We start from the raw sequence: 57,671 nt of genomic DNA on the forward strand, positions 1-57,671 counted from the left end.
TGCCCCGAAATCGCAGAACATCCGGTTTTACCTGGCTGTCGTTGATATCCAGAAAATAGCGAGTCTGCCCGTCAAAAAGCGCCAGCCAGTTATCCATTATGTCACTCCTTTACCGGCACGAGGCTGAGCCAGCCATCACCCAGCTCGATGGTCCGGGGCTTGTCCGGATCGAGGTCGTCACGGGTCAGTACCAGACGCCAGCGGTTGTCCTTCTGATCCGGTCGGTTAAACAGCCCCACCACCGCCACGAACTGTGCGTCTTCATCCATGGGCATATTCAGAGAAACGCTGCCGTTGGGCATCACCAGCAGCTCTTTTGATGCCAGTACATCGTCCTTAAGTACCGTATCGGCATTGCGCAGCAGCGTCTGGTAATCGGCGGCATCAACCGCTTTCCGATCCCTGAGGAGATAAACCCGCACCATTGTTGCCAGCGGCGTCTGTGCGGCATCGGCGTTAATGGCCGTGCGTGGGGTAAAATCCAGATGCACCGTTTTAATTTTCTTATAGAAGATGGATTTCGTGATGCTGACCGTACCGTCCGTGACGGTCTGCGTCAGACCGCAGCCTGCGAGTAGACCACAGGCAATAAGCGTCAGCGCCCACCAGCGGGTTACTGTTGCCATTCAAAAGTTCCTTTATTGAGAGAGGGAATACGTGATTAGTCGAAGCGGTAACGTCCGTCTTCTGCGGGTTGCAGTACAGAATAGTGAAGCCCTTCATAGCAACCCAGGTTGATGGTCAGACTTTCCCGTGGCGTATTGAGTTTGCCTTCCTTCAGACCCAGTAAACCGGTTCTGCCCAGCTGTATACGCCTGCCCTTGCCCAGACGAGGCTCAGGGAGCAATCGCACAGGCACGGTGAGGCGCACTCGGGCGTCACTGCGGTAGCCGAGGTAGACACGCAGCAGGACCATCAAATCGGTATGAAGGACACCACCAGGTAACCAGCCTTCCGCCTCGTCAGGATCCGCTGTCTCCAGTGACACCAGGACCCGGCTGCATGCTTCTTTTGCGGTTTTACCCAGCGTGGCTCGCTGCGAAAGACGGATCTGGCTCCCGATACCCAGCCCGCTACGGTTATCGATATGCACCTTAACCGGATCGGGTTCGGTGATAATTGTCCGGGTATTCGGTGCCAGCAGGCTCACCAGGGCCCGGATGCCTTCAGCATTGCGGGTGGGTAATCGCATGGTGCCCAACAGGGCCAGGAAGCGTGAAACCGGCGTTGCCACCTGCTCAGCCGTGCCCGGTATACCAAGGCCGACCAGCCCCAGCAGACACTGTGATATGGCATCGCGGCCACCTGCCTCGAAGGTCGCCGGATAGGCGTATTTTCGCCAGATCCGGTAATATTGTGTGGTGATCCGGTGGCTGAAAATATCCAGAAATGAGGTGATCGCCTCGTGTCCTTCACGGCGCTGCGCAATGTCGTCCAGGTAGGTCGTCGGCAGAGGCGAATCCACGCCATACATGCCGAGGAATGTGGTGCGGACGGTCGGTGGCAATGTCGGTTGGTCTTCGTCGTTCTCCACCGCTTTCAGGGTACTGACCGGAAAACCCATACCAGGCCAGGGCCTGAAACGCACCGGATCGTCGCCCGGATGGCTGGTGGTACCCAGTTTCGGGGCGTCCGGATTTTCCTGCTCCAGCAGTTGGCAGAAACGATAGAAATTGGCCCGCCAGATATCTTTGTTAAGGGCCAGGGCCAGCGTCAGCCCGGTACGTGCTGGCTGTGATTCTCGCGCCATCTCAGTCGTTTCCCTGTCGGTTGCAGCACCAGCGTGAGCTGATTAAAGAGGTGAATATCGGCATAGAGCGCGAAGAACCGGTGCAGCATCTCCCCGAAGAGATTCACATCACCCTCGCCTGCAAAATTATCCATATTCAGCGTGACCTCAATGTCCACGCCCCGGAGCATAAAGCCCTTCTCAAAACGGCGGATCAGGGTGTGCTTCACGGAGACGATTGCTTCAAGCCGACGGCGGTTCATTTCATCGTCGGTCCAGTCATAGAGCGCCAGCGTCCCCCGCAGGACTTCAGGGTTATTCATCATGCTGAGGAAGTTTGATCCGAGGTGACTCATCACCCGCCAGTGGAAACGGTCGTTTGCCGGTGGATACAGTGGCATGGTGGGGGCCGAGAGGTTCAGTACCCTGACGGGCACTTTGCCTGCTTTCACGGCCCTGTCCAGTAGTGTGCTTTCCAGTGCCTTACGCGGAAGCTGCCCGTTGGTCCCGGTTATTCGCATCGAAAGGGATTCTGGTTTATCAGACAACTGCTCCAGCTCGAACGAGCGGCCCCCGAGAATTAACCATGTGTCATACAGACCAGAGGGGCCGCGTTTCACGCGGGTATGGAAGTAACGCTCAGGGGCATCGTGGCGCATCATACCGCCCCGGTGGCGGAAACTGGTGAACGGTACATAGGGGTGTTTGCCATTCTTCACCGCGCCGTGGATGTTATCGACGCTGTAAATCTCGGTGTGACCATCCTGAAGACGCAGCGGCCTGAGCAGATATTCATTATCGAGCGGATCCAGGGTCAGCGGGTCGGCTTCCAGAGTGAAGAGATTAATGACCGGTGCACAGTGCAGACGGAAGTTTTCTGTCTCAAAAGGCAGATCGGATGACCAGGCTTCACTGAGCACAATGTCGATTTCAAACCAGGTGCTTGTGGCAGAAAGCCCGATGCTGTCGAGTCCACGTAACTCAACAAACATAAACTTCGGACGGAAGCTGAAATACTCCAGCAGCAGCTGGTAACCGCTAAAGGCGGTATCGGCTTTCTTCCACAGTCCATCATTGTCATCAAAGCCCATGGGTTTGCACCAGCCATCGAACTGATGGCGTTCGATGTAGGTCCCGGCGTGACGGGCATACATGGCGTGAACACGACGGGTCATTGCCAGATGCAGCGCATAGCTAACTGGACTTTCTGCATTGAGGAAGATGGCGACCTTGTCGATCCCGGCTTTACTCCAGTCCACTTTTTCAGGGCATTCGAAGCGCAGACGGATAACAGAGCGGCCATTGGTTTCAGTATGGAGGCGGGCATCTGCAAGGTGCAGCGGTTGTAGCGGCACATCGCGAGTCGTCCGGTACTGACAGGCGGTTTTGTGCGGCCCGACAGGACGAGACAGAACGGAGAAGCCTTCAGCCAGCATTTCGGCCTGACGCAGACTACGCCAGTCAGGCGAGAACTCGACGATGGCCAGCGACGGGATGGTCCGCATATAGTGTGGCCACAGCAGGCTCACCAGACCTTCGGTCAGCTCTGGCAGGTCGTCATCAAGCTTTTCACGCAGACGGCCCATCAGGAAAGCAAAGCCTTCGAACAGGCGTTCCACATAAGGATCGCGGGCGCCGGGTTTATCCAGATTAAGCATCGCAGCACGATCCGGATGAACCCGGGCAAACTCTTTACCGGCTTCTCGCAGGTAGCGCATCTCTGCTTCGTAATAGCGCAGGGTTAAATCATCCATATAAATTATAAATCCCGATAGATTGATTTTATTTAATTAGGTTCTTTTGCTATGTATATTTCTGACTTAAAATCATCTTGATAAGAATATGAATAAACAGAAAGAATCAGATCTTCTCCGTCATACTTTATATAAAATGGATCTAAAATACCTTCTACGGGAATAATCCGCTTTGTTGTTTTATTGCCAATATCGGTTTTCCAGATGCAACCTAAAGCGCCGCTATTATCAAAATAAAATGAATTGCTGTCATCTCCCCAGACATATTGCCGTGTATATCCAAATATATCGTCAGTGATAGAGTTATCCGCTTTGTCTGCAAAAACATTCAAACCCAGGTCCGGACGATTGGCCGGAAATACGTACATACCTTCATCTGGATCTTTAACGTTACCATCACTTGAAGTAAGTCGCCATTTGCCATCAGGTGATATCAATGAAGCATTGCACTCTGAGCTGCCACAATACCCAGCCCATGGTGTGGTTTTTTTTGTTAAGGAATCAGCTTGCTCTGGGGATATATCAGAAATGCCTTTTTCGCCACTCGGAGATATAAATAAATAATGATAGTCTTTATGAGTATCATCGCCAATAGAAAAATAGGCTAAAGCGTTTCCTTGTGCATCTCTGGCACGGGATATTAAATTTATATTACCGTCATATTGTTGAATGATGCGAGGGTAAGTATCGTCCTTAAGCTCTACGAGCAGTGTAGTGTCTTTATCCTGGTACCGCCCGCTAACAGAAATGTAAATGTATAAATCATTCTTAATTATCTGGTATGTTAGTATTGACGATACATTCTTGCTCTCAAGATTAATTCCCCCCTCGAAGCTTTCAGAAGAAAATATTTCTTTTACATGCCATGGAGAGTCAGTTATTGTAAATCCGGATTTGGTCTTAATTGGGGCATCCAATGCTTCGTCCAGTTTGTCGCCATCGCGATTAAAAATATCATTGACATTCTGGAGGGTGTTGCTTCCTGACAGATTTCTATTGCGTATTAAATAGCTGTTGGTAATACAGGTTACATCACTCTTGCAATTGTTTCTCTCTTTTAGCCATTCATTTTGACGCTCAGACAGGCTTCCATGGCTTAAAGAACTGTCATAGGTCTTTTTGAAAAAATTGTTTAGAGCACTGTCAAGCCCTGATAAATACTCATTGCTACATATCGTTTTTTCTGTCTGTGATAAATTTACAAGGGAACAATCAAATCCCGCAGATACTGCAACGTTGCTACCAGAAAGAAGGCATAAAGCCAGGGCAATAAAGCGAAAACGCATAATATTCCTTATTTGTATCCATTCAATATTACTGGCAAAGTACCATGGCACGGGCCGGGTCAATGGCGATCAGACCTGCCAATAGCGTATCCATCTCAGGCATCAGACGGGCTTTATCAGATTCGCTGCGACCGGCTTTCATGCGTAGCAGCTTCAGGCGTCGGGCCTGGACTTCAAATAACAGAGCGGGCTCCCAGTCTTCCAGCGTCAGCAGTGGCGCACGGGTCGTGAGTTCACCAAGCAGGTGAAGCGCCATATCGTTTCGGCCATACTGCTCTGCCACCCGGGCCATGAGCAGGCGTATCAGCCAGCGATGGCGCGGGGTATCCATCCCCGGTCGGGACTGGAGCCAGGCAAGCGCTGCTTCAGGCCCTTCAGTGTCTCCCTTTTCCATGGCTTCGGACTCAAGAAGCAGCACATCGTCCGCCTGACCATTAACGACGTTAGCGGATTCATCGCCGTACAACAGGCCCTCTTCATTCACTTTTTCAGCAATCCAGGCAGTAGTGACTTCGTCGGCAAAGGGAGTGCCGTCATTCCATGCCAGCCCTTCAAGGCCCGGGAGGCGTTTAAGCAGCAACCGCAGATCGAAGAGGACAGAGTCTGACCAGGTATCCCAGGGCTGACCCGCATGGCTGAGCCCCTGCCAGAGATACCACTGGAGATCGAGCCAGAAATGATTCACGCCTTCGCAATACATCTGGCTGGCCTGCTCAACCAGCTCGACCCAGTTTTTCTGAAGGTAAAGGCGCTTCAACTGAGCTCGATACTCGGGTTTAGGCGGTACCAGGCGGGTGCGCCCGCTACTGTCCAGCGGAGGGATCTGATCGACCGTATCCCACCGCACGGTCTTTATCAGTCGATGAGAAGCCAGCCAGCCCTGCGGCTGCTCGCTCAGCCAGCGGGAAAGTAACTTTGCCTGGTCGAGTAAATCGCGGCCAGATTTCACGGCTGACAGCTGCGGAGAATCAGAATGGGCAGGTTCACGCCCGTGCTCATGCGTACTGCTGTTCTGGGGGACCAGCGCTTCCATGCCACCCGAACGTGCCAGACGGTTTTCAAGAGCGGTACAAAGGCCTGCAAAAGACGGTTTCTCGGCTTCCGGCCAGTCAGCCACTGTGGATTCAAGCAGGCTGATGACGCCAGCCGTCAGACCGGCATCATTGCTGTCCACCTCGGGCCATAACAGCAGTGCATCAATCACTTTTGCACTGTTCAGCCACTCCAGCGCAGCTTTTCGGGCTACGGGACGCCGGGGATGGCATGCCTGCCCGTAGCGGGCCAGCATCGCGACAAGCAGCAGTAAGCCTTCGGACAACCCTTTTTCACCGTCGCGGCTGAGTCGGGCCTGCACGTACCAGGTCACGACACGAATGTCTTTGGCGCATTCGCAAAGACACTTCTGGGCCAGCTCACACAATAACGCTGAATCGGTACCTGAAAGCTTGTTGATCTCCTCACGCATCAGCTGAAAATTATCATCATATGCGGGATCGTCCCCGGTTTCTGCCCCAAAGGTGAACGGGTGCAGCCAGTTATCCCAGAGCGACAGGGCATCATTTGCCCGCGAGATGAGGCGCTGCCTTTCTTCCTGCCTGGTGGCGCAGGCGGTTAACAGTTCTTCCGGTGAGCTCATTCTTTTTCCCGTTTGTTTGTCTCTTTTATAAACCTCACGACCGCGTCCAGAGAATCGTCGTCCTTACCATTGACGATTTGCGGTAGCTTCCATTTCAGCAGCATACTTTTCTCCTCCCCCTGAGTGGGTTTGGCCTTCCAGTAGCTTCACCAGTGGGCTTTTCTGACATGGGGACGAAGGCGCCGATGGGGCGCGGAGGCGCTGTCCCCTGGTGTACCTGGCGCTGGATTATGCTTCAGCCAGTCGCTGAGCCATGCGCGACACTACCGAAAGGTCATAAACTGGCATGGGGATAAGGATTCAGTTTCGTGCCATCGGTTCACTTTGCTGCAAATACCCAGAGACCAGCCTTCAACCTGTTTTGCGAAAGCCAGTGCCGGGTAAATTTTCCCGCCCATCATTATTGGCGCTCTTCTCCGCCAGCTGCGACGCTAAAGATAGTGTCGGGCAGCGTGAATCCCTGAAGTTTCAGCAATGCCAGGGGACCTGTACCGAGCTCGCTACGCATCACAAACTTCAGAGGGTTGCCATCGGCGGTGATCCACACCAGTTGTGTACGGCTGGCGTCAAGCGGAGTGATGAGAGCCTTGTCCAGCAGGCGAATGAAACCCCAGTTGCCCTGGTTACTGGCATACAGCTGCATGCCACTGTTCACACTACGCCAGCTGAGCGACACGCCAGGATAGTAAGTGTTTCCAGGCCAGGTGAAGCTTTGCCAGCTTTCCATCTGATTGAAGTAATCCAGGTTCTGCTCATCGAGAGTAAGCTGCACTCTGGCAACATCCCGTGAAGGACGCGCCATCAGTTCGAAGTGAACACCCGCATCGCCCTGAGAAAACACGATATCTGACAGTTCCGCCAGCTGATTAATCGCCCGGAGGAAATCCGGGCTGACAACCATCCCCTGACTTGCGGAAAGGTCAACGACCCAGCGATTTCCCTCCTGGTGGAGGATCCCGCCAAGATTCGTTTTCAGGAAGGTCGTGATTCGACCCGAGTCGCTACGCAGGAACTGAGCCAGCAACGGCAACGAGGCATCGCTGCCGGTGGCTTTAAACGGATAGCGTCCCGCAAAGGCCTTATTCCACTGTTCGACAATAGTCGACTGCCAGCGGGCATTGAGGCTTCCCGCTGCCGGGGCAAGTACCTGCCGCCAGGCCAGATCAAGCGGTTGCACAAATAACGACTGGCCAAATCCATTCCACTCCTGCCCCAGACTCGCCGCAACCAGACTGCCATAGTCGCGGGTATCGGTCAGATCGATGGCTTTGCCCTGGAATACTGTCTGGGCTAGCATCTGCGACATGGCCTGCGGATCCGGGGCGCTGGTAACCTGCTGGAGTTTCAGGCGTACCTGCGTGACGCGGGCAAGCCAGGACTGGAAACTGAGGTTACCGTTGGCACCGGTGCCCTCTTTACCTTCCATCAGCCCCATCAGTGGTCCAAACACCTCATCGAGCGGCCCTTTTGGGCCCTGTGCCTGTTCAATAAACTGTCTGGCATTTTTTTTCTGACCGATCAGCTTTTTCGCCGAATCGACAATCGAATCGGCCAGTGCCTCGCCCTTTTGCCCTGTTTTGCCCTGCCAGGCCAGCGTGTTCATCAGTGCCACCAGCGGCGACTGACGGACATCGCCGATCAGGTTGAGCTGGGCAATCGCCTCAGAAAGTGACGTGGCTTCCTGCCACTGAATGCTGTTGACCATGTTCAGCCAGGCATTGCCAAAATCGGTAAAATAGAGTTCAGTCAGGCGGGCTTTCAGCGCCTCCGGGGAGATATCGCTCCCTGTCTGGTGCGTCTTATCCGTCAGTACCCAGTCAATTTCATCACGGCGTGTCTTGACGACCTCGTTAATCGCATCCTGAACCTGCTCTTCCCAGGCCTGACGCGTAAACATACCGGGGACGACTTCGTCAGTGCTGAATACCGTTGAGGCATCGGTGTCGCCTGTCATATCGGCAAGCGTTAAATCAGGCCAGTTGCTGGCCACGCGCTTAAGCATGTCCTGATACAAGCCAGATTCTGCGTTACGCTGACCTACCTGCTTAAGCAGGATCTGACGGACCGTACTGATTAATTCAGTGTCAGGCTTAATTTTCCATTCCGGATGAGCCGGGAGGTTTTGCGCATAAAAGCCCAGCAGTTTCGGTGCGATGTCCTGCCATATGCCATCCGGCACATTCTGGCGTTTCGGTAAGGCTTTCAGCACGTTTTTTGCCAGCCAGCCTGCGTCCGCTTTGTCCGGACGGGCCAGCATCAGATAACTTTTGAGCACGTCGTAGGTATGCTGTGTACCCTGCATTCGGGCATCACTGGCAGGAGGAAGTTGCACAAAGGCATTCAGCTGCTGCCTGAGACTATCTGCGGTGACATCCCTTATCAGCTGTGCGTTACTTTTCGCATACAGCGGCCAGAGTGCGGCCAGCGTGTCGCTGTCCTGATTAAGACCAAATCGGGTATACCATGGAGCGCCGGTCGCCTCACGGTGTTGCAGACGGGCAATGGCTTGCTGGAGTACGAGCTGGTTGTGCAGGCGTTCTGCCAGGGGTTTTGTGGTATCCGCTGCCTGACTCGCCGTTTCCTGTGCCTGATAAATCTGGGTACGGTTAACGATCAGGGACAGCAGTGTACCGGCCCCCCACAGAACAATCAGGGAAAGCAGAATTAACCGCAGCATCTTCAGCCAGTCGAAGCCCAGCTTTCTGCCGCTGACGGCATCACAGTCATCAATGACAGCTTTCCAGGTCGGTGTGTCGAGGCGTGTATTTGGTACCGTTCCGGCAACGGCCAGTTCGGGGCTGAACATGACACCACGTAAACGCCAGGCCGCAGATCCCTGCATCAGCCCGCTGAGTAAAACAGCCAGACTGGCTTTCAATTCGTGTTGAAGACGGGAAGATAACTGAAGCAGGCCGTTATGTGCCGGATTATTCAGTATCTGTGTTATACCGGCTTTTTGCAGGCGCTGAGACAGCGTAGTCAATGCCTTATCCGCCTCTTTTACAGTGCCTTCTGGTCCGAATATCACCCCTTTCGCAGTCGTTTCCGCGTCCTGCTGAGCACCTTTGGCTTTGTCAGTCAGCCACAGCCAGACAGGAGCCTGCCAGCCCAGCTGATGATCGGCTTTCTGGCGGCAACGCAAGAAAGCATCCCGTTCGCTATCCGTCGGGAGGGCTGAAGTACTCATCACCTGAATAATGCCATCAATCGGCTGGCCAGATCGCAGGCGCTTCAGTTTTGAAAGGAAGATCTCATCCGGGAGTGACTGCGCATCACCGCCATAAATCAGCACGTTGCCGTCGCCTTCCTGCCAGAGGTCATAAGACAGGCCCGGGGCCGCTTTCTGGACGTCGTCCGGATTACCCATCACCAGCAGGATTCGCACTTTACGCTGCCAGCGACGGCCATAACGGAAACGGAGGTGCTCAGATACGGCATCCTCGCTGAAGACAGGCTCTTCTTCATCATCTTCGCTCGCAATGGTGCCTGTTGCCGGGGCGACCATCTGAGCCTTTTTCTGACCCCAGTGGAAATACAGCCCCGATTTACCTGCGAAGTCGAAGGCCTTCTCAATCAGCCAGCCGAATAAAAGCATCGCGGCAACCAGGATGGCACTGAACGTGAGGATCCGTTGCCCGTCATACGGCCCAAACCCCGTGACCAAGGCGACATTTTCCGGAAAGGCATAAAAGAGAAATGCCACGATAACCGTCAGAAAAAAGGCGACAGTCACAACGGAGCCGATGAGTGTTTTTACTTTTACCTTAGACATTTTTGGGCGTTCCCTTGCGAACTTCTTCTTTGGTGATGACCGCTACCCAGATGTCGTCTTTGTCAGCGGCGGGTTGTGCAGCGATAACCTGCACTCCGCGCTGTTCAAAGGCTGCATCAGCAAGCGTGATGGCGACCCATGGGGCACCATGGCCGGTATAGCCCAGCACGGGATCGATACTGGAATTGTCTTCTGAAAGGCTAAATTCAACACCGCTCTCTTCGCAGGCATTATTCCAGCCGCTGCCCGACGTCAATGTGGGACCGGAGATCCAGCTTCCTTTGAGTTCATTGGGTAGGGTCTTCGCCCAGAGCAGCGCCCGGTTGAGCGTCTTTGTGAGTGTTGTTTCTGTTCCCCTTTCGGGGCGATGAAGGCGAAGCGCATCCGGCCAGGCATGGGCTTTGCGGTTGCTTAATACCACCATTGAGACAGCATCAGCATCTTCTTCCCGGGGAGACGCCGGTAACGACAGCGTGATGGCAACCAGAATGCCTGGGTTGTCCCATCGCTTGTCCAGCCAGGCATCAAACGCCCCCAGCCCTTTTCCAGGCATCAGGCGAAAAATCCTGCCCGTCTTGAGTGAGAGATCGGCTTTTAGCTGCTCTTCAACCAGGGGATGCAGGTCACTGTCACAGTCCAGCATCAGCCAGCATGGCAGCTCTGGTGGAAGTGGCTGAACGATTACATCCACACGCGTGGTCAGCTTAGTGACTGCTGCTTTGAGCGCTTTCGATAAATCCGTTTGATATTCTGTTAAGGCCGCGTACCTGACCGGTTTGTCACATCCTCTTGGGTGCGAGAAATCGATAGCGGGAGCGGCGAGTTTCATTACTTCCAGCAGATCGTCGGTTTTGTTTCCGGCCGGAGCCTGGATGTGCGTACCGAGGATCCAGCCGCAGCGCTGACCGCGCAGAATTTCACTGTCAATAAGCGCTTCTCGCTCAACATTACGGGACTCGGCTCCCACCTGTTCGGCTTTATAGGCAAACCGGCGTAAACCGAAAAGAAGCCCCCAGGTGCAAAACGGAAGCCCCATCGCGGTGAACCAGAAGACAAATCCTGTTCTTTCTGACGTCCAGCACCATAGCGTGAGTGCTATGCCCCCCAGCATGAGAAATGCCAGGAACAGTACCCAGCGAAGAGTGCCGGGGCGAGCTACCTTAGGGGCCTGTTCAGGGATGGCATCCAGCCAGACGGGCATAATCAGGCAACCTTGGCAGCGGCAAATGAACTAATCAATGTGCAACCACAGGCACATTTGTGACCGTGAAAGGCTACCGGGATACCATGATCAAGGTAATCAGGGTTTCCTTCTACGATGGTTGTAGGGCCATGCCCCGGAACCGGGCAGGACACTTTGTCGCCTTTACGGGCAACACCGATACCACCGAATTTCATCGTATCGGAAGCGGTCAGGACCGAGCCGCCGTGAGTGGTTTTATCGCCTTTACGGATAATCTGGAGCATTATTAAATTCCTCTTCCTTGTCTCTTAACTAATTCATCATTATTTAATTCCCATGTCTCAGTTGGGATCTTTTTATCCGTGCCGTCAATAGAGATTGAAGGGACTTTTATTATGAATGTTTCTGGGCCACTGGTTATTGATGGGTAATGCCCGCCACAGAAGTCAATTGTCTTCAGATGTTTGAATTTCTCATCATCCGTTTTGCTAAACACATGTAATGGGCCTCCATCGCATGCATTCCCCATTGGACTATCAATAAATATTATTATTTGTTTGCTGGCTTCGTACAAATATGAATGCGACCATACTGATGGTGCGCGATAAAACTCACACTTGTAACCATCAACAAGTTCGTCATTAATTTTTATGCTACATGTATTATTTTCTGAAGACGTGTTTATCCTTGGTGTTTCATCTGCAATAGCAAGACTATTAAATGTGATAAAATACAGAGCAATAATTGTGTTGGTCTAAAGCCCATTTGACTAGCCTAAATTAACATTTATTACTCAGTTAGGGTTGAGTTTATTAACTCAACCCTGGTCGCCCTCTGATGCATGCTGTATACGAATTTTACTACTGTCGCTTTCTCGTTATGCCGGAGCTTTATGAGAGGCTCATTGGTTGTTACACCCTTCCAATGATTCTATCAATTTCACATATCTACCATTATTAAAATTAAATAAGGCCGTTTTGCATACAGGACTATCACTCTTGTTGATTGAGATAGATTGACCGGTTATTGCAATCATAGAACTATTTTTATAAGCATCCATCTCAAATGGAAGGCCAACAGGGGTACCATTATCAGAAATATCTGCATAATTATAACCACCATTATTATCTGATGGTAGTGTTGCTACAACTTCCCCTGATAGTTTATCAATAACCCAGCCACATACCCAATTATCACGAAGGCATTCTCTACCATGACCTCCAAAGTCTGTATAGATTCTAAAGTGCCCTGCAAAGTTAACAGTTTTTTTTAGTTGCTCTTGGGCTGCATTTTTCCAGTGTGGCGAGTAGTTTTTCTGCTCTTTATTAAAGTGAATATTTTGTTCAAATGGACCGTTGCTTACGGGAACCAGGTAGTCAGTAAACTGAGGATTAGAACTGTCTTGTGAGTATGCTCCAAAAGACAAGAGCATACATGACACAAAAAGCAAAAATTTGTTTGATTTTTTATTGCATCCCATTTTTAGAATCCTCAAGTAATTTGAAGCATAAATTAACCTCATAATATTCAGTTAAGTTAGATAGAAGAAAATCAAGTCCTGATTCTGGACTGTTACTCTACTTTTTCATCCATAACTATGCTTTTGATTTCATCATTTTTAAGAGCAAATGACAGTTCGTTATTTTTAAATTTATATGTCACTTTATTTTTGTCTAATTTCAAAGGATTTCCATAGGCAGCAATTATATTTTGAGTTGTATCCCCTATGGTAATGCCTCTTCTGGTCATGTATTTTTTGTTGTTGACGGTAATTGTCGTTATTCTATAAGCGTCGTAATCAGTTCCTGTCTGCTGGAAGTTGATGTTTGATGAGCGAATTGAAAATCCACTCCAGAAGTTATCAAAATATTTATACGTTTCATTCCCCGCAGTAATAAAATTACCTGAAATTCCAATGTCAGGTTGTTTATTTACTTCGCAGTCTCCCCATATTTTATAGAATTGCTCGTATGAACTACCTAGCTCGATATTTTTATATGGCGAAATAATGACAAAGTCGGACCTTGACACTTCCGGTGGAGAATTCGACGATTTAGATGGGACAACAACTAATGTTTCAGATTTTAGCCAGCCACTTACAACAGTCCCATTTTTCCTAGTGTACGTTCCAAATGTGTAACCATTACTTTTTAAATAAGAGTTAAAATCATCCCCTTTAATCAAAAAGAGATCTGGTAACTTATGTTTTTCGGATGGCGCAGAATAATAGAAAGATTTATATTGAACGATGTTTTTATTTATGAACTGTGTCTGAGAAAATGTTTCCCAATGTTCGTCGCAATTTGCAAGTGCAGAACCTGACAATAAAAAAAGAAGCATTAAAGAATTGATTTTCACAATGAAGAGTCCTTATAAACTGGTATGTCAAAGGTAATATTCGCATCAGGGAATAAATCAAACATTTTTTTCATGTCATTTTTTTGGGCTAGTGCCCAGTTAATATCCGTAGCATACTGTCCTGTTGCAGGTGCTGCGGGGTTCCACCTCATCTTATATAAAGTATTTTTTGAGATTCCTTTTTTGTTGATGAAATTTTCGGATATCCATCTTGCTCCGCCATCAATGGCTTCATCAACAGAAAACCAACCCTTATTGTAGGCTAATTTTACGCCATTCTGAGGGTTGCTATTGAAAACACCAATCCCATACATGTTGTATACAGTTCGTCCATTGTATTCCTTGCTGCCATTCGCAAATGGGGCTCTACCATTATTGGTTTCAAGTAAAGAATGGGATACAAGATACACTTCACTAACGTGATATTTTGCAGCTGCTTCCAAATATATGGATGCTTTTCCGGAGAGAACTCCTTTACCGTCTAAAATTTTCGCAAGGTCATTTTCAGTCAAGCCAGAAGGTGCTGAAAGGTCAACGAATTGATAAATATCAGCGCCATTTATATGTTGCTCAGGGTTCATGTAATTACGAACCTGAGCTCTGGTAACAGCCCCCGTGTTACCGTAAACCGGACGATTGCCTCCAGCCAACGCCATTTGCTTACTTAGGGCTTCATCCAATGTACAATCATAATTGGTATAAATATAAGTAAAGCGGCTAATTTGTTTCAAACACCCTAAAAATTGTAATGGATGCATATGCCACAACGAAGGTCCCATTTTCTCAGTGGTCACATCCTGCATCCAGGCCATTTTATCAAGAAAATCTTCGCTATATTTCTTCCATTCTGGGGCTTCTTTTTTCAGCGCATTGAGGAAAGGTTGCCAGATAGCATCACCTTTTTTGAAGTACCAGTCGCTTGGATGTTTTACGATTGTTTTCTGAATAACGTCACGATAGTCGGGATTGTGAAGTGCTCTCCAGTACTCCATTGGCGAATATCGGTCACTTCCGCTGTCAATTTTATCCAGTAGACGCTGATAATTATGCTTCACGAGAGCATGACTGGTTCGCGTATCATCTATCGCGGCCTGGTAGAGCGAATCGATGAGGTTACGGAAGAATCCAGTAGGCTGGTTTTTCCCATCCAGGTAATCAAAACTGGTAGGCTCTGAGGTTTCAGTTCTGAAGCCTAGTTTCGCCAGATCATACTGTGACAGAAGTTGAGGCTCCGCCTGGCCTTTGGGCACATAGGCATTTTCCAGCCGTAGCTGCCAGTATTCTTGCTTTGTTGAGTTATCAGTTTCAGTTGTGACCTTACTCAACGGTAGAATGCCTGTCCGCGTTGTCGACGTCGAGCCCTTTGCGAAGGTGCCCTTCGCAACATCTTTTGTGAAAAGAGCAAGGCCAGGAGAATACTTCAACCAGAGCGGGTTTTTCTCCCCCACTTTTTCCGGGTTGGTCAGGAACTTCTCCAGATTATCATCCATGCTCGTGCATTCGATATGTACCTGGTATCGTGCCTCATAACTACCGTCTTTTGGTGCCTGATAGTAGCCCATGTGGCCAATCGGGTCACCGGCCTTAATAGCAAATGGAGAACTGAGGCTTACTGTCTTATCGAATACCATGACTTCCTTTGCGGGAGGAAGCAAATGCCGCCACCAGCCTGGACCGGCCCCCGGTGCTAGCTTAATATTGTTGTTATCCACAACAACCCAATAGCGCTGACCAGGTGTGAGGGTACTGCTGGTTTCTTCTGGTAATCCTTTCAGTGTTACAAGGCCATATTGTCGCTTGTTATTTCCTGTGGCGTTAAGATTGCTGTCTGCTGGGTCCCATTCCACTCTTACCCCTTTAGGCATGTGTCCGGCAATTTGTGGAGAAGTTTTATCTGAAGTCAGTTTCGCCGTCAGCCAGTCCATTTCAGAATATGCTCTTAGAGTATCCTGAATGACCCACTGATTTTCTGCTTCAGCTTCATAAGCTGAATACGGCGCAAGATGCATATACAGGGTATAGAAATGCAGCCCGCTGGATTCCTTCTCTCCCGGTTGAATAAAGTGTTTAACCAGAACAAACGAACCGGAAAAGCTAAGCGGACCTGATTCCCATGCAATCGTCAGATAATCCTTGCAGACACGGTAAGCAACCACTTCCCCGTCAGCCATGCATCGCACAGCCTGCTCACCTTTAAAGGGGACCGGGAAATCTATCGCTTCAAGTGGGGACTTACCACTAAGCGCACACCATGGCGTTGTGGCTTCGGTGATATGGATCCCACCATGCCACATGCCGCTGCGGCCTATCATGTACAGACCAGTAGATTCTCCGCCCAAATGAGAGAGGATCTCTTCCTGATTTTTGAACTCACTTCCCCGGTTATTGGAGGGGATCGGCCAGACAATTTTGGGTAAAACAGACACGATTCACACTCCCTGTCAGTCGTTAAATGACTTGCTGCTAATTTTGCTTTCCTGAGTGATATCCGTCAGGCTGAAATTGGGTGTGTCGTTGGGGAGATTTGCGCCTGAGCCTGGTACCAGATAGTCAGACGTCTTCATAATGAACTCACCAGATGAGCCATGTTCAATGCCGTTCTTACTCAGCCTCAGGTAAGATCCGCCGCCGTTAAGCGTCAGTGTTTCAGGCGTGCTGATAATAATTTCGTCTTCACTACTGGTCACCGTCAGCTGCTTTTCAGAAAACAGGGCCATCGTGTTGTGCTGAGCCTGAATCTCGATGTCACCCTGGTTGGCAACCAGCTTCGCCCCGTCTTTATGCACAAACAGACCAAGCGCTTTTTCAACGCTCACGGACAAATTTTTCATCGCACCGACATCAAGATGCTGCCCTGCATTGATCATGGTATTGCGGGTACTGCTGAGCTGAAGGTGTTCACCTGAGGTAAATGCCACGCCCTGTGGAGCACTCCCCAGCAGGACCGCAGACTGGAGGTCTTTGATTTTGTCGGTTACGAGGCTAATCTGGGTGCTGATGTCGGATACCAGGGCACCGGCTGCTTCAGCGGCGCTGTTCAGGGCCTGCATCTGGCTGTTGGCCTGGTTAATCTGGTTAATCGCAGGCGCCATTTCCAGAACCGGTCCCTGGGCTTTGGCCTGGGCATCCGCCGTCAGGAACAGCCCTTTTGCCGCACGTACAGCGCCATGTTCATCCGTTCGCAGTTCAAAACCGGCCCCGCGCTTTTCACGCTGGCTGTTGACCAGGTGTCCCATGTTCAGCTGCGTTTTGCCGTATTCCGTCGCGAGCTTGATATGCTCTTCCTGGCGCTTATCCTCCATCCGCAGCTTATTGTTCGCCGGAGTGCGCCAGACGTTCCGCGTATGATTGTCACTGGTGACGTGGTCCGGATGTTCTGAATCATGCAGGGCATAAGCAATGTAGGGACGATCCGGGTCTCCGCCGTCAAATACGATGGCCACTTCCGTTCCGTCGATAAGCGGGGAGTGGAATCCGTAGGTATCACCGGCATAGGGTTTTGCCAGCCGAAGCCACAAATAGGCATAGCCCTGTTCCGGACTGTTGCGGTCGAAGTCCAGTTTCACCCGGTAGCGCCCTTCCGGGTCGAGCCAGGAGTAGGTATCGCCTTTCTGAGTGCTTTCCACTCGGGCCGGAAGCGAGCCGGATATGACCGGGCGATTAAGTAATGCCGGACGCCAGCAGACGGTTTCGCTGTAGGGGATGCCCTCAAACGTCAGCGTAAAGCTACTTTTGCGTGAACCGCTGGTGCGTACCGTGGTGATGACGATACCGCCTTTTACGGCATCGGGTAATGAGCCGTCCGTTTCCAGTACCTGACCCGGTGCCAGATGAGGGCTGGAGGAATGACCTTTGACGTGATACTGCGCGTTCAGAATGCGTTCGTGACGCAGACGGGCGAAGTATGCCCCGGTATCTGTACTTTCAGCGTCACCTGCTGTCAGGAAGGGTTCCGCGTAATGATACGTTTCCCCGGTGGTGATCCCCTCTTTGCTGAAAATACTTTCGGCGCTGTCCTGAGGCGTCAGTGCATCACGGTAGTTGTAGTCACGGGTGGCCACACTTCCGCTTACCACGTTATATGCGGTCTGAATATCCCAGATGCTCTCCTGCCCGCTGTCACTCATCCCGGCCTGGTTGCGTAATGGCAGCGTGACACCAAATTCATATTGCTGCTGGCTGTCCTGAAAAATCACCACGTCCTGCTCAAGACGGCTGTCCATTTCATAGCGCCAGTAAATGCCCACCTCCGCCAGCAGGCGCTGGATAAATGCCAGATCGGTTTCCCGCCACTGGGTAATGAGTTCGCGGGCCGGATAGTCACGAGACAGATGGAACTCAAAATCAGGACCTTCAAGTCCGTGCTTACGCAATACCCGTTCAACCACTTCTGTAACTGACTGATTGAGGTAGATTTCGCTCCCTTTTGTATAGTCCAGAAGGGCGATACGGGGAACGATCGTCAGTGCGTAACGGGTCTCATCATTCGAGGTGGACACGCGCCGAAATGACTTAACCACGCCGAATATCGTCCGGACCGGCAGCGCTGGTGTCCCGTCAAACACGGGTGTCTGGAAAGTAAATGACGCCGGTTTCAGCAGTAACGTGTCGCAGGCGATATCCCCAGAGGTGCAGGTCACCGCCACGTCATACTGCCAGGGCTGGCTGAGTGACTCCACCGCACTGAAGCTCACCACATCCAGAAACTCAGTGCAGCCATGCACGTCAACGCGGTAGCGTGACTGGCCCAGCAGTTGTTGTATCTGGCTGTTTGCCTTGCTTATTAAAGAATCGGTCATGACGCCACCACTTCTGTATTTTCATCGAAGGCCAGCACAATGCCCTCTTCATCATCCCAGGTCAGCTGTAGCGAGGAAGGCTTTTGTTTTGCTGCCATATGGCTTAGTAACTGCTGGCTCAGAACCGGCAGAATCTGCTGATTAAGCAGGCTGTCCACGTTGCGGGCACCGGTATCCGGTAGCAGACAGGCGGTTGTCAGCGTGTCGATGAGGCTTTCGCCGATGTGAGTGGAAATGCCGTAGTGGCGTTGCAGCCGCGTGCTCACCTGTGCCAGCTTCATACCGACGATGGTACGCATGGCATCCGTTGCCAGTGGGCGGTATATCACCGTCTGGAAGCGAGCCAGCAGCGCGGGCTGGAAATGATCGCGCAGGATCGGGCGTAACAACTCATGCAGATCGCTCTCAGTGGCTTCTGGTTGCTCTTCCAGCAACTGCATCAGCGGGTCACTGCCCAGGTTGGACGTCATCAGGATCACGGTATTGCGGAAATCAATTTCACGCCCTTCCCCGTCGCGCATAAAGCCCCGGTCAAACACCTGATAAAACAGGTTCATCACATCCCGGTGTGCTTTCTCCACTTCATCCAGCAGCACCACGCTGTAGGGCCGCTTGCGCACAGCCTCGGTGAGAATGCCGCCCTGGCCGTATCCTACATACCCCGGTGGAGAGCCTTTCAGTTGCGAAACGGTGTGCGGCTCCTGGTATTCCGACAGGTTGATAGTAATGAGCGATTTTTCACCGCCATACATAACGTCAGCCAGCGCCAGTGCGGTTTCTGTTTTACCCACTCCGCTTGGACCCACCAGTAAAAACACACCCTGCGGACCGTTTTCCGGCGTCAGTCCGGTTTTTGACGCTCTCAGGCGCTGGGCAATGGCATTCAGTGCAGGACTCTGGCCAACCACACGGGTTGCCAGCTGTTCTTCAAGCGTCAGTAATTCGGTTTGCTCGTCCTTCATCAGCGACGAGAGAGGAACCCCTGTCCAGTCGGCGATCACGGTCGCGACGGTGCGGACATCAACATCCAGACCCAGCAGTGGACTGTTATTCTGAATCTGAGAAAGCTCGTGCTGAAGGGCGGAGAGTTCCTCCTGGCGGCTGATGTCTTCACGGCAGGCTTTCAGCGAGTCGGTGAGCTGCTTCTCGGTCGCATACTGTGACTGAAGGGCCATTTTTTTCTGACTGAGCGCCTGGGTCCGTTGTTCAATCTGCGGCAGACGACTGGCATCAACACTGTTTCCCAGCGAAATATCTTCCAGTAACTCCTGCTGCTCCATGCCAAGCGCAGTCAGTTCAGCCTGCAACCGGGTAAGCTGTTCCGGCAGCGTGTCCAGGCTCATCCGCACCCGGGCTGCTGCGGTATCCAGCAGGTCCACTGCTTTATCTGGCAACTGGCGTCCGGTCAGATAACGACGGGACAACGTCACCGCTGCGCGGACGGCATCGCCGGTAATATGTACACCGTGGTGTTCGGCATAGCGTGATTTCAAGCCACGCAGCATCAGGCAGGCGGTGTCATCATCGGGCTCATCAACCTTGACCATCTGGAACCGGCGCTCCAGGGCTGCGTCACGTTCGAAGTACTGCTTGTATTCACTCCAGGTGGTGGCAGCAATGGTTCGCAGTTCACCGCGAGCCAGTGCAGGTTTCAGCAGGTTGGCAGCATCTGCCCCGCCCGCCTGATTACCGGCACCAATGATGGTGTGTGCTTCATCGATAAAGAGCAGCACCGGCACCGGGGAGTGCTGGACGGCGTCGATGATATTCTTCAGGCGCTGCTCAAATTCACCCTTTACACCTGCACCCGCCTGAAGCAAGCCCAGATCCAGTGTCCTGACGATGACAGGCTTAAGACTTTCTGGCACATTACCTTCAGCGATACGCAGCGCCAGTCCTTCAACCAGGGCCGTTTTACCCACGCCGGGTTCACCGACCAGGATCGGGTTGTTCTTACGGCGTCTGGAGAGAATGTCCACCATCTGACGGATTTCGTTATCACGTCCAAAGACCGGGTCAATCTTTCCTTCCCGGGCACGGGCGGTCACATCGACCGTAAAGCGATTGAGAACGGACTCTTCCTGTGAAACGGCAGGCTGCGCACTTCCGCCTTCAGCCTGGTGTTGTGCTTCATGCTGTAACGGTGCGGCCCGGCCAATAATGCTGACATTGCCAGGCTTCTCACTGAGCGCAACGTCATGCCGCTCATCCGACTGGGCTTCCAGCAAGGGACGTAACCTTTCCAGCTGGCTGGTGGTCAGCGTCATCAAAGGCCAGAGGCCATCACAGCGTGTCAGCCCGGACGTCTCAACCATGGCCGCGAGCAAATGTACGCTGCGGACCTGCTCATCTCCGGCAAGCGTGGCGGCAAGCCAGGCCTGTTTCAGCAGGGTCTGGAGAGACGCTGAGAGCTCCGGTCGGGTGCGGACAGAACGTGGCTGTGCATCCAGCCAGCTCAGGAGTGACTGCCAGACGGTATCCATATCCCATTCATAACGGCGGGCGAGAACGGTCAGATCACCTTCGCCCTGCTCCAGTAATTTTAACAACCAGTGCTCAGGTGTGATTTCTGCATGCGCACGGGTCTGGCATAAAGAGGCTGCACCTTCCAGCGCTCTGGCGCAGTAAGGGTTAAGTCGTCGTAACAGGACTGCTGAATGATGTTCCATGTCGTTCCCTCGTGTTCAGGCACGCTACCGCCCCTGGCCGTCAACCGATGCCCATAAGGTTCATGCCGATAAATGGTGAAACTGCTCTGCAAAGCGTCCGTCTGGCAGGCGCTGTGCGGAACAAAATAAAAGGCGGACAGAGGGAAACTGTCCGCCTGGTTTTTACGCGGTGGTTCTTTCGTTCCAGGAATCGGAATGAATGATGTTGCCGTCTTTGTAGGTCCAGGTGATTTTTTCGTAGCGCAGTTCGATCTGCTCAAGGTGGTTATGCTTCTCGAAAGCCGCATCCTTGATGTCGTGCATTTTTGGTGCAACTTTCACCAGCTTGACGTTTTCCAGTTTGGTGTTGAAATACTCAACTTCCTGACCGGCATCGTTGATCTTGTACCACTTGAACTCAGCAGACTTCAGGGTCTGGCCCGTGGTCACGGCTTTGTACAGATACGGGCTGGAAGAGTCGATTTCCTTGGTAAACAGGAACGGCGTGTGAATGCGGGTTCCGGTCAGCTTTCCAGTGTTGTTATCAGTCGGGATATACAGTGTGTGTTCCTGAGCAACAACTTCGATGCTTCCTTCGCGATCTTTCACATCTACAGAGCCCTTGATGTCAGCGCCGCCATCGTCTTTCAGCCACAGATAAACTGGGATTGCCATGTTTATTTCTCCATTTCTTGAGTTGAAACGTCACGTACATCCTGTGACGCATGTTTTGAGCCTGGCAGACGACAGGCGTCAGCCTGCGGTACCAGACTGATCTCGACACGCCGGTTATGCGCACGGCCATCAGGCGTATCGTTTGAAGCAATCGGTCGGCTGTCGCCGTAGCCCTGAACGGCAAAGCAACTTTCCGGTACGTCCCCGGTATCACGCATCCAGTTACGGACGGCTTCAGCGCGTTGTAAAGACAAGGTCTGATTGAGCTGTATGCTACCGGTATTGTCTGTGTGGCCGCTGACCACGATCAGCCAGCCCGGTTTGGCTTTGATCCCCACCAGCGCGTTGACGAGTATTTTGGTTGACCCCTCTTTGAGCGCTGATTTGCCGGAATCGAAAAGCGACATGCTATCGAGACGAACTATTTTCGGGACCGGTTTTGGTTCAGGGGCAGGTGGAGGTGTCCAGGTATCAATGGCCTGCTGCAAGGCCAGCCACAGGCGTTGTCCCGGGTAATAGCCCAGGCTGTAACGTAAAGGCTCTCCCTGCCGTTGCCAGCGTTCAAGCAGGAGTGCATCCTGTTTCAGAGCAGCCAGCGAGTCTGCTTTAGGACGGTAGTGATTCATCGGGATCGCGTTCCAGCGCTGTAAATCGGCACTCACCTGACGGATGAGGTCACGATTATTGAGCGCGGAAATACCCAATGCGGTCAGCGCGCACAGCCACATCAGCAGCACCAGGCGGCGGGTACGCTGCCCCCCCTGAACGGTTGATGCAAAAGGTGCCAGAAGTGGCAGAACGGCATCCGGGAAAAGGGTTGCCAGAACTGACTGACCGGGCTGGCGGGAAAACTGCAAGCAGGTCCGGGCACAAAGCCAGGTGGACCAGACTGACTGAGCCTCAGGATTGACCACGCCGAGGCGCATGGCCACGGAAAAAACACGTACAGGCGGCGTTAGCCGGTCCGGTTTCTCTAGCTCATCAGTCAGCGTATTACGGATAAAGGAAAATGCCTGGCTGACCGTTGGCAGTAGCAGGATATTGTCTTCCGCCTGCTGCCAGTCAATAAACGCCTGAGGCGAATCATTAACCGGACAGACTATCGGCTTGTCACCGCGAACGATGATCCACGGCGTTTCGGGCCCGGAAAATTCGGCATTCACCACAACCGGCAGTGTTAAACCCGTCAGGGATTTAATTTGTTTACACTGCTGGCGGAGCGTTTTCAGTGTGGAGCGCAGTACCGCTTCATCCTGATGTTCATCTGGCAGGCAGCGATACATCACCGAAAGCTGACCAACCTGTCGAGGGAATTGCTTCTGTATGCTGCGGACAACGTCAGTTAACCGGCTGACGTCACCGGCCCGAAGCCACCATCCCTGGGCTGTTTTACGCAGAGGGCCTCCCTGGAACAACGCTTCCAGCATGTCACCACACACCAGTACAACGGGGCCTTGGGTGTCGAGTAATGGCAGTTCAGCAGCCGGGAGGGTAACGTCAGATGTGTGCTCTTCACTCCGACAGTTTTTAAAAACAGTCCAGCCTGCCAGAAGGAGGATCAGCAGAGTGGCCAGGCCTTTAAAAACGTTGCCTGTCGGGATGAAATACCACAGCAACCACAGCAACGTGGCAACGGCTACCAGGGCGTGGAGGACGACCGGAATGATGACTGTTCTACGCATTAGCCATGCAGCTCCGGTATTTGTGCCGACAACAGTGACTGGAGCCAGAGGTGACCACCCCACCAGATAACGCCGGTAAGAATGACGGCGAGCGCTATCCAGAACCAGACTGAGCGCATCAGACTCCAGCGATGTTTCCCCATCCGGTGAACAACCAGAGACAGGTCTGCATCAGGCGGAGAAACCCGTTCAGAAAGGGCTTTCACAACCTCATCACGCTCCGACTGGCTGACCGTTTTCAGGCTGTATAACCCCTGAAAACCCAGCGCTATCACCCTGTGATAGCAGGTTAAAACGGCCGGGTTAGGTGAGGGCTGACGCAGAACCTCTGCAATCCGATCCCACAACGCTTCGCCTGCCCGGAATGAGCCAAAAAAATGGGCCTGAAGCGGCGCTTTACGCCAGGCCACCTGGCCTTCATCAACTTTCGGCTCCTCGCCTTTTTCAGACTTACGGCTCATCACCGTTTCGTCCAGCAAGGCACATTGTGCGTAGGAAATATGCTCCACACTGGCGTCGTCATAGCCGGCACGCTCCAGCGCTTCCCGCACACTTTCAACCTGTTTAACGCATTTGTTGTAAAGCGCAGTGCCATTAAGCGTAACGGCACCTTTTTTAAGCATAGTGACGGTGAGCCAGGTCTCCGTCATCAGCTGGTCGATGTCGATATCCTGTCTCATGAGCGCAATACCGCGAACAGTTCAAGTTCAAGAGCACCAAGCAACTCAGGCACATAGAACATGCACACGCCCTGCTCCTGCATTTCATGCGCAGCGGGGCTTTCCATATCGAGTGCGAAGTACTGGTTTTCCATGCGTACAGGCAACGCTGCCGGGACCCTGCTCACCGGGATCAACGGGATACCCTTAAGTGCCGCGCCATAGATCTCGCTGACATCATCAGGTGAACCTGCCTGACAGAGTGCAGGGAATTTCTCGGCGACCTGCCAGGCCGGGATATCGGAGCGCACAGAGAGCCAGAGGTCGGCCTCTTCACGCAGGCGGATATCGTGGAGGTTGGCTTTCCATGTCTGTCCGTCCGGGCGTGACATTTCCAGGGCAATGACCCGGGATGGCAGACTGGCCTCCAGCAAACCCGTGATCAGGTCAAACAGCGGAGGAAACGCATTGGCCGGTTCCTCGTGGTCATAACCCGGAATGGCGTCAAGATCATGGTTCAGGGAAAAGGTCAGCATACTGCCTGCCAGACGTGCAAGCTCCGCCCACACCTGTTCAGGTGGCCGGGAAGGAAAACGTTCGTATTCTGTCAGCACTCTGGCGTGAGAATTCAGTGCATTCAGCAACCAGAAAAGGGAAACATCGGCGACGGCAAAGTCGGCGAGCCTTTCGTTGCTTTCACGACGCATCGTCATCAGGCGCTGGCGTCGGGAGCGTAACTGACGATTGAGTAGCACCAGACGTTCGCGAAGGACAGGGCTTGCCGCAAAAGACGCAACGGGCGGAATAAAGGACGGATCCAGTCGCCATGCATTTTGTCCATCACGGATCAGTCTGGCCACCGGGCACACTTTCCAGGAATCATTGCTTTCATGGGCAAACCGGATGGTGAAATTATACCGGGCAACGGCTATGGATTCTTCTTCGGACCCGAAGGCATCCTGCAACGTCACCCATTCCTCGCGATAGCGGAGCGGGCGGTCTGCGGTAACACCTTCCTGTTCTACGTTGGCAATACCCGGCTGCATGTGAGGCAGTGCGATGACAACGGTTACGGAATCGAGACCTGCCAGCTGGCTGGCATCTAACTCCCGTGGCCGTGGAGGCAGATCGCTCCTTTGAGCATCAATCAGCGATCCATCGTCCAGCCAGAGGCGTAGCAGCGTAATCTGGATCAGACCAGACGAAAGAAGGCTGTCATTAAACTCAATCTTTTCTACCCCCCAGGGGAATGGGGATGCTAGCGCTGATGCACCGGCACCGCGAAAAGACTCCCATTCAGCCTGCTGCTGGAACTGTTGAGGGGACAGTAAAGCCCCCTCGTTCCACAGTGGACGATATATTTTCATCCCTGCTCCTGCCCTATGCTTTGGCTTTCGGCATCTGGGATACCAGTGACAGATTGACGTCCATCCCTTCTACCTGGAAGTGCGGCACGGCGTACAGCTTCACGCGGAAGAAGCCCGGGTTATCTTCGATATCTTCCACCACCACTTTCGCATCGCGCAGTGGGTGGGACGCCTGCAGCTCATCGCCGGGATCGGTCATTTCCGTCACCAGACCGCGAACCCAGGTGTTCAGCTCCAGCTCCAGAAGACGACGATCCTTAGTGGTGCCGATGTTTTCGCGCTGAATGAGCTTCAGGTAGTGCGCAATACGCGACAGCAGGAAGATGTAAGGCAGACGGGCGTTGATGCGGCTGTTGGCAGTAGCATCAGCGGTGTCATACGTGGCCGGCTTCTGCGTGGAGTTCGCCGAGAAGAAACAGCTGTAATCGCGATTCTTGTAGTAGGAAAGTGGAATGAAGCCCAGATTCGCGAACTCAAATTCGCGGGTTTCCGGGATCATCACTTCAGACGGGATTTTTACCTGATTGCCGGTACCGAGGTCGTACAGATGAATAGGCAGGTCCTGAACGGCGCCACCGGCCTGCGGGCCACGAATTTGTACACACCAGCCGTTGTTAATGAAGCTACGTACCATGTTGGATGCAAAGGCAAACGAGGCGTTGGTCCACAGGTATTTGTCATGATCCGGACCTTTCACTTCTTCGACGTAGTTGAAGCTACGCACAGGTACGGTATCCGGACCATAAGGCAGGCGCCCCAGTACACGCGGCATGACCAGACCGATATAGCGGGAATCATCCGTCTCGCGGAAGGATTTCCACTTGATGTACTCAGCGCGGTCAAAGTAATTACCGATATCTTTAATGGCCGCCACGTCCTCCATGTTGTCTTTCAGGAAGAATTTCGGGCCGGCAGAACCGATAAACGGCATATGTGCAGCAGCAGACACTTTAGAGATGTTGCGCAGCAGGGCTACATCCTGCGCAGACGCATCAAATTCGTAAGCGGAAATCAGCGCAGCAATCGGCTCGCCACCGGGGGTATCATACTCATCAATATATGAATGTTTATACAGCCCGCTTTGGACGATTTCCGGGCAGTCTTCAAAGTCCTGACGCAGGTCTTCTTTAGACATATCCAGTAGTTCAACTTTCACGTTCTGGCGAAAATCGGTTTTGTCGACAAGAGATTTCACACCGCGCCACAGACTTTCTACCGCCTGAAAGTCTTCATGATGCATAACAGCATCAAGCTGACGGCTGATCTGGTAATCCAGTTCCGCGATATGGTGGTCAATCAGGTTTTTATCGAGTTTCTCAACTTTTGAGCCCGCTTTTGTCAGACATTCCAGGAACACCTTCATGCCGGCAGTTAAACGTTCGTCTGCTGTTGCATCCGACATCGCCTGTGCATCCTGCCAGATATCAAGCGCACTTAGCTCAGAGACAGGGTTAAGATTGATTTTTTCAAACAGGGACGCATATACCCCGCCTGCTGCAGGACGTTCAAGCACTACACTCTCGTTACCCGCGGCATTCTCATTTTTTACAGACATCAACATATTCCTTATTAATCCGTTAAAAGCATATGGCCGTTATGGCTGTTTCGGAGCCAGGGCTGAGAGTTCGGCTCTGAGTTCTGCACTTAATGCAGGATCGAGAAGAATTTTTTCCAGCTCTTTTCGGAAAGCCTGGTTATCAAGCAGGTTTGCTTTTAAATCGCGAAGCAAATTGCGCATGGAGAGCATGGCCTTCAGCTGAGGTATTTGCCGCGAAACCTGCTCCGGAGAGAAATCATTAATACTCTGGAATGTCAGATTGATGTTGTCTTCACTGCCATCACCAGCAAGCGTGTTTTTAACGGTAATATTTACGATTGGGGAATATTCGGAAAGTACAGAGTCAAAGTTGTTTTTATTCAGATTAACTTTTTTGCGCTCCGATAGTGGTGCAGTCTCCTGACCATTACTGAAGTCTCCCGCCACCAGTAATTTCAGGGGGAGCTCAGTTTTCTTGCTCGCTCCGCCCGTATGCAAATCAAGCTTTAAATTAATACGTGCCTTGGGTATTTCGGACTGAAAAGAAGAGTTAGACATGGCTATCCCTGTTTTATGGAGTTATAAAAACGGTCAATGCCAGTGAGAAATTAATAAGAAAGGCAAACCCAGCCAGAACAACTTCCAGGCTCACGTCATCGGACGAAAATCAAAACCCCGGAATTAAAAGCGGGCACATTCCATTCACCAGCATATCGACATTGTGTTTTTGAGTATTTGTCTGAAATGAAAAAATTTCGGATAAGACCCAATGGCCGGAGTGTAGGAACGTTCCCCACCCGATCGGAAATCAAAAAATGTAACAAAATGTTTCCCATAGAAATCCTGACAGCCAAAGATCATCTTTCTGATTTATAAGAATTTTCTTGCATACCCCTTTAACCCTTATGAAATAAGGGTGTACAGTAAGTGATCAATTTAATTTAGGGACAACTTTGTATAAAATCTCATCAATCACATGAAATATCTGATTTTGTACTTTTATCAAAAAAATGAAAGGCAGAACGTGCCTGCCTGTGTGAAAAATTGGCGACATTTACTGGCCTTCACCATTTTTATTATTTATTTAAATGGGTCTTATTATTTTCATCAGAAAAACAAATATCACAGGGGATTTTTGCATGTCTCACCCCAGTACTCGTGATATGTACATCTCAGGTATCGTTCGAGGAGTGAGTACGACCTTGAACAACAACCTTTGCTGTGTAGCTTGAAAAAATTCGGAAGGGTGTCGATCGTTCCGTAAGTTATATGCATAAGGGCGTACCTGTGAAGCTGATTCCCTTAGATCGTGTGGCTACATCCGATAACCATGAAAATGTAACCAGACGACTGAATGCTCTCATTGATGAAAACAGGCATTGCAATCGTTATGAAGATGAGATGTTTGCTATTAACTATTTTTAGAAGGGAACGACTCACGTCATTAAACGACCAGAGCGGGTGAATAACCCCAATGACATCATCACTGGCATTATTCTGGAATACCAGGAGCAAGATGTAACAGATGCCGGTTACTAATCCGTCCAGTAGATTCTTAGCCCCACCGACGCAAGCCAGACGGCAATGGCATACTGATAACCGACAAAAAAGAAAAAACCCAGGTCGCATAACGACCTGGGTTTCAAATTTGGCGGAAGCGTAGAGATTCGAACTCTAGAACCCTTTCGGGTCGCCGGTTTTCAAGACCGGTGCCTTCAACCGCTCGGCCACGCTTCCAAAGTGAGGCGCACTATAAACATCTATTAGCGCCTTGTAAAGCAGGAATTTTTCTATTTTTTTCTGCGGGTGCTATCCATGCCCCTTAAAAGCAAAAAGCCCCGCGATATGACTATCGCAGGGCTTTTATGTCTGGCGGAAGCGCAGAGATTCGAACTCTGGAACCCTTTCGGGTCGCCGGTTTTCAAGACCGGTGCCTTCAACCGCTCGGCCACACTTCCTAAGTGAGGCGAACTATAAACACCTCTCCGCATGCTGTAAAGAGTGACCGCATTCGTTCGCTTTAAAAATAGCCAAAACGCGTTTAATCGGTTGAATAGACAACGTATCGGCCATTTTATCAGCACAAAATTCAGCGTTCATGCTCAGTGTTTTTTGATATACATGTCCCTGGTGAAATAGTATCCCAGCTTGTCCGGCGTGAATCCTCCCACCCACGGTTTGACCAGGTGCGTGCGGACATAGTGATATACCGGAATGGCAGGCACATCGCGCGCCAGCAAATCTTCCGCCTGCTGATAGAACTTACCGCGCTCTGCCGGTGTTTTGGCTTTCGCGGCGTTCACCAGCGCCTGGTCATACTCCGGATTGCTGTACTGGCTGGTGTTTTCGCTGTCACCGGTACGGAAGTTGTTCAGGAAAGTGGCAGCATCGTCGTAATCGGCAATCCAGGCGTAGCGCACTGCGTCAAAGTCGTGGGTATGCATCGTATCGAGCATCGTTTTCCACTCCTGATTTTGCAGCTTCGCCTCCACCCCAAGGTTTTTCTTCCACATCGAGCTGGCGGCAATCGCGATGCGCTGGTGCGATTCAGAGGTGTTATAGAGCAGGTTAAAACGCAGCGGATGGCTGGCGTTAAAGCCGGCTTCGGCCAGCAGCTTTTTCGCTTCTTCGATACGTTTATCCATCGGCCAGCTGGCATAGTCCGGGTTCTGGAGCGTCACACCGCCAATATCTGGCTGGCTGATAAGCCACGCCGGACGCTGCCCCTGCCCTAATACCTTCCCGGCAATGATCTCTTTATCCAGCGCCATGTTCAGCGCCTTACGTACACGCGCGTCGTTGAACGGCGGCCGGGTGGTGTTGAATTCATAGTAATAGGTGGCAAGCTGCGGGGAGACATCCAGCTGGCTACCCAGGGTTTTCTTGAGCTGGGCAAACTGGTTGATCGGCACCGTATAAACAATATCGATTTCACCTGCTTTAAAACGGTTTACATCCGAGGCCTCGGAGGTGATCGGCAGATAGGTCACCTTATTGATAACGGTATGTGCGTTATCCCAGTAGCGCGGGTTACGCTCCGCCACGATGCGCTCGTTAACCACCCACTGCGACAGTTTATACGCTCCGCTGGTGACGATATGCTCCGGTTTGGTCCACTTATCACCAAACCGACCAATCAGCACCTTATCCACCGGCACCAGCGACGGGTGGGCCAGCATGGCAAGGAATGCGGCATTAGGTTGAGTCAGCGTGACCTCAAGCGTGGTATCGTTAATGACTTTTACACCCAGTGTATCCGGTGCTTTTTTCCCCTGAGCGATATCAGCGGCGTTAACAATATGCATGTTGCCCGGATAGCTGGCATACGGCGAGGCGGTTTTGGGGTCTGTCAGACGCTGCCAGCTCCAGACCACATCCTGCGCGGTAATCGCGGTGCCGTCACTCCATGTGATGCCTGGACGCAGATGAAAAGTCCAGACGGTGTTGTCTTTGTTCTCCCATTTTTCTGCCAGCCGTGGCTGTATTTCACCAGTTGGAGAAACGCTAACCAGCCCTTCGAAGATATCGCTGATAATATTGAATTCGACATCGCTTTCGACTTTATGCGGATCAAGTGAGGCCGGTTCATTACCGTTGTTTCTGACCAGTTCCTGTTTATCGGCCAGCTGTGTTCCTGCTGGCACGTTAGCCGCCCAGGTCGCCGTGCTGGCGCACAGGATCCCTGCCGTTAACAAAGAGAGTGTAAAGCGCGTGCGTGCTTGTGGTTTCATTTCCTTCGCCTTATTGTCTGTTTTTTGACGATCCGGAAATAACACTTAGCGCTCAAAGTGTAATGACGCAATATTTTTCAGTAACCTATAAGAGCTTGATCTGAATAAATGAAGCAAAGCGTTGTTCATTCTGCTGAAAAGGTTTTCTGAAGAATAAACAACCAGCAGTAACGCTAACGTCCTGAGTAAAGATGGGTAAAACCACTTTGAGACTGGCGCGCCGTTTCCTATTCTTTCCGCTAATTACATCTGTCATAAGAGAGTGACTCATGGATCGTATAATTACTTCTTCACGCGACCGCACATCGCTACTCAGTACCCACAAGGTGCTGCGCAATACCTATTTCATGCTCAGCCTGACGCTGGCATTCTCGGCGATGACCGCAACGGCCAGCACCGTGCTGATGCTGCCGTCACCGGGTCTGATCCTGACGCTGGTGGGGATGTATGGTCTGATGTTCCTGACCTACAAAACTGCTGATAAACCGGTGGGTATTCTGTCCGCGTTCGCCTTTACGGGTTTCCTGGGCTATATCCTGGGGCCCATCCTTAACGCCTATCTGTCCGCCGGTATGGGCGACGTGATTGGCATGGCGCTGGGCGGTACCGCGCTGGTGTTCTTCTGCTGTTCGGCCTACGTGCTGACCACCCGTAAGGATATGTCCTTCCTCGGCGGTATGCTGATGGCAGGTATCGTGGTTGTGCTGGTAGGTATGGTGGCAAACATCTTCCTGCAGCTGCCTGCCCTGCACCTGGCGATCAGCGCCGTGTTTATTCTGATTTCATCTGGCGCAATCCTGTATGAAACCAGCAACATCATTCACGGCGGTGAGACGAACTACATCCGCGCCACCGTGAGCCTGTATGTATCGCTGTACAACATCTTTGTCAGCCTGTTGAGCATCCTGGGCTTCGCCAGCCGCGATTAATCAACAATGCTGTGAACCAGAGCCCCGCTTATGCGGGGCTTTGTTTTTTGGTACACTGCTGCGGTTTTTGACTGACGCGTGAATGACTATGTTGAGTTTTGAAGGTAAAGAGATTGAAACTGATAACGACGGTTATCTGACAGAGAGCAGCCAGTGGAGCGAGCCGCTGGCGGAAAAAATCGCCGAAAACGAAGGTATCGCCCTCTCCCCGGAACACTGGGAAGTGGTGCGTTTTGTGCGCGAATTCTATCTCGAATTCAACACCTCCCCGGCGATCCGCATGCTGGTCAAGGCAATGGCCAATAAATTCGGTGAAGAGAAAGGCAACAGCCGTTACCTGTATCGCCTGTTCCCGAAAGGCCCGGCAAAACAGGCCACCAAAATTGCCGGCCTGCCAAAACCGGTGAAATGCATTTAGTAGCGAATACCGAAGTTAACGTATTCCCGGCCAGGTTGATGGGGTTCGGTTAAAACCTTATCAACCCGCGCGCTGCGCGGCCCACCAGCTTTCAGCCATGCCACCAGCTTTTCAACCTGCTCCGCTTCACCACAGGCAACGACCTCAACGCTGCCATCATCCCTGTTTCGCGCGTATCCCGTGAGCCCCAGCTGCATAGCTTCGCGCTGCGTGCTGTAACGGAATCCGACGCCCTGAACCATGCCGTGTACCCAGGCAATTGTGCAGATTTTTGACATTTTTCTACTCCTTAACGTAGCGTTTTCGGCAAACAGCCATAATGTTGCCGGAAACGGGCAGTAAAACGAGAGCTGGAAAGATAACCACATTGTAATGCGATTTCGCCAATAGGTAACCGGGTTGACTGTAAGTGTGACAGCGCAACGGCCATCCTCACCTCCTCAACAATCTGGCGAAAACTCTGCGACTCTTCGCGTAACCGTCTGCGTAGCGTCGGCACGCTCAATGCCAGGCGGCTGGCAACGTCTTGTGCAGTCCAGGCCCTGGCGGGCGACAGCATGATGAACTGCCGCACCTGCTCGGACAGGTGGCTATTACGCTCTATAAGCAACGGCCCTGCGACGCCGTCATGAAGCAATGCCAGCAAAAGGCCGAAAGCCTGATGCTTTTGTAACGCCTCCGGTAAATCCTGACGCACGGCATGCAGCAGGTTACTCCACATAAATGCCAGCCCCTCACTCAGGGGAGCACAGAGGGAATGTAATTCTGTGCGCGGCCAGGATTTCAGGTAATGCGTTTTAAACTCCGCCAGAAGCTCCGGTGACAACATCAATAAGTCAGAACGAAAGAGACCATTCGCGGGTTGATTTATGATCTCCAGCGGCGTATTGGCGGGAATAATGATCAGCGACGCTTTCGTCGCCACCAGGCGGTTATCGTCCTGAACAATCACTTTACTGCCGTGAGTGATATGGCAAATGGCAGGAAGAAAGAGTTTAACCTGGTGCAGGTGATGCATTTTACTGGCACTCACTTCACCAGCCGTCAAATGTTTATGTTGAAACTGGACTCCCTGCACCATGCCATCCTTATCTGCTGTAGGTAACGGTTAAGCTGGCCTTTGCCAGGACGTGACTGTTAAGCATAAAACCCACCAGCGCGCCGCTGGCATTCCTGTCGACAGGCAATTTATCCACATCCAGCGCCCAGACGGTAAACTGATAACGGTGCGGCTTATCCCCTTTGGGCGGACATGCGCCGCCGAAACCAGAATAACCGAAATCATTACGCCCCTGCACAACCCCGGCCGGTAATGTCTCCCCCTTCGGGTTTCCGGCATCGGCGGGAAGCGTCAGCGTCTGGAGGGGAATATTGACCACCGTCCAGTGCCACCATCCACTTCCGGTAGGGGCATCAGGGTCAAATACCGTGACTGCGAAACTTTTCGTCCCGACAGGCGGATTTTTCCACGCCAGTTGTGGAGAGTGATTCCCACCGTGACACCCAAACCCGTCAAACACCTGCTGTTGCGACAACGGGCGTTCACTGGCCAGATCCTGACTGCTGATGGTGAAAGACGATGCCGCTAAAACATGAAAACTGACCACCGCCAGGGTGGTTACTGCTATCGCAAGGCGCTTTCTCATTTGTGTTTCCCTTTGCTGTACCGGAAACCCTACTGTAAAGCCCACTGCAGCGCAGCACTGTGCCTAAGCGATTTGATTTTGTGCCGAAACGCTCAAAGGCATCCGCAGATGATTGCGACTTGCTGAATGTGCTACTCTACGCGCCATTTCCCTGGAATCGACAGAATAGCAAATTATGAGTGTACGTTTAGTGTTAGCCAAAGGGCGCGAGAAGTCATTATTGCGCCGCCATCCCTGGGTCTTTTCCGGTGCAGTAGCCCGTATGGAAGGCAAAGCCAGCCTCGGAGAGACCATCGATATCGTTGACCATCAGGGGAAATGGTTAGCGCGAGGCGCATATTCGCCAGCATCCCAAATCCGCGCTCGCGTCTGGACCTTTGATAAAGATGAAACGATCGATATTGATTTCTTCGTTCGTCGTTTACAGCAGGCGCAGCAGTGGCGTGATTGGCTGGCAAAGCGTGACGGTCTGGACAGCTACCGTGTGATTGCCGGTGAGTCCGATGGTCTGCCTGGCGTGACGATCGACCGCTTCGGTAACTTCCTGGTACTGCAACTGTTAAGCGCAGGGGCTGAATATCAACGTGCCGCGCTGATCAGCGCGTTGCAATCGGTTTTCCCGGAATGCGCCATTTATGACCGCAGCGATGTGGCAGTGCGCAAAAAAGAGGGCATGGAGCTGACGCAAGGTCCGGTCACTGGTGAACTGCCGCCTGCCCTGTTGCCAATCGAAGAGCACGGTATGAAGCTGCTGGTGGATATCCAGGGCGGCCATAAAACGGGTTACTACCTGGACCAGCGTGACAGCCGCCTGGCCACTCGCCAGTATGTTGCCGACAAACGCGTGCTGAACTGCTTCTCCTATACCGGCGGTTTCGCCGTCTCGGCGCTGATGGGCGGCTGTGCCCAGGTTGTCAGCGTTGATACCTCTCAGGAAGCGCTGGACGTGGCGAAACAAAACGTCGAGCTGAACAAGCTGGATCTGAGCAAAGCCGAGTTTGTTCGCGATGACGTCTTCAAGCTGCTGCGTAAGTATCGCGATCAGGGCGAGAAATTCGACGTCATCGTGATGGATCCACCGAAGTTTGTGGAGAACAAAAGTCAGCTGATGGGTGCCTGCCGCGGCTATAAGGATATCAACATGCTGGCCATCCAGCTGCTGAACCCGGGTGGAGTGCTTCTCACCTTCTCCTGCTCCGGCCTGATGACCACAGATTTATTTCAGAAAATCATCGCTGATGCCGCAATAGATGCTGGTCGTGATGTACAATTTATAGAACAGTTCCGTCAGGCAGCCGATCACCCGGTGATCGCTACCTACCCGGAAGGGCTGTATCTGAAAGGGTTTGCCTGTCGCGTCATGTAACTTGAAAAGAGAAATATTGCCCGCACATAACGTGTAAGTAGTGTTTCCCGGGAGGTGACTATGATTGCCAGCAAATTCGGTATCGGCCAGCAGGTCCGCCACACTTTGCTAGGGTATTTGGGTGTGGTCGTGGATATCGACCCGGAGTATTCCCTTGATGAACCGTCAGCGGATGAGCTGGCGGTTAACGCAGAGCTTCGCGCCGCGCCCTGGTATCATGTGGTGTTGGAGGGGGATGATGGACAACCCGTTCACACCTACCTTGCTGAAGCGCAGCTGAGTAGCGAACTGCAGGATGAGCATCCAGAGCAACCCACGATGGATGAACTTGCTCAGACTATCCGCAAACAGTTACAGGCCCCGCGCCTGCGGAACTAAGCGTGTAAAAAAAGCCCGATAAACGGGCTTTTTTTTATGACTTCGCCAGCCCCAGACGGGGAATCTCAATCGCCGGACATCGGTCCATTACCACCGTCAGACCGGCTTCTCGCGCCAGCACCGCCGCCTGCTCGTTAATGACACCCAACTGCATCCACAGTGTTTTCGCGCCGATGGCGATGGCCTCTTGTGCCACTCCCCACGCTGCCTCGGAATTGCGGAAAACATCCACCATGTCGACTTTTTCAGGTACCTCGTTCAGCGTGGCGTATCCCTGCTGACCGAGTAAGGTTTTACCGGCCACTTTCGGCGACACAGGGATGACGTGATAGCCCTGATCGAGAAGGTATTTCATTACCCGGTAGCTTGGGCGATCCGGTTTATCGCTTGCCCCTACCAGTGCAATCGTGCGCGTCGATGTCAGAATCTCGGCAATTTCGTTCTCTTTCATGGTTTTCCTCCAGGCTTTTTTATGAGTGTACGTCAAAGCGCACATCTCAACCATGCATCCCATGCAGATGCATGAGGGCAAAACGGCAGAATATGTCTATATGTTAGTAAACGTGATTATCGAAATATTTGGATACATTACCGCGGCCGAGTCATTTCAACAGGAGCCCTCTATGAAAACCGGCATTGCCACTGCTGTGATTGCGTTAGTGATGCCAGTTTGCGTCTTTGCGACCACGCTACGGCTTTCAACGGATATTGATCTGCTGGTGCTGGACGGAAAAAAAGTGTCCAGTTCCTTGTTGCGCGGTGCGGACAGCATCGAACTTGATAATGGGCCACACCAGCTGGTATTGCGGGTAGAAAAAACCATCGACCTCGCTAATCATGAACAACGCATGTATATCTCTGCGCCGCTGATTGTCAGTTTTAATACCCAGCGGGTCAGTCAGGTGAACATTACCCTCCCGCGTCTTGAAACCGAAAAAGAGTCGGCGGCCTTTGACGCCTCTCCGCGCCTTGAACTGCTGGACGGAGATTCAATGCCGATTCCGGTAAAACTCGATATTCTGGCGTTAACCTCGTCCCCGAAAGGCACCGATTACGAGGCCGCGACCGAAATCTATAACAAGGCGGGCAAACGCGCTTCCCTTCCACAGTTTGCCACCAGGATGGCCGACGACAGTACGCTGCTGTCCGGTGTCTCAGAGCTGGATGTTATTCCGCCACAGTCCCAGACGCTGACGGAACAGCGTCTTAAATTCTGGTTCCAGCAGGCCGATCCTGAGACCCGGGCGCGTTTTTTACAGTGGGTGAAGCAACAACCTTCATCATAAGCCACATTTTTTTCGCCTTTCTCTTGCAGCGTCAGGCGGTTCCCGTCATCGTGTAGTCAGTTAACCTGATGGATAAGATTATGGAACTGACAACACGCACGCTACCGGAACGCAAACACATTGCTCTGGTTGCGCACGATCACTGTAAACAAATGCTGCTTAACTGGGTTCGCCGCCATCAGCCATTGCTGGAAAAGCATGCTCTCTCAGCGACCGGGACAACCGGTAACCTGATCCACCGCGAAACGGGTCTGGAGGTCAATGCCATGCTGAGCGGCCCGATGGGCGGCGACCAGCAGGTCGGCGCTCAGATTTCTGAAGGGAAAATTGATGTACTGATTTTCTTCTGGGATCCGCTGAATGCGGTTCCGCACGACCCGGATGTCAAAGCCCTGCTGCGTCTGGCAACGGTATGGAATATTCCGGTGGCGACGAACCTGTCGACGGCAGATTTCATCATTGAATCCCCGCACTTCAACTCACCGGTTGAGATCCTGATCCCGGATTATCAGCGCTATCTTTCCGAAAGACTGAAGTAGTTTTTTGCCCGGTGGCGACACGCTTACCGGGCCTGCAATATTACCGCTCCGCTATCCCGTTAAGGCTTCCTCGCCACTGGGACATCAATACTCTTCAGAATATCGACAAACACCGACGGCTCCTCTTTGTTGAACAGCAGCCACACGCGATGACGCGCGCGGGTCATCGCCACGTACAGCAAACGCCGCTCTTCGGCGTCCGGAAAATCTTCCGGGACCGGCAGTAATGCCTGTTCCATTACCGACTCTCGTGCCGGAGCCGGGAAACCATCGCTCCCCTCTTTAAGCCCCATCACTATCACATAGTCGGCCTGCTGTCCTTTGCTGGCGTGGATGGTCATAAAATCGAGCTGCAGCTTCGGCCAGCGGGTCGCGGCTTTTTCCAGCGCCGCAGGCTTAAGATGGTGATAGCGTGCCAGCACCAGAATACGTTCATCCGGCTTCGCATAGCCGCTCAGTTTGTCCAGCAGCGGCTCCAGCTGATCGTCCGCCAGCAGGGTAACGGCTTTTTTGTCCCCGGCCCGGAGGCTATTTAGCGGTTTTGCCAGCTGATGCGGGTTCTGCTGGATAAAGCGGTTGGCAACTTCACCAATCCGGGAATTGAAGCGGTAGGTGGTATCCAGATCGCTGCGATCGCCTTCGCCAAAATAGTGATGGAATGCAGTCGTCAGGGAGAGCTGTGCCCCGCTGAAGCGATAGATAGCCTGCCAGTCATCACCCACCGCAAACAGCGAGGTATGTTTATTTTGCGCCCTTAACGCCGAGAGCAGCGCGGCACGTTGCGGCGAGATATCCTGGAATTCATCCACCAGGATATGCTTCCACGGGCTGACAAAACGGCCCTTCTCAAGAATGATAATGGCCTGATGGATCAAACCGGAGAAATCGACGGCATTTTCCTCTTTCAGCGCGGTTTTCCAGGCTTTCAGCATCGGGGCCATCAGCTTGACCCGCTTCGAAAACAGGGCGCGGATCGTCTCCGGCGCGCTTTCAATCATCTCGGCCTGCGATCCGCCGTGCATCCGCATCAGGCTAACCCAGCGGTCGAGGCGAGAGCCCAGGCGACGAGCCAGTTTTTCATCCTGCCAGAAATTGCCTTCCGGTACGTCCCAGTTGAGTTCTTCTTCCAGCCACTGACGCCACCCTTTAGCCTGCGCCTTTTTCTCACTGCACTGCTGACGCCACGTTTTAATGAACAACGCCTGACGCGCCTGCGTGTCGTTTTCCAGCTTGCTGATGGCAGGCACTTTTTTACTGCCCTGCTGAATGATATGCAGCGCCAGGGCATGGAAGGTTCTGGCGGTAATATCCCGGGTATGCAGGCGTTCCTGTATGCGTTCGTCCATCTCCTCGGCCGCCTTACGGCCAAACGCCAGCAACAGTATCTGGTCGGCAACAGCCTCACCCGTTGTCAGTAGCCAACCCGCACGGGCCACCAGCACCGACGTTTTGCCGCTTCCGGCACCCGCCAGCACCAGCAGGGACTGCTCGCCGTTAACCACGGCGCGCGCCTGTGCAGGGTTAAGCGGTGAAGATTCAACCGTGCTGAAAAAGTCGGCATAACGGGTCAGCATGGCATCTGTCCACGCCTGGTTGTGCGCCAGCCGGCTCTTGTCTGTATCGCCAAGCCAGGCCTGACACTGACGCCAGGCGTCACGGCAATTGTCGAACTCGTCAAGACGCGTCACGGATAACGGCAGTGCCGCCAGCGCCTGCCTGATCTTTTGCTGCAACCCGGCCGTCTGCTGGCGGGTGAGCCACGTTTGTTGCTCGTTACTTTGTGCAATATCGTTCAGTACCTGCTGCAGTACCTGAGCGGCAATCACGCTCATATTCTGGCTCCACTGCTGCCAGAGCATATTCAGGTGATGATGGAAGCGCTGGGTCTCAGCCCACTCGGTACCGTGAAGGCGCACGACTTTATCGTCAGGCAGGACAAACTCCAGTTCTCCCCAGACCAACCCGCGTTTACAGTGGATAGCCAGCAGTTGATTAAACGGAATGAGATATTCGTGGCGTTCTCCGGAGACTTTCACTCCGGCATTAAGGAGGACAACCCTGTCGTAGGGGTGTTGCGCCAGGCGTTTGCCTAATGATGTTGCTTTCAGTTCCATGTCCAGCCGAATCCACGAAGAGATAATTTACCTGACAGTTTAACTGCCAGTTTTAAGGTGCTCCAGCCTAAAAAAACGTTACAATCACTGGGCGTTAATCATATCGAAAGGAACTGAGGGTTTATGCGTACTGTTCTGAATGTTTTGAATTTTGTGTTAGGCGGTTTTGCCACCACTCTTGCCTGGCTTTTTGCCACGCTGGTGAGCATCGTCCTTATTTTTACGCTCCCCCTGACCCGCTCCTGCTGGGAAATCACCAAACTCTCTTTCATCCCGTACGGGAATGAAGCCGTCCACATTGACGAACTGAACCCGGAGAGCAAAAACGCACTGCTGAACACGGGAGGCACGGTCCTCAATATTCTGTGGCTGGTTTTCTTCGGCTGGTGGCTGTGTGTGATGCATATCTTTGCCGGTATTGCCCAGTGCATATCCATTATTGGTATTCCGGTGGGGATCGCGAACTTTAAGATTGCCGCCATCGCGCTTTGGCCAGTCGGGCGCAGGGTCGTTCCGGTAGAAGTGGCACAGGCGGCACGTGAAGCAAACGCGCGTCGTCGTTTTCAGTAAATAAGGACTGGCCGTGCTTATGCTAAGCCCACTGCTTCGCCGTTATACCTGGAACAGCATCTGGCTTTATAACGTCAGAATATTTATCGCACTTTGCGGCACGGTTGCCCTGCCGTGGTGGCTGAATGACGTAAAACTCACCATCCCGCTCACGCTGGGAGTGGTTGCGGGGGCGCTGGCGGATCTGGACGATCGCCTTGCCGGGCGCCTGCGTAATCTTGTGATTACGCTGGTCTGTTTTTTTATCGCGTCAGCCTCCGTGGAGCTGCTCTTCCCCTGGCCCTGGCTGTTTGCCATTGGCCTTACGCTCTCTACCAGCGGGTTTATTTTGCTTGGCGGCCTTGGGCAGCGCTATGCCACTATCGCCTTTGGTGCCCTGCTGATCGCCATTTACACCATGCTGGGTGTTTCCCTTTACGATCAATGGTACCAGCAACCCATACTGCTGTTGCTGGGGGCCATCTGGTATAACCTGCTGACGTTAACCGGGCATCTTATTTTTCCGGTTCGCCCTCTTCAGGACAACCTTGCCCGCAGCTTTGAGCAACTGGCCCACTATCTTGAGCTAAAATCCCGGCTCTTCGATCCGGATATCGAGGAGGAGAGCCAGTCTCCGCTCTACGATTTGGCTCTGGCCAACGGTCAACTGGTCGCCACGCTTAACCAGACGAAAGCCTCACTGCTTACCCGTCTGCGGGGCGATCGCGGTCAGCGCGGAACGCGAAGAACCTTGCACTACTATTTCGCGGCGCAGGATATACATGAGCGTGCCAGCTCCTCGCACGTTCAGTATGCTGCCCTGCGCGAGAAGTTCCGCTACAGCGACGTGATGTTCCGCTTCCAGCGCCTGCTGTCGATGCAGTCTCAGGCGTGCCAGCAGCTGGCACGCTCCATTTTGCTGCGTACGCCCTACCAACATGACCCGCGCTTCGAGCGCGTATTTAGCCATCTTGATGCGGCGCTCGATCGCGTTCAGGCCAGTGGAACATCGCCGGAACATATTAAAGCACTGGGATTTTTGCTGAATAACCTGCGGGCGATAGATGCTCAGCTGGCTACCATTGAATCCGAGCAGGCGATGGCGCTCCCCGATAAAGATGTGGAGAATCAACTTGCTGATGACAGCGTGCATAGCTTCAGCGATATGTGGCTGCGACTGAGCCGCAACTTTACGCCGGAATCGGCACTGTTTCGCCATGCGGTGAGGATGTCACTGGTGCTGTGCGTGGGTTATGCCATCATTCAGATAACCGGGTTACATCACGGTTACTGGATCCTGCTGACCAGCCTGTTTGTTTGCCAGCCAAACTATAACGCCACCCGCCACCGCCTTGCGCTACGTATTATCGGTACGCTGGTGGGCGTCGCTATTGGGCTGCCGGTGCTCTATTTCGTGCCCTCTGTCGAAGGCCAGCTGATCCTGATCGTGATCACCGGTGTGTTGTTCTTCGCCTTTCGTAATGTGCAGTATGCGCATGCCACAATGTTCATCACGCTGCTGGTGCTACTCTGCTTTAACCTGCTGGGTGAAGGATTTGAAGTGGCCCTGCCCCGCGTGATAGATACGCTGATTGGCTGCGCTATCGCCTGGGCGGCGGTCAGTTTTATCTGGCCGGACTGGCGGTTCCGTAATTTACCGCGTGTGGTAGACAGGGCGATGAACGCGAACTGTCGATACCTTGATGCCATCCTTGAGCAGTATCATCAGGGTCGCGATAACCGTCTGGCTTATCGTATCGCGCGTCGCGATGCGCATAACTGTGATGCTGAACTGGCTTCGGTGGTCTCTAACATGTCCACGGAGCCTCGCGCCACGGCAGAAATTCGGGAAACGGCTTTCCGCCTGCTCTGCCTGAACCATACCTTCACCAGCTATATTTCGACGCTGGGTGCCCACCGTGAGAAATTGACTCACCCGGCCATCCTCGCCCTGCTGGATGACGCCGTATGCTATGTCGATGACGCGCTTCATCACCGACCAGCCGATGAGCCTCGCGTTCAACACGCGCTGGATGAACTGGCTCAGCGTATTACGCATATTGACCCGGGAAGCGACAGCAAAGCACCGCTGGTTCTTCAGCAGATTGGCCTCCTTATCGCTCTGCTGCCAGAAATTTGCCGACTGCAACTGCAAATCGCTACCTGGAGGAGTGATTCTCCTGTGGCTCAGGCAGCGCATTAAACCACTCCGTTAACTCCCGGCGAATTCCCGCCGGGAGTGCCGCTTCATGAAGTCCGGCGATGGCCCCTTCCAGTGCGAAGAGCACTTTAATGCTGAGCGCTTTATTTTTCGCCCGCATCTTTAGCCAGCTCGCACGGGCACCCAGCTCCCGCAGCGTCTCTTCATCAGTGATTCCGGCTTCAAAGAGCAGCACTTCAAGCTGAAAGGTGAGATTGGGCAAGTCCTTGAGGCGGTTTCGCCGATCACGCTGCGAACGCTCTTTTCGTGCCGCATTGAGCGCGAACGAGGAGAGCTGAAGCAGTCGTTCTCTGTCCTGCCACAGTCCGTCATCGACACGATAATAATTGAGCAGCACCGGACGACCCCGTTTCATCAGGGTTAAGAATGACGAGGCATTTTTTACACAGTATTTTGCACTTTCCTCACAGGCCCGGAGATACAGTTCCCCATCGGAGACCATAGCGAAGACGGCATCATCTACGGCCAGGGTATACCCCCCGAACAGCGCACGATGGTGGATTTCACCTAAGGGTGAAAGGTATTCCTGGGATTTATAAATCCGTTCATAAGATATCTTTTTCATGATATTTCCCTTCAAAATCATAAAGTAACAACGAAATTTCTTACTAGCGGATCCGTTAGCAGGAAAATAGGCAACTTATCGTCGTTGAGCAAGATGATTTTTCCAGGCGCATCAATAATGAATGAATTTTGCGAGTCGCTTTCCGAAAATGAGGTTGATCTTTATGCATACAGGGGTTACTGTATATCCATACAGTAACTACAGGGCTGGAATGAATATGTACACTTCAGGCTATGCAAATCGCTCAACCTCTCTCTCTTCTTCCGCTGGCAATGTCACGCAGAATTCCACCGGGCGTGTTTCGACAGGGCTTATCAGTGAAGTGGTTTATCGTGAAGACCAGCCCCTGCTCACTCAACTTCTGCTGTTGCCGTTATTACAACAGCTTGGTCAGCAGTCGCGCTGGCAGCTTTGGCTGACGCCTCAACAAAAACTGAGCCGTGAATGGGTGCAGTCCGCGGGCCTGCCGCTGACAAAGGTCATGCAAATTAACCAACTCTCTCCCTGCGATACCGTGGAATCGATGATCCGGGCGTTACGTACGGGGAATTACAGCGTGGTGATTGGATGGTTATCCGACGAATTGACCGATGAGGAACATTTTCGACTGACTGAAGCGGCTGAAGAAGGTAGTGCGATCGGGTTGATCATGCGTCCGGTTCGACCAGATTCTTATCGCAGAGGACAACTTTCTGGCCTAAAAATTCACTCAAATTTGTATCATTGAGGAAAATTAAGATTATTCCTGGAATTTTTTTTGACCACAAGATGCGATTTTAGTTCCAGGCGCCAAAACTGCGGCAAGGCTTGTCTGGTGCGGTTCTCCTTAATTTTATTGCACAAAACTCGTTCGAAAAATGTTAAATAATCGGTATACGGAACTTTTTTTTTCATATGCCTGACGGACTTCACACTTGTAAGTTTTCAGCTACGTTGTAGACTTTACATCGCCAGGGGTGCTCGGCCTAAGCCGAAGATATCGGTAGATTTATATTTGACCACGCCCCCCGGTGAAGGATTTAACCGTGAATCTCTATTGAGACCTTCATGGCGAATTTTGGATGATAACGAGGCGCAAAAAATGAAAAAGACAGCTATCGCGATTGCAGTGGCACTGGCTGGCTTCGCTACCGTAGCGCAGGCCGCTCCGAAAGATAATACCTGGTATGCAGGTGGTAAACTGGGCTGGTCTCAGTTCCATGACACCGGCTGGTACAACAGCAGCCTGAACAACGATGGCCCTACTCACGAGAGCCAGCTTGGTGCAGGTGCGTTCGGTGGCTATCAGGTTAACCCGTATGTTGGTTTTGAAATGGGTTACGACTGGTTAGGTCGTATGCCATACAAAGGCGACAACGTAAACGGCGCTTTTAAAGCTCAGGGCGTACAGCTGACCGCTAAACTGGGTTACCCAGTAACTGACGATCTGGACGTGTACACTCGTCTGGGCGGCATGGTATGGCGCGCTGACTCCAGCAACAGCATCGCTGGCGACGACCATGACACCGGTGTTTCCCCAGTATTCGCTGGTGGCGTTGAGTGGGCTATGACCCGCGATATCGCTACCCGTCTGGAATACCAGTGGGTTAACAACATCGGCGACGGCAACACCGTTGGTGTTCGTCCGGACAACGGCATGCTGAGCGTAGGTGTTTCCTACCGTTTCGGCCAGCAGGAAGATGCAGCGCCAATCGTTGCTCCAGCGCCGGCTCCAGCTCCAGAAGTACAGACCAAGCACTTCACTCTGAAGTCTGACGTTCTGTTCAACTTCAACAAAGCTACCCTGAAACCAGAAGGTCAGCAGGCACTGGATCAGCTGTACACCCAGCTGAGCAACCTGGATCCTAAAGACGGTTCTGTAGTGGTTCTGGGCTTCACCGACCGTATCGGTTCTGACGCTTACAACCAGAAACTGTCTGAGAAACGTGCTCAGTCTGTTGTTGATTACCTGATCTCTAAAGGTATCCCAGCTAACAAGATCTCCCCACGTGGTATGGGCGAAGCTAACCCAGTTACTGGCAACACCTGTGACAACGTTAAAGCTCGCGCTGCACTGATCGACTGCCTGGCTCCAGATCGTCGCGTAGAGATCGAAGTTAAAGGCATCAAAGACGTTGTAACTCAGCCAGCGGCATAAGTTATCGTCTTATAAAAAAACCCCGCACTGCGGGGTTTTTTATTATCTGAATCTGAAGAAAACAAAAATCTATTTCTTACCCAACAGAGCCTGAAGATCATTCTTCAGCGTCGACATCTGGTTGGCGTACTTCTCTTTATGCTCGGCATCTTCAATCAACTGCACTATCGTTTCTGACAGCGTTTTTCCACGCCGTTGCGCAAGCCCTGCCAGACGCTGCCAGACCATAAACTCCAGGTCGATGGATTTTTTGCGAGTGTGCTGATGCTCCGCATTAAAATGCCGCTTGCGACGCGCACGAATAGTTTGCTTCATCCGGTTTAATAACGCAGGATTAATGTGTTTTTCAATCCAGCCGTTAACCTGTACCGGTTCATTTTCGAGGGTCAGCAAAATATCCACGGCTTCTTGCGCTGCGCTGGCTTCGATGTAGCAGGTGATCAGCTCCCCTTCACGGTGCTTTTTGACCAGGTACTTCCATTTCCAGCCGCTTTCGAGATTTTCCAGTTGTTGATATTTCATTGCGATCTCAGTGTTACCACGTAACTCTGTTCAGAATATCAGTTTTTTGGCAATCTGCTGAAAAGAAATCATATCCTGTGAGTGAATGCAGCCAATCACCCTGCCGAAATGCCCAATCCTGCTTGGGTAGAACCCCCCGCTTACGGTATACTCCACGCTTTTACATCTAACTAAAAAACATCAACTTTGACCATTACGAAACTTGCATCGCGTGACCTCGTTCCGGATACCGAGAGCTATCAGGAACTGTTTGCACGACCCGATCTCGCAAAAGAACACGAATTCATCCTTAGCGATACGCAACCCCGTTTGCATTATGCGCTGGAGCAGGTGTTAAGCCCCTGGGCAACATCACCCTTCATGATGCTCAAGGCCCCGGAAGAAGCGGAATATCTGACGCTTCTGGGTGATGCCATGCGCCAGTTGCGACCGCAAGCGAACGCCGTCTTTGGCGGCCAATATCGTATCGCGGGACATGATGTCACATTCGAACCGGCAGAGCAGCCCGACGACCGCTTTGCTGCCAGGGGTGAGGTGATTACCGCTAACTGGGTCGAGGCTGAACAACTCTTTGGTTGTCTGCGCCAGTTTAACGGTGAGCTCTCGCTGCAACCAGGGCTGGTGCACCGCGCCAATGGCGGCGTACTGATCATCTCGTTGCGCACCCTCCTCTCACAACCTCTGCTGTGGATGCGCCTGAAAACGGTGGTTAGCCAGCAGCGTTTTGACTGGGTTGGCTACGACGAGTCTCGTCCCCTGCCTGTCTCAGTTCCTTCAATGCCGCTGTCGCTGACCGTGGTGCTGACGGGTGATCGTGAATCGCTGGCTGACTTCCAGGAGATGGAGCCCGAACTGGCTGAGCAGGCGGTCTACAGCGAATACGAAGATAACTTCCAGATTACCGATGCCGATGATATGGCACAGTGGTGCCAGTGGGTGTTGAGCGTTGCGGAACGTTTCGCACTGCCAACGCCGGCCGCCGACGCCTGGCCTGGTTTGATCCGCGAAGCGGTTCGCTACACCGGTGACCAGGAGACGCTGCCGCTCTGCCCGCTCTGGATCGGCAAGCAGTTACGTGAAGTGGGTGTCGTCAGCGGTAACGGCGCATTCACCGGTGAGCAGCTTACCCAGATGCTGGCGCAGCGTGAGTGGCGTGAAGGCTATCTTGCTGACCGTATGCAGGATGAAATTCTGCTGGAACAAATTCTGGTTGAGACCGAAGGCGAACGTATCGGGCAGATCAATGCCCTGTCGGTGATTGAATTCCCCGGCCACCCGCGCGCTTTCGGGGAACCTTCCCGCATCAGTTGCGTTGTGCATGTCGGTGACGGTGAGTTCACTGATATCGAACGCAAAGCCGAGTTGGGCGGCAACATTCACGCTAAAGGCATGATGATCATGCAGGCGTTCCTGATGTCAGAGCTGCAGCTTGAGCAGCAAATCCCCTTCTCCGCCTCGCTGACGTTTGAGCAATCATACAGTGAAGTCGATGGTGATAGCGCCTCTATGGCGGAGCTGTGCGCCTTAATCAGCGCCCTGGCAGAAGTGCCAGTTAATCAGAACATCGCGATCACCGGCTCGGTCGATCAGTTTGGTCGTGCGCAGCCAGTGGGTGGTCTGAACGAAAAGATTGAAGGCTTCTTCTCGATTTGTCAGCAGCGTGGGTTAAACGGCAAACAGGGGGTGATTATTCCTGCCCCTAACGCGCGCCATTTGAGCCTCAGCCAGGACATTCTGGATGCCGTGGAACAGGAACAATTCACCATCTGGGCCATCGAAGGCATTGATGATGCACTACCCTTACTGACAAACCTGGTATGGGACGGCGAAGGGCAAACAACCCTGATGCAGACTATCCAGGAGCGCATTGCTCAGGCGACGCAGCAGGATGCTCGTCATCGTTATCCCTGGCCGTTACGCTGGTTAGGCTGGTTTAGTTCAAACTGATCGGACTTGTTCAGCGTACACGTGTTAGCTATCCTGCGTCCTTCACTAAAATAAGGCTTACTGAGAACATGGTAGATAAACGCGAATCCTATACAAAAGAAGACCTTCTTGCCTCTGGTCGCGGTGAACTGTTTGGCGCTAACGGCCCACAGTTACCGGCCCCGAACATGCTGATGATGGACCGTGTCGTGAAAATGACCGAAACCGGCGGCAACTTCGATAAGGGTTACGTAGAAGCAGAACTCGATATCAACCCGGACCTGTGGTTCTTCGGTTGCCACTTTATTGGCGATCCGGTAATGCCTGGGTGTCTGGGTCTGGATGCAATGTGGCAGCTGGTTGGCTTCTATCTGGGCTGGCTGGGTGGTGAAGGTAAAGGCCGTGCGCTGGGTGTGGGCGAAGTGAAATTTACCGGACAGGTTCTGCCTACTGCGAAGAAAGTGACCTATCGTATTCACTTCAAACGCATCGTTAACCGCCGCCTGATTATGGGCCTGGCAGATGGCGAAGTGCTGGTAGACGGTCGTCAGATTTATACCGCAAACGACCTGAAAGTGGGTCTGTTCCAGGACACTTCCGCGTTCTGATTTCGCGTTGAGCGACCCCATAAAGGCGAAACCTCCGCAGTGCGGAGGTTTCTTTTTTTGAAAGAGACGTTATCAGGCTATGAGTGCCCTGTCGCCGATGGCTTCTCGCCAGCCTCCAAGCCATTGTGACCTTTGATTTATCGTCTGATAAGGACACATTTCTTTAGATCGTCCAGCGATGCCGGCCTGATAACCACGTTGATGAGCCCGTTCCAGGCGATCTCGTTTCTGTCTCTTCATGCCTCGTTTCCCTCATTCTTTTGTCTGGTGGAAAGAAAACAGTGTCTGCACAAACTTGCGCAGGCACAGATAACGAATACCCCGAATTAGTCGCAGCGTCAATGTTCAAAATTCATACGGGTGTCATATTTGTGAGCTACCTGGAAGATCATTTGTACAAAAATTGTGACCCGGCACAAGTAACGGTCTGAAGTGAAACTGAAAAAAAAACCGCAATCAGCAACAGGCCGACTGCGGTTTTTACCGATGAATTTTACTTATGGCAGCCGGGAAATCTCCCTGGCGATGCTGGCCGACTCTTGCGCCCACCCCTGGGCCAGCACTTTCACCATTTCATCGTAGCCATCTTTCTGCTGTTTCAGCTCAAGATGGAAAGGACGCTTAATCATCTGGCCCTGATGGTTCAGCAACCACTCTCCGCTAATCACCACCGCACCGTCATAACGGCCATGGAAACCCGTAACCGTGACGTTCAGCGTATCCTGGTCGTTACCCAGCGGCTGCGACGCGACAACCCAACCCGGAAGCTGGCTGCCCAAATTGGCCACCAGCGTGTTGCGCAGCTGCTGATCCAGCGGGCTGGCCCACAGGTTGTTTGTCGCAATCACGTATTTTACGTCGCTGGTCTGGTAGACCACGCCGTTGCCTGCCAGATAATCCGGCACGGCAACCTGCTCAACCCACAGCAGACGGTTTCCCTGACTGGCGGTACTTTGTACCCCGTTTTGCGCTGCAAGAGGCAACTGATAGTAGCTTTTGTTCTCCACGCCTGAACTGCACGCCGTTAACAGCAGAGCGCCAACCATTAATAGCCATTTATTCATTCTTTTGCCCTCTTAGGCTCAGGATCCTTTTTATCTTTCGCTTCGAACACCAGCGCGTTGCTCTTCTCATTGAGCGTTTTCAGAACCGGCTGCAGTTCACGCAAGACCTGATCAAGACGTTGCATATCTGCCACCATCTTGTTGTACGCCGCCGAGCCAGGCTGGAAGCCCTGCATACTGCGGTTAAGCTCACGCAGCGTTTTCTGCATATCCTGCGGCAGCTGCTGCATACTCTGGCTTGCGGTGATCTTGTTGATATTATCCAGCGTGGTTTGCAGGCGACGCATCGTTGCCTGACTTTCGCTGAGCGAACTGGTCGCGGCTTCAATCATCGGATTCAGTGGCAGATTGTTAATCTTATCCAGTGTCTCCATCAGACGCTGCTGGATCTGTGCCAGGCCGCTGCTCACCGTCGGGATGATCTTATAACCACCGAACTCCCGGATACCGGTAATCGGCGGGGCTTTTGGATAGAAGTCCATATCCACATACAGCGCACCGGTCACCAGGTTGCCCGTCTTCAGCGACCCACGCAGACCCCGGTTCATCAGTTCGGTAATATGCGTACCAATATCCTGATTCTCGCCAATCTGGTTGAGCAGACGTTCCGGCTCAATGCGAATCAGTACCGGAATGCGGTAATCGTCATCCAGTACCTGCTGCAGACCCGGTACAAAGAACGGAACTTGCCCCACCGTACCCAGGCGAATGCCGCGGAATTCAACAGGCGCGCCCGGCTGAAGGCCACGGACGGAATCTTTAAAGAACATCAGGAAGTCGATGTGATCGGTATAGAGTGCGTCCTGAATGCTGCGTTGATCGTCAAAAAGCCTGAACGCCGTTTTCTCTGCAACCGGCTGTCCCAAATCTTGCCCTTCCGGCACATCAAAGCTTACACCGCCACCAAACAGCGTGGTCAGGGAGCCCATCTCCACGCGCATTCCCGCTGACGTCAGATCAACCGCGATCCCGCTGTCCTTCCAGAAACGGACGTTGCTGGTGACCAGCCGATCGTTTGGCGCGTTGATGAACAGCTGATAGCTGATGGTGCGCTTTTGCGGATCAAAGGTACTTGTTTCAACCGATCCCACGCGATAACCGCGGAACAGCACGGGATCGCCCGCCGTTAACTGGCCCGCCTTTTTACTGTCCAGGATCACGCGGATGCCTTTCGCATCTGGCGGCGCAAGCGGTGGCGAGTCAAGCAGCTGGTATTGCGCCGGCTGGCTTCCTTTTTTACCCGGCTGCAGTTCAATGTAGGCACCGGAGAGCAGCGTACCTAAGCCGCTGATCCCTTCACGTCCTACCTGCGGCTTGACCACCCAGAAAGCTGAATCACCGTGCAGCAGTTTTTCCATGCCCGCGTTCAGGCGTGCCTTGATTTCCACATGGGTTAAATCGTCGGTCAGGGTTGCGCTTTCAACCACGCCCACATCGACGCTGCGGCTTTTGATGGTCGTTTTACCGCCCTCAATCCCCTCGGCATTGGTGGTGATGAGCGTCACTTCCGGTCCCTGATGGCTGTAATGATAAAACAGGATCCATGCACCGATCAGCGCGGTCACGATGGGGAAAATCCACACCGGCGACCAGTTTTTGACCTTCTGCACTTTCGCCTCTCCACTCTTATTTTCCATGCTCTTACTGTTCCTCATGGCTTGATTCAGGCTCACGATCCCACGATAAACGAGGGTCGAAGGTCATGGCCGCGAACATGGTCATAATAACGACCAGCGCAAACATTAATGCCCCCATCGCGGGATAAATACTCATCAATCCGCCCATCCGCACCAGTGCAGAGAGAACGGCAATAACAAACACATCAATCATTGACCAGCGTCCAACAAACTCGACGACTTCATAAATCAGGTGCATGCGTTCGCTGTCGCGTTTGCCATGGCCTTTCGCATCCCAGCAGAGCCAGGCAATGGCGATCATTTTTAACGTGGGTACCATAATACTGGCAATAAAGATCACCCCCGCAACGGGATAGGAGCCTTCACCCCACAGTAGTATTACCCCGGCAAGGATTGTCGAGGGCATTTTGTCACCGAGCAAATCGGTGATCATAATCGGCAGGATATTGGCCGGCAGGTACAACATGATGGAAGTCACCAGCAGCGCCATTGTCCACTGCAGGCTATTTTTACGTCGCACATACCCTTTTGTTTCGCAGCGCGGGCACACATCCAGATCGGCTGGCAGCACAGCGGTGCAGCATGGGCAAGAACGAAGCCCCTGACGAATGCCTGGCACCCCCACCTTTACCGTCTGCACCAGCGTCGGTGCCGGCGCGATATCGTCCCACGCCCAACGTCTGTCCACACACTGGAAGGCGCGCAGTTGCAGCACGCAGTACAGACACCAGGGGACAAAACTGCTGCCGATACCCACATCGCCATACGCCATCAGTTTGACGAAACTGACCAGGATTCCCGCCAGAAAGATTTCGGCCATACCCCAGCTTTTTAACTGGAACAGGATACGCGCGAGCCAGATTTTAAGCGCGAGGGGCATCGCGACGCGGTTCACCAGCAACAGAATGACGACCAGACAAAAAGCCGGGACGATCTGTACGAACAGGAGGAAAAAGGTGCCGAGGCTGGCATAGTCTTCCGAGAACATAACCCCCGGAATTTCAAGCAAATCGACCTGGCTGGTCATCCCTCCCACCTTCATATAAATGAAGGGGAAGAGATTGGAAAGCAGCAGCATGAACAACGCCGCCAGCGCATAAGCAGTGGGACGCTGCCTTGGTGCGTCCCACTCGGTTGTCAACGTCGTACCGCAACGGGGACACAGGGCTTTATGTCCGTGACCAAGCTCTGGCAACGCCACGAGCATATCGCATTGAGAGCATAATATATGCCTGTCGGCATGGTGCTGGTCACACATATTGTATCCCTGTTTATGCGCCGTTCTTCAGAGACTCAAGGTACTCCCAGCGCTCAAATGCTTCTTCCAGGGCTTTTTCAGCCGCGGACAGTTCTGCCAGTACTTTTTGAGTATAGTCATGCGATTGGGTAAAGAATGACGCATCAGCGACCTGCGCCTGCAGATCTTCAAGTGCGGCTTCCAGCTCTTCAAGACGCTGAGGGAGTCCTTCCAGTTCGCGCTGCAGGTTATAGCTTAGTTTAACCGAGGTTTTCTTGACAGTTTCTGCTTTTGTTACAGCAGGTTCGGAACTGGTTCTGGATTTAGCCTGTTTTAGCGCCTGAGACTGCGACTGCTGTCCTTTCGCATCGTGATAGCCGCCCACATACTGTCCGATTCGCCCTTCACCTTCGAAGATCCAGCACTCGGTCACGGTGTTATCGACGAACTGACGGTCGTGGCTTACCAGCATCACGGTTCCCTGATAGCCGTCGATCAGCTCTTCCAGCAGTTCGAGCGTTTCCACGTCCAGGTCGTTTGTTGGTTCATCGAGGATCAGCAGGTTACTTGGCTTCAGGAACAGACGTGCCAGCAGCAGACGATTTCGCTCACCGCCTGACAACGCGCGTACCGGCGTCAGCGCACGTTTCGGATGGAACAGGAAGTCCTGCAGGTAGCCCAGCACATGGCGCGGCTTACCGTTAACCATCACCTCTTGTTTACCTTCCGCCAGGTTATCCATCACCGTTCTGTCCGGATCCAGCTCCGCACGGTGCTGGTCGAAGTAAGCCACTTCGAGCTTAGTACCGCAGTGAATGCGGCCGCTGTCAGGCTTCAGCTGATCCAGCATCAGCTTCAACAGCGTGGTTTTACCGCAGCCATTCGGCCCGATCAGCGCGATTTTATCCCCACGCTGAACCTGTGCGGAGAAGTCTTTCACCAGCACTTTGCCATCAACCTGATAGTTGACGTTTTCCATTTCGAAGACAATTTTGCCGGAACGGGAGGCCTCTTCAACCTGCATTCTGGCGCTGCCCATCACTTCGCGGCGCTCGCTGCGTTCACGACGCATCGCTTTCAGCGCGCGAACGCGGCCTTCGTTACGGGTACGACGGGCTTTGATGCCCTGACGGATCCAGACCTCTTCCTGCGCCAGCTTGCGGTCGAATTCAGCGTTCTGCAACTCTTCCACACGCAGGTTTTCTTCTTTCTCCAGCAGATAGGTATCGTAATCGCCAGGGTAGGTCACCAGCTTGCCGCGATCGAGATCGACAATACGCGTGGCCATATTGCGGATAAACGAACGGTCGTGGGAGATGAAGATAATGGTCCCGTTGAAGGTTTTGAGGAACCCTTCCAGCCAGTCTATCGCTTCGATATCCAGGTGGTTCGTCGGTTCATCCAGCAGCAGCACTTTCGGCCCGCTGACCAGCGCGCGGCCAAGCGCAGCCTTACGCAGCCAGCCGCCAGAAAGCGCCGACAGCTCCATGTCCGGTTCCAGTCCGAGCTGTGCCAGCACTTCATTGATGCGGTTTTCGAGCTGCCACAGGCCGTGGTGATCGAGCATCTCCTGCACTTTCGCCAGTTCGTTAAGATTCTTGTCGCTCGGGTCGGTCATCACCAGGTGAGAAATCTCGTGATAACGCTTCAGGTATTCGGCCTGCTCAGAGATACCTTCAGCAACAAAATCGTAAACGCTGCCGGTCACGTGACGCGGCGGATCCTGCTGCAGGCGAGAGACGATAAGATCCTGCTCGTAAACAATACGCCCGTCGTCCAGGCCCTGTTCGCGGTTGAGGATTTTCATCAGCGTGGATTTACCCGCGCCGTTACGGCCGACCAGACAGACGCGCTCGTTGTCCTCGATGTGCAGTTCTGCATTGTCGAGAAGCGGCGAGTCGCTGAAAGAGAGCCACGCGCCGTGCATACTAATTAAAGACATGTATTATTCCTTTCAGACCGCGGAGATCAACCAGCAGTTATGGATCTGACGATTACGGGCAAAGTCCTGGGACAGCGTTTTTTGGCTAATTTCTTGTGCTTTCAGCCCCAGAGCAGCCAGCCCCTCATGATCCATGCGGAAGCCGCGTTTGTTATTCGAGAACATAATGGTACCGCCCTTACGCAGCAGGCGTTTCAGGTCGGTCATCAGGCGCAGGTGATCGCGTTGAACGTCAAAGCTATCTTCCATACGCTTGGAGTTAGAGAACGTTGGGGGATCGATGAAGATCAGATCAAATTGTTCGTCCGTTTCGCGTAGCCAGCCCAGCACGTCAGCCTGCATCAGACGATGCTGACGCCCGGTGAGACCGTTCAGGCGCAGGTTACGTTCTGCCCATTCCAGGTAAGTACGGGACATATCCACCGTGGTGGTACTGCGCGCACCGCCAAGGCCAGCATGCACGCTGGCGCTGCCGGTATAGGAGAACAGGTTCAGGAAGTCTTTACCCTTGCTCATCTGGCCCAGCATGCGGCGGGCGATACGGTGGTCAAGGAACAGACCGGTATCCAGATAATCGGTCAGGTTAACCCACAGGCGCGCGTTGTATTCGCCCACCTCGATAAAGTCACCCTTCTCACCCATTTTCTGATACTGATTTTTCCCTTTCTGACGCTCACGGGTTTTCAGCACCAGTTTGTTAGGCGCAATGCCCAGCACCGAAATTGTTGCCGCAATCACGTCCAGCATACGCTGACGCGCTTTTTGTGCATCAATCGTTTTTGGCGGCGCATATTCCTGCACCACAACCCAGTCAGCGTAACGGTCAACCGCCACGTTGTACTCCGGCAGATCGGCATCATACAGGCGATAACATTCGATACCTTCCTGTTTCGCCCATTTTTCGAATTTCTTCAGATTCTTACGCAGGCGGTTAGCGTAATCTTCCGCCACACCCGATGGTTTACTGTCCGCCGCTTTCTCGGCCAGATGGTAGTTTTTCTGCACGCAGTCCAGCGGGCCGTTTTTCGCCTTAAACTGGCGTTCGGCACGCAGTTGCAGACAGCTCAGCAGTTCTGGCGAGGCGCTAAACAGCGACAGGTTCCAGCCGCCAAAGTCATTTTTCATATTACGGCCCAGCAGGCTGTGCAGGGCAATCAGCGCCGGTTCGCTATCAAGACGCTCGCCGTAAGGCGGGTTGCTGATAACGGTACCGTATGGGCCTTTTGGCAGCGGATTGGTCAGGTTCGCCACGTCTTTCACTTCGAAGGTGACCAGCTCGCCGATACCGGCACGGCGGGCGTTGCTGCGCGCACGCTCAATGACGCGTGAGTCGCTGTCAGAGCCGTAGAAATGGGAGGTGTACTCCGCCAGACCTTTACGTGCACGGGTCTGCGCTTCGTCTTTGACCTCTTTCCACAGCGCCTCATCGTGCTGCGCCCAGCCGCTGAAGCCCCAGTGGCCGCGGTGCAGGCCCGGTGCGCGGTCGGTGGCCAGCATAGCGGCCTCAATCAGCAGCGTACCGGAGCCACACATCGGGTCGAGCAGCGGTGTGCCTGGCTGCCAGCCGGAACGCATCACGATGGCGGCGGCGAGAGTCTCTTTGATGGGCGCCATACCGGTACGATCGCGATAACCACGCAGGTGCAGACCCGCGCCGCTCAGATCCAGAGAGATACTGGCGGTGTCGCCGTTGAGCCAGACGTTGATCCGCAGATCGGGATTTTCACGATCGACGTTTGGGCGTTCCTTATTTTTACGCGTGAAGCAGTCCACAATGGCGTCTTTAACGCGCAGGGCACCGTACTGGCTGTTGCGGATCTCATCGTTCACGCCATTAAAGTGCACGGCAAAGGTGGCATTCGGGGAGAAGATCTCTGTCCAGTCGATCATCTGTACGCCGGTATAGAGGTCAAGGTCGCTGTAAACCTTGCACTCTTTCATCGGCAGCATGATGCGTGATGCCAGACGGCTCCACATCAGGCTCTGGTAAATAAGCCGTGTGTCGCCCTCAAAATGGACACCACCCTGAACCACCTGGCACTCTTGCGCACCCAGGGTTTCCAGTTCAGTTTTTAACAGCTCTTCCAGCCCACGGGCCGTACTGGCAAACAGAGAATTCATATCGTCACTTTTACTCTTAGAAAATTGTCGCGCATTATAGCTAATATGGCGTGTATGTCATAAAGTTGAAGGCTTATTTTCATTCGAGGGGCTGTGCAGTGGCGACGTTATCCAGGCTTTTTATTCATCCGGTGAAATCCATGCGCGGGATCGGCGTTTCACACGCGCTGGCCGACATGAGCGGATTTGCCTTCGATCGTATCTTTATGGTCACCGAACCTGACGGTACGTTCATTACCGCACGCCAGTTCCCACAAATGGTTCGCTTTACCCCTTCCCCGCTTTATGACGGTTTGCATCTCACCGCGCCGGATGGCTCCAGCGTGGTGATCCGCTTTGCTGATTTTGCGCCTGTCGAAGCGCCAACGGAAGTGTGGGGCAATCATTTTACCGCGCGCATCGCCCCGGATGACATTAACCGCTGGCTGAGGGGCTTCTTCTCCCGGGATGTGCAGCTGCGCTGGGTCGGCCCGGCGCTGACGCGGCGCGTTAAGCGCCACGAGGCGGTCCCGCTCTCATTCGCGGACGGCTTCCCCTTCCTGCTGACTAACGACGCCTCCCTGCGCGACCTGCAGCGTCGCTGTAAAGCCAGCGTCCAGATGGAGCAGTTTCGTCCCAACCTGGTTGTTACAGGCGCTGACGCCTGGGAAGAGGATACCTGGAAAGTGATCCGTATCGGCAGCGTGGTATTTGATGTCGTGAAGCCCTGCAGCCGCTGTATCTTTACCACCGTCAGTCCCGAAAAAGGCCAGAAACACCCTTCCGGCGAGCCGTTAAAAACCCTTCAGTCATTCCGCACAGCGCAGGACAATGGCGATGTGGATTTCGGCCAGAACCTCATTCCGCGCTCAAGCGGCGTCATCCGTGTGGGTGACGAAGTCGAAATTCTCGCCCGTGGGCCCGCAAGAGTATATGGCGCAGGTCAGGAAGAAGAGTTCGTCGACGTTGAGACGCCAGCCAGCTCGCCCGTAGACATTCACTGGCAGGGCACCGTTATCCGCGGCAACAATCAGCAGGTTTTACTTGAACAGCTGGAACAAGCGGGGATCCGCGTACCTTACTCCTGCCGGGCAGGCATCTGTGGGTGCTGTCGAATCAAGCTGGTCGAAGGGGAAGTCAGCGCGCTGAAAAAATCCGCGATTGGCGATGATGGTACAATTCTGTGCTGCAGCTGTATTCCGAAAACGTCGGTACAGCTGGAAGCTTAAACGGCCTGCTCGAGGCTGAAAGCGTCTACGCGTTGCTGCGGTTTCAGCCTGTCATTCATTACCTTAATGGCATCCCCCAGTTGCATCGTCCGCCCGGCAATGGTCACTCCGGGCTGGGCCAGCAGACAGAGTGCGGCATTTTCGCCAGGCTCAACCACCAGCAGGCTCACCTCTTCAGCGGTATCGCTCAGGTTTACGCTTGCCGCATCGCCGGTGGCGGGAGACCAGTTCATGCTGTGCGGTAAAAAATGCCAGCTTTTCGGCATTTGCGGTTTCAGGAATCGAATAGCCACTAACGCGTTTAATACCAGTTCGGCACGCTGCTCTTTAGAAAGCACCAGGTCGCGGCATTTTTCTTCAAAGGAGAAATAAAGCGCAGCGTCGTCAACACAAAAGCCTGACGGGGAGAAGGCGTCCGGGGTTAACATTCGGCGAGCAAAAC

Annotated in this window: 47 protein-coding genes and 2 tRNA genes (1 of these 49 running past the window's edge); 13 read left to right on the forward strand and 36 right to left on the reverse strand. The window is 52.9% G+C overall.

The window, feature by feature from the left end; genetic code table 11:
* Positions 1-101: 101 nt before the first annotated feature.
* The 22 genes from tssJ to QLG09_RS14430 form a co-directional block, all read right to left on the reverse strand.
* Positions 102-626, reverse strand: coding sequence for a type VI secretion system lipoprotein TssJ (gene tssJ / locus QLG09_RS14325; RefSeq protein ID WP_050736603.1), 525 nt, complete (start codon positions 624-626; stop codon positions 102-104).
* Positions 627-661: 35 nt separating this feature from the next.
* Positions 662-1,750 carry a type VI secretion system baseplate subunit TssG gene (gene tssG, locus QLG09_RS14330; RefSeq protein ID WP_050736602.1) on the reverse strand — a complete coding sequence of 363 codons (1,089 nt, stop codon included), beginning with the start codon at positions 1,748-1,750 and terminating at the stop codon, positions 662-664.
* Positions 1,714-3,483: a type VI secretion system baseplate subunit TssF gene (gene tssF / locus QLG09_RS14335; RefSeq protein ID WP_282489006.1), complete on the reverse strand. Its 1,770-nt coding sequence runs from the start codon at positions 3,481-3,483 to the stop codon at positions 1,714-1,716. The genes tssG and tssF overlap by 37 nt, the downstream gene beginning before the upstream one ends.
* Before the next feature lie 32 nt (positions 3,484-3,515).
* Positions 3,516-4,769, reverse strand: coding sequence for a hypothetical protein (locus QLG09_RS14340; RefSeq protein WP_232929672.1), 1,254 nt, complete (start codon positions 4,767-4,769; stop codon positions 3,516-3,518).
* 28 nt (positions 4,770-4,797) lie between these two features.
* Complete coding sequence (tssA, locus tag QLG09_RS14345) at positions 4,798-6,405, reverse strand: type VI secretion system protein TssA (RefSeq protein WP_050736600.1); 1,608 nt, start codon at positions 6,403-6,405, stop codon at positions 4,798-4,800.
* 400 nt (positions 6,406-6,805) lie between these two features.
* Entirely contained in the window at positions 6,806-10,177 is a 3,372-nt protein-coding gene (locus tag QLG09_RS14350) for an ImcF-related family protein (RefSeq protein WP_232929669.1), read from the reverse strand.
* Positions 10,170-11,378, reverse strand: a complete 1,209-nt coding sequence (locus QLG09_RS14355) for a hypothetical protein (protein WP_050736598.1) — start codon at positions 11,376-11,378, stop codon at positions 10,170-10,172. Before QLG09_RS14355 ends, QLG09_RS14350 begins: the two co-directional genes overlap by 8 nt.
* 2 nt (positions 11,379-11,380) lie before the next feature.
* On the reverse strand, positions 11,381-11,644 hold the full coding sequence (locus QLG09_RS14360; protein ID WP_063925123.1) for a PAAR domain-containing protein: 264 nt from the start codon (positions 11,642-11,644) through the stop codon (positions 11,381-11,383).
* Between the two features lie 617 nt (positions 11,645-12,261).
* The gene (locus QLG09_RS14365) at positions 12,262-12,840 is read right to left on the reverse strand and encodes a hypothetical protein (RefSeq protein ID WP_079231196.1); all 579 of its coding nucleotides are present in this window, start codon (positions 12,838-12,840) and stop codon (positions 12,262-12,264) included.
* Between the two features lie 92 nt (positions 12,841-12,932).
* Positions 12,933-13,718, reverse strand: a complete 786-nt coding sequence (locus QLG09_RS14370; RefSeq protein WP_050736596.1) for a hypothetical protein — start codon at positions 13,716-13,718, stop codon at positions 12,933-12,935.
* Positions 13,715-16,144, reverse strand: a complete 2,430-nt coding sequence (locus QLG09_RS14375; protein ID WP_079231197.1) for an N-acetylglucosaminidase — start codon at positions 16,142-16,144, stop codon at positions 13,715-13,717. The genes QLG09_RS14370 and QLG09_RS14375 overlap by 4 nt, the downstream gene beginning before the upstream one ends.
* A gap of 15 nt (positions 16,145-16,159) precedes the next feature.
* Complete coding sequence (gene vgrG, locus QLG09_RS14380) at positions 16,160-18,517, reverse strand: type VI secretion system Vgr family protein (protein WP_050736595.1); 2,358 nt, start codon at positions 18,515-18,517, stop codon at positions 16,160-16,162.
* Complete coding sequence (gene tssH, locus QLG09_RS14385) at positions 18,514-21,186, reverse strand: type VI secretion system ATPase TssH (RefSeq protein ID WP_282489008.1); 2,673 nt, start codon at positions 21,184-21,186, stop codon at positions 18,514-18,516. Before tssH ends, vgrG begins: the two co-directional genes overlap by 4 nt.
* Before the next feature lie 162 nt (positions 21,187-21,348).
* Positions 21,349-21,840, reverse strand: coding sequence for an Hcp family type VI secretion system effector (locus tag QLG09_RS14390; protein ID WP_025204522.1), 492 nt, complete (start codon positions 21,838-21,840; stop codon positions 21,349-21,351).
* 2 nt (positions 21,841-21,842) lie between these two features.
* Complete coding sequence (locus QLG09_RS14395; protein WP_020884775.1) at positions 21,843-23,522, reverse strand: OmpA family protein; 1,680 nt, start codon at positions 23,520-23,522, stop codon at positions 21,843-21,845.
* Positions 23,522-24,202 (reverse strand): type VI secretion system protein TssL, short form, encoded by a 681-nt coding sequence (gene tssL / locus QLG09_RS14400; RefSeq protein ID WP_282489009.1) that lies wholly within the window; start codon positions 24,200-24,202, stop codon positions 23,522-23,524. Before tssL ends, QLG09_RS14395 begins: the two co-directional genes overlap by 1 nt.
* Positions 24,199-25,548: a type VI secretion system baseplate subunit TssK gene (gene tssK, locus QLG09_RS14405; protein ID WP_079231201.1), complete on the reverse strand. Its 1,350-nt coding sequence runs from the start codon at positions 25,546-25,548 to the stop codon at positions 24,199-24,201. The genes tssL and tssK overlap by 4 nt, the downstream gene beginning before the upstream one ends.
* 13 nt (positions 25,549-25,561) lie before the next feature.
* Positions 25,562-27,109, reverse strand: coding sequence for a type VI secretion system contractile sheath large subunit (tssC, locus tag QLG09_RS14410; protein ID WP_063925131.1), 1,548 nt, complete (start codon positions 27,107-27,109; stop codon positions 25,562-25,564).
* A 33-nt stretch (positions 27,110-27,142) separates the two neighbouring features.
* Entirely contained in the window at positions 27,143-27,643 is a 501-nt protein-coding gene (gene tssB / locus QLG09_RS14415; protein WP_025204527.1) for a type VI secretion system contractile sheath small subunit, read from the reverse strand.
* Positions 27,644-28,734: 1,091 nt separating this feature from the next.
* Positions 28,735-28,822, reverse strand: a tRNA-Ser gene (locus tag QLG09_RS14420).
* Positions 28,823-28,955: 133 nt separating this feature from the next.
* Positions 28,956-29,043, reverse strand: a tRNA-Ser gene (locus QLG09_RS14425).
* A gap of 144 nt (positions 29,044-29,187) precedes the next feature.
* Positions 29,188-30,816, reverse strand: coding sequence for an ABC transporter substrate-binding protein (locus tag QLG09_RS14430; RefSeq protein WP_282489010.1), 1,629 nt, complete (start codon positions 30,814-30,816; stop codon positions 29,188-29,190).
* Between the two features lie 269 nt (positions 30,817-31,085).
* Between QLG09_RS14430 and yccA the strand changes: the two genes are divergently transcribed.
* Together yccA and tusE are read left to right on the forward strand one after the other, a co-directional pair.
* A complete protein-coding gene (yccA, locus tag QLG09_RS14435) occupies positions 31,086-31,745 on the forward strand; it encodes an FtsH protease modulator YccA (RefSeq protein ID WP_014169445.1) in 660 nt (219 codons plus the stop codon).
* Positions 31,746-31,833: 88 nt separating this feature from the next.
* Positions 31,834-32,163 (forward strand): sulfurtransferase TusE, encoded by a 330-nt coding sequence (gene tusE, locus QLG09_RS14440; RefSeq protein ID WP_047742553.1) that lies wholly within the window; start codon positions 31,834-31,836, stop codon positions 32,161-32,163.
* Here tusE and yccX read toward each other — a convergent pair.
* Genes yccX through QLG09_RS14455 form a run of 3 tightly spaced genes read right to left on the reverse strand, consistent with a single transcriptional unit; the run spans position 32,160 to position 33,809 of the window.
* Positions 32,160-32,441 carry an acylphosphatase gene (gene yccX, locus QLG09_RS14445; protein WP_047357175.1) on the reverse strand — a complete coding sequence of 94 codons (282 nt, stop codon included), beginning with the start codon at positions 32,439-32,441 and terminating at the stop codon, positions 32,160-32,162. The genes tusE and yccX overlap by 4 nt on opposite strands.
* An 11-nt stretch (positions 32,442-32,452) precedes the next feature.
* On the reverse strand, positions 32,453-33,244 hold the full coding sequence (locus QLG09_RS14450; protein WP_042866505.1) for an AraC family transcriptional regulator: 792 nt from the start codon (positions 33,242-33,244) through the stop codon (positions 32,453-32,455).
* A 7-nt stretch (positions 33,245-33,251) separates the two neighbouring features.
* The gene (locus QLG09_RS14455; RefSeq protein WP_040017082.1) at positions 33,252-33,809 is read right to left on the reverse strand and encodes a kinase inhibitor; all 558 of its coding nucleotides are present in this window, start codon (positions 33,807-33,809) and stop codon (positions 33,252-33,254) included.
* Positions 33,810-33,984: 175 nt separating this feature from the next.
* Here QLG09_RS14455 and rlmI point away from each other — a divergent pair, with 175 nt between their 5' ends.
* Positions 33,985-35,175, forward strand: coding sequence for a 23S rRNA (cytosine(1962)-C(5))-methyltransferase RlmI (gene rlmI / locus QLG09_RS14460; RefSeq protein ID WP_040017081.1), 1,191 nt, complete (start codon positions 33,985-33,987; stop codon positions 35,173-35,175).
* Between the two features lie 60 nt (positions 35,176-35,235).
* A complete protein-coding gene (gene hspQ, locus QLG09_RS14465; protein ID WP_040017077.1) occupies positions 35,236-35,553 on the forward strand; it encodes a heat shock protein HspQ in 318 nt (105 codons plus the stop codon).
* Positions 35,554-35,587: 34 nt separating this feature from the next.
* On the opposite strand, the gene QLG09_RS14470 is transcribed toward hspQ, so the two are convergent.
* Positions 35,588-36,004 (reverse strand): CoA-binding protein, encoded by a 417-nt coding sequence (locus QLG09_RS14470; RefSeq protein WP_025204532.1) that lies wholly within the window; start codon positions 36,002-36,004, stop codon positions 35,588-35,590.
* Between the two features lie 172 nt (positions 36,005-36,176).
* Here QLG09_RS14470 and QLG09_RS14475 point away from each other — a divergent pair, with 172 nt between their 5' ends.
* Together QLG09_RS14475 and mgsA are read left to right on the forward strand one after the other, a co-directional pair.
* Complete coding sequence (locus QLG09_RS14475; RefSeq protein WP_032670572.1) at positions 36,177-36,839, forward strand: DUF2057 family protein; 663 nt, start codon at positions 36,177-36,179, stop codon at positions 36,837-36,839.
* Between the two features lie 80 nt (positions 36,840-36,919).
* Complete coding sequence (mgsA, locus tag QLG09_RS14480) at positions 36,920-37,378, forward strand: methylglyoxal synthase (RefSeq protein ID WP_020884788.1); 459 nt, start codon at positions 36,920-36,922, stop codon at positions 37,376-37,378.
* A gap of 59 nt (positions 37,379-37,437) precedes the next feature.
* Here the strand turns inward: mgsA and helD are convergent, their stop codons facing one another.
* Positions 37,438-39,492 carry a DNA helicase IV gene (gene helD / locus QLG09_RS14485; protein ID WP_282489011.1) on the reverse strand — a complete coding sequence of 685 codons (2,055 nt, stop codon included), beginning with the start codon at positions 39,490-39,492 and terminating at the stop codon, positions 37,438-37,440.
* Positions 39,493-39,615: 123 nt separating this feature from the next.
* Between helD and QLG09_RS14490 the strand changes: the two genes are divergently transcribed.
* Together QLG09_RS14490 and yccS are read left to right on the forward strand one after the other, a co-directional pair.
* On the forward strand, positions 39,616-40,062 hold the full coding sequence (locus tag QLG09_RS14490; protein ID WP_014169434.1) for a YccF domain-containing protein: 447 nt from the start codon (positions 39,616-39,618) through the stop codon (positions 40,060-40,062).
* A gap of 19 nt (positions 40,063-40,081) precedes the next feature.
* Positions 40,082-42,244: a YccS family putative transporter gene (gene yccS / locus QLG09_RS14495; RefSeq protein WP_020884791.1), complete on the forward strand. Its 2,163-nt coding sequence runs from the start codon at positions 40,082-40,084 to the stop codon at positions 42,242-42,244.
* Here yccS and QLG09_RS14500 read toward each other — a convergent pair.
* Entirely contained in the window at positions 42,201-42,827 is a 627-nt protein-coding gene (locus tag QLG09_RS14500; RefSeq protein WP_020884792.1) for a TfoX/Sxy family DNA transformation protein, read from the reverse strand. The genes yccS and QLG09_RS14500 overlap by 44 nt on opposite strands.
* 217 nt (positions 42,828-43,044) lie before the next feature.
* On the opposite strand from QLG09_RS14500, the gene sulA reads away from it, so the two are divergent.
* Entirely contained in the window at positions 43,045-43,554 is a 510-nt protein-coding gene (sulA, locus tag QLG09_RS14505; protein ID WP_032677816.1) for an SOS-induced cell division inhibitor SulA, read from the forward strand.
* A 354-nt stretch (positions 43,555-43,908) separates the two neighbouring features.
* Positions 43,909-44,964, forward strand: coding sequence for a porin OmpA (gene ompA / locus QLG09_RS14510; protein WP_020884794.1), 1,056 nt, complete (start codon positions 43,909-43,911; stop codon positions 44,962-44,964).
* Positions 44,965-45,033: 69 nt separating this feature from the next.
* Here the strand turns inward: ompA and matP are convergent, their stop codons facing one another.
* Entirely contained in the window at positions 45,034-45,486 is a 453-nt protein-coding gene (matP, locus tag QLG09_RS14515; RefSeq protein WP_014169429.1) for a macrodomain Ter protein MatP, read from the reverse strand.
* 186 nt (positions 45,487-45,672) lie between these two features.
* On the opposite strand from matP, the gene QLG09_RS14520 reads away from it, so the two are divergent.
* Positions 45,673-47,433 carry a Lon protease family protein gene (locus tag QLG09_RS14520; RefSeq protein ID WP_049023896.1) on the forward strand — a complete coding sequence of 587 codons (1,761 nt, stop codon included), beginning with the start codon at positions 45,673-45,675 and terminating at the stop codon, positions 47,431-47,433.
* Between the two features lie 68 nt (positions 47,434-47,501).
* The gene (gene fabA / locus QLG09_RS14525; protein WP_014169427.1) at positions 47,502-48,020 is read left to right on the forward strand and encodes a bifunctional 3-hydroxydecanoyl-ACP dehydratase/trans-2-decenoyl-ACP isomerase; all 519 of its coding nucleotides are present in this window, start codon (positions 47,502-47,504) and stop codon (positions 48,018-48,020) included.
* A 72-nt stretch (positions 48,021-48,092) separates the two neighbouring features.
* Here fabA and rmf read toward each other — a convergent pair whose 3' ends face one another.
* The 6 genes from rmf to rlmKL form a co-directional block, all read right to left on the reverse strand.
* Positions 48,093-48,260, reverse strand: a complete 168-nt coding sequence (rmf, locus tag QLG09_RS14530; RefSeq protein ID WP_013097261.1) for a ribosome modulation factor — start codon at positions 48,258-48,260, stop codon at positions 48,093-48,095.
* Between the two features lie 257 nt (positions 48,261-48,517).
* Positions 48,518-49,084 (reverse strand): membrane integrity-associated transporter subunit PqiC, encoded by a 567-nt coding sequence (pqiC, locus tag QLG09_RS14535; protein ID WP_025204538.1) that lies wholly within the window; start codon positions 49,082-49,084, stop codon positions 48,518-48,520.
* On the reverse strand, positions 49,081-50,721 hold the full coding sequence (pqiB, locus tag QLG09_RS14540) for an intermembrane transport protein PqiB (RefSeq protein ID WP_020884796.1): 1,641 nt from the start codon (positions 50,719-50,721) through the stop codon (positions 49,081-49,083). Before pqiB ends, pqiC begins: the two co-directional genes overlap by 4 nt.
* A gap of 4 nt (positions 50,722-50,725) precedes the next feature.
* Complete coding sequence (pqiA, locus tag QLG09_RS14545; protein WP_020884797.1) at positions 50,726-51,979, reverse strand: membrane integrity-associated transporter subunit PqiA; 1,254 nt, start codon at positions 51,977-51,979, stop codon at positions 50,726-50,728.
* A gap of 13 nt (positions 51,980-51,992) precedes the next feature.
* Positions 51,993-53,900, reverse strand: a complete 1,908-nt coding sequence (locus tag QLG09_RS14550; protein WP_014169423.1) for an ABC transporter ATP-binding protein — start codon at positions 53,898-53,900, stop codon at positions 51,993-51,995.
* Positions 53,901-53,912: 12 nt separating this feature from the next.
* Positions 53,913-56,021 carry a bifunctional 23S rRNA (guanine(2069)-N(7))-methyltransferase RlmK/23S rRNA (guanine(2445)-N(2))-methyltransferase RlmL gene (gene rlmKL / locus QLG09_RS14555; RefSeq protein ID WP_014169422.1) on the reverse strand — a complete coding sequence of 703 codons (2,109 nt, stop codon included), beginning with the start codon at positions 56,019-56,021 and terminating at the stop codon, positions 53,913-53,915.
* Between the two features lie 98 nt (positions 56,022-56,119).
* On the opposite strand from rlmKL, the gene QLG09_RS14560 reads away from it, so the two are divergent.
* The gene (locus QLG09_RS14560) at positions 56,120-57,229 is read left to right on the forward strand and encodes a YcbX family protein (RefSeq protein ID WP_049022592.1); all 1,110 of its coding nucleotides are present in this window, start codon (positions 56,120-56,122) and stop codon (positions 57,227-57,229) included.
* On the opposite strand, the gene zapC is transcribed toward QLG09_RS14560, so the two are convergent.
* Positions 57,226-57,671 carry the 3' portion of a cell division protein ZapC gene (zapC, locus tag QLG09_RS14565; protein ID WP_014169420.1) on the reverse strand. It continues 97 nt past the right edge of the window, so only the last 446 of its 543 coding nucleotides appear in the window; the start codon falls outside the window, past its right edge; it ends in the stop codon at positions 57,226-57,228. The genes QLG09_RS14560 and zapC overlap by 4 nt on opposite strands.

Origin of the sequence: Enterobacter sp. V89_11, from assembly GCF_029967775.1 — a bacterium.
Taxonomy (GTDB): Bacteria; Pseudomonadota; Gammaproteobacteria; order Enterobacterales; family Enterobacteriaceae; genus Enterobacter; species Enterobacter ludwigii.

Bases quoted from the DNA above. Each gene is read 5' to 3' on its own strand.
- tssJ (WP_050736603.1), bottom strand. From the start codon at position 626: ATGGCAACAGTAACCCGCTGGTGGGCGCTGACGCTTATTGCCTGTGGT.
- tssG (WP_050736602.1), bottom strand. From the start codon at position 1,750: ATGGCGCGAGAATCACAGCCAGCACGTACCGGGCTGACGCTGGCCCTG.
- tssF (WP_282489006.1), bottom strand. From the start codon at position 3,483: ATGGATGATTTAACCCTGCGCTATTACGAAGCAGAGATGCGCTACCTG.
- QLG09_RS14340 (WP_232929672.1), bottom strand. From the start codon at position 4,769: ATGCGTTTTCGCTTTATTGCCCTGGCTTTATGCCTTCTTTCTGGTAGC.
- tssA (WP_050736600.1), bottom strand. From the start codon at position 6,405: ATGAGCTCACCGGAAGAACTGTTAACCGCCTGCGCCACCAGGCAGGAA.
- QLG09_RS14350 (WP_232929669.1), bottom strand. From the start codon at position 10,177: ATGTCTAAGGTAAAAGTAAAAACACTCATCGGCTCCGTTGTGACTGTC.
- QLG09_RS14355 (WP_050736598.1), bottom strand. From the start codon at position 11,378: ATGCCCGTCTGGCTGGATGCCATCCCTGAACAGGCCCCTAAGGTAGCT.
- QLG09_RS14360 (WP_063925123.1), bottom strand. From the start codon at position 11,644: ATGCTCCAGATTATCCGTAAAGGCGATAAAACCACTCACGGCGGCTCG.
- QLG09_RS14365 (WP_079231196.1), bottom strand. From the start codon at position 12,840: ATGGGATGCAATAAAAAATCAAACAAATTTTTGCTTTTTGTGTCATGT.
- vgrG (WP_050736595.1), bottom strand. From the start codon at position 18,517: ATGACCGATTCTTTAATAAGCAAGGCAAACAGCCAGATACAACAACTG.
- tssH (WP_282489008.1), bottom strand. From the start codon at position 21,186: ATGGAACATCATTCAGCAGTCCTGTTACGACGACTTAACCCTTACTGC.
- QLG09_RS14390 (WP_025204522.1), bottom strand. From the start codon at position 21,840: ATGGCAATCCCAGTTTATCTGTGGCTGAAAGACGATGGCGGCGCTGAC.
- QLG09_RS14395 (WP_020884775.1), bottom strand. From the start codon at position 23,522: ATGCGTAGAACAGTCATCATTCCGGTCGTCCTCCACGCCCTGGTAGCC.
- tssL (WP_282489009.1), bottom strand. From the start codon at position 24,202: ATGAGACAGGATATCGACATCGACCAGCTGATGACGGAGACCTGGCTC.
- tssK (WP_079231201.1), bottom strand. From the start codon at position 25,548: ATGAAAATATATCGTCCACTGTGGAACGAGGGGGCTTTACTGTCCCCT.
- tssC (WP_063925131.1), bottom strand. From the start codon at position 27,109: ATGTTGATGTCTGTAAAAAATGAGAATGCCGCGGGTAACGAGAGTGTA.
- tssB (WP_025204527.1), bottom strand. From the start codon at position 27,643: ATGTCTAACTCTTCTTTTCAGTCCGAAATACCCAAGGCACGTATTAAT.
- QLG09_RS14430 (WP_282489010.1), bottom strand. From the start codon at position 30,816: ATGAAACCACAAGCACGCACGCGCTTTACACTCTCTTTGTTAACGGCA.
- yccA (WP_014169445.1), top strand. From the start codon at position 31,086: ATGGATCGTATAATTACTTCTTCACGCGACCGCACATCGCTACTCAGT.
- tusE (WP_047742553.1), top strand. From the start codon at position 31,834: ATGTTGAGTTTTGAAGGTAAAGAGATTGAAACTGATAACGACGGTTAT.
- yccX (WP_047357175.1), bottom strand. From the start codon at position 32,441: ATGTCAAAAATCTGCACAATTGCCTGGGTACACGGCATGGTTCAGGGC.
- QLG09_RS14450 (WP_042866505.1), bottom strand. From the start codon at position 33,244: ATGGTGCAGGGAGTCCAGTTTCAACATAAACATTTGACGGCTGGTGAA.
- QLG09_RS14455 (WP_040017082.1), bottom strand. From the start codon at position 33,809: ATGAGAAAGCGCCTTGCGATAGCAGTAACCACCCTGGCGGTGGTCAGT.
- rlmI (WP_040017081.1), top strand. From the start codon at position 33,985: ATGAGTGTACGTTTAGTGTTAGCCAAAGGGCGCGAGAAGTCATTATTG.
- hspQ (WP_040017077.1), top strand. From the start codon at position 35,236: ATGATTGCCAGCAAATTCGGTATCGGCCAGCAGGTCCGCCACACTTTG.
- QLG09_RS14470 (WP_025204532.1), bottom strand. From the start codon at position 36,004: ATGAAAGAGAACGAAATTGCCGAGATTCTGACATCGACGCGCACGATT.
- QLG09_RS14475 (WP_032670572.1), top strand. From the start codon at position 36,177: ATGAAAACCGGCATTGCCACTGCTGTGATTGCGTTAGTGATGCCAGTT.
- mgsA (WP_020884788.1), top strand. From the start codon at position 36,920: ATGGAACTGACAACACGCACGCTACCGGAACGCAAACACATTGCTCTG.
- helD (WP_282489011.1), bottom strand. From the start codon at position 39,492: ATGGAACTGAAAGCAACATCATTAGGCAAACGCCTGGCGCAACACCCC.
- QLG09_RS14490 (WP_014169434.1), top strand. From the start codon at position 39,616: ATGCGTACTGTTCTGAATGTTTTGAATTTTGTGTTAGGCGGTTTTGCC.
- yccS (WP_020884791.1), top strand. From the start codon at position 40,082: ATGCTAAGCCCACTGCTTCGCCGTTATACCTGGAACAGCATCTGGCTT.
- QLG09_RS14500 (WP_020884792.1), bottom strand. From the start codon at position 42,827: ATGAAAAAGATATCTTATGAACGGATTTATAAATCCCAGGAATACCTT.
- sulA (WP_032677816.1), top strand. From the start codon at position 43,045: ATGTACACTTCAGGCTATGCAAATCGCTCAACCTCTCTCTCTTCTTCC.
- ompA (WP_020884794.1), top strand. From the start codon at position 43,909: ATGAAAAAGACAGCTATCGCGATTGCAGTGGCACTGGCTGGCTTCGCT.
- matP (WP_014169429.1), bottom strand. From the start codon at position 45,486: ATGAAATATCAACAACTGGAAAATCTCGAAAGCGGCTGGAAATGGAAG.
- fabA (WP_014169427.1), top strand. From the start codon at position 47,502: ATGGTAGATAAACGCGAATCCTATACAAAAGAAGACCTTCTTGCCTCT.
- rmf (WP_013097261.1), bottom strand. From the start codon at position 48,260: ATGAAGAGACAGAAACGAGATCGCCTGGAACGGGCTCATCAACGTGGT.
- pqiC (WP_025204538.1), bottom strand. From the start codon at position 49,084: ATGAATAAATGGCTATTAATGGTTGGCGCTCTGCTGTTAACGGCGTGC.
- pqiB (WP_020884796.1), bottom strand. From the start codon at position 50,721: ATGGAAAATAAGAGTGGAGAGGCGAAAGTGCAGAAGGTCAAAAACTGG.
- pqiA (WP_020884797.1), bottom strand. From the start codon at position 51,979: ATGTGTGACCAGCACCATGCCGACAGGCATATATTATGCTCTCAATGC.
- QLG09_RS14550 (WP_014169423.1), bottom strand. From the start codon at position 53,900: ATGTCTTTAATTAGTATGCACGGCGCGTGGCTCTCTTTCAGCGACTCG.
- rlmKL (WP_014169422.1), bottom strand. From the start codon at position 56,021: ATGAATTCTCTGTTTGCCAGTACGGCCCGTGGGCTGGAAGAGCTGTTA.